We start from the raw sequence: 47,222 nt of genomic DNA, 5'->3' as shown, positions 1-47,222 counted from the left end.
AACCCCCAAGACCGCGCTGCCTCCCCGTTGTAGCGACTGGCGTCGCGTCTTTACCTAAGGATGTGTTGCAATCATTAATTAAATTGGTATTATGAATTACCTTTAAACAGCAGCGAGAGTAGGCGTAGCAAATTTAGCATATCGCTCGATGTAGAATTCTTTAGAGTGAGCGATCGCTTTCACAGATTCACGCTCTTTCAAAGCATGTTTCCACTGACGTACACGGGTAAATTGCTCTGGTATTCCAAAACCGCGATATTGCTTCAATGCAGCCCAGCGCTCAAACCAGGGGAAATAGGTGAAATCTACCAAACTAATAGATTCGCCAAACCAATAAGGGCCTTCTTTAGATAGCTTTGCTAAACCTTCGTTTTCAATGAATTCCAGATGTTTAGATAGTTCCTGTTTCGCTTCTTCTTGTTTTTCGGGATCTGAACTCCGCAGCAGAGTAGAAAAAGCGGGAACGAATCTGGTGTTAGCAAAATCGATCCAAATGCGAGCTTGTGCCCGATCGATGGGGTTGCTGGGTAACAGTGGTGGATTGGGAAATACCTCATCAAGATATTCGTTAATTACCGCTGACTCCCAAACTCGGTTATCGTCATGAGTTAGTGCAGGCACTTTACCATAAGGGGAAACTTGGGTAAACCCTTCAGGTTTATTCTGCAAATCAATTTCAATCAAATCGAAGTCAATGCCTTTCTCTTGGAGTACCAAGCGGGTACGGTGAGCATAAGGACAAACAACTGCACTGTATACTTTAATTTCAGTCATGTTTAAGTTCCTTGGTAAATAGGACTTGTTAATCGCCATTGAGAATTGAATTTTCATCCAAAATCCCAAATCTTAAATGGGCATTGGGCATTGGGCATTGGGCAAAAACTTACTGCAACTTCTCCCCTGCCTCCCCTGCCTCCCCTGCTCCCCTGCTCCTCTGCCCCCCTGCCTCCTGCCCCCTGCCTTCTCCTAAAGCCAGGGCACTTCTTCAGGTGCATAACGGAAGGCGCGGAAGACTGTATTTTGCTCTCCACGAGTTACCGGCGACTTCTCACCTGGGATATTCCGAGTTGCAAAGTAGGGATTAATGTATTCCCAAACAATCTCTCCTGCAACTGTCACCTCGAATATCCGGCCGTAAGCACCTTCTGTAATTAAGGTATTGCCATTGGCTAAACGTTGCGCCCCTGATATGTATGCACTGAAGAAATTTTGGGGCGGGTTGTCGGTGTATTCCCAAACTATCTCTTTGGTTTGACGGTTCACCTCAATCACACGAGAAAAATTGAGAGCAATGTTACGGCGATGTGCGCCATTGTCGAAAATCAAGATATTACCGTTAGCTAATTCGTTCGGGAAGTGCTGCTGTGCTAGTACGTCATCGCCTAGCGTCCAGATGATTTCTCCGGTTTTGCGATCGATAATGACAACTGTGGAGATATTGCGAAAGCTCACTATAATGCTGCCATCGGCGAGTTCACCCACAGTATTTCCATGAGTCCATTCATGTCGATGATCTTGGGGTGTAATCGTAAATATATCTGGATCGAGGTGTTCGTGAGCGTGCCAAGTCCAAACGATTTCACCTACTGGAGTCACCTCATAAAGCACATCCGCATAGATATCACCATTTGGTTCTGTACCTGGTACGCCACCTTTGATCCGGGGAACCAAAGACTGAGGTATCTTTTCAATGGCGAGTAGAATCGTGTTGCCATTGGCTAGCCTGCGTCCATCATGATGATGATCTGGATGCTTATATTCCCAGATAATATTTCCTTTGGGATCTGCTTCTAAAACAACGCCACTTTTGAATGCAGCCCACAAAGCAAAACGTAGGGGTTCTTCTGGCGGAGTCTTACCATTATAAAAAAGGTTGCCATTGGGCAAAAGATAACCGTATAACCCTGGTGGATAAGGCAGATTCCACTGGTGTACTACTTCTCCTTCCAAGTTCAGAAGGTAGACTTCACCTTTACCTGTTAAGGGTGTGAAAAGTGTGTATCCTTTAAATACTTTTTCGGGATTGTAAGCTCTTAAACCAGTACCCCGACGACGAATAGTATTTTGGTCAATTAATGTTGCTGTAAAAGTCATATTTTACCGACTAAATATCTAGTTTTGAATCTAAGAATTGAGAGAGTGCATCGCGCATCTCTACTTCTACTCTGAGAATGAGAGCCAGAGGCTCTAAGGAGGCATTACCAGGCTGGAGCCTGGTAACGAGGCGAACTATCTAAAATGTTTGAATTTTGTTAGCGCAGCGTTAGCGAGTCCGCGAGCGTCATTTTGAATTTTGAATTGTTTACGGTGCTGGGTTTGGCGACTGAGCATGAACTATATCCAACTCTTCCAAAATGTCTTTGTTGAGAACTACATTCACGCTTTCTAAATTCTCTTTGAGTTGCTCCAGTGTGGTGGCACCAATAATTGTGCTAGCCACAAACCAACGACTCCGCACAAATGCCAAAGCTAGATGCGCTGGACTTAGTTGATGGCGCTTGGCAATTTCTACGTAAGCTGATACGGCTTGACTTACTTTTGGTTTGAGATAGCGCTGACCGAAATTATCAAACAAAGTGACTCTGGCTTTTTCTGGTTTGCCGTTTAGATATTTCCCAGTCAAGAAGCCAAATGCCAAAGGACTATAAGCTAGTAATCCAATTTCTTCGTGATAAACTGCTTCTGCTAAGGCTCCGTCAAATACTCGATTCAACAAGTTATAAGCATTTTGAATCGAAGCAACTTTAGGCAATCCTAACTGTTTAGCAGCGTTACTAAACTGGGCAACTCCCCAAGGGGTTTCGTTACTCAAACCGATATAGCGAATTTTACCAGCCTTAATTACATCGGCAAAAACTGCTAGCTGTTCAGCAATGGGAACCGTTTCTTTCACCTGAGTCGGATCGAATACCGTTTGTCCAAATCGTGGCACATAGCGATCGGGCCAGTGAATTTGGTATAGATCGATATAGTCTGTTTGTAATCTTTTTAGACTATCATCTACAGCTTTTTTGATATTATCACGGTCAATTGCTTCGGCTCCACCACGTAACCATTTAAAGCCTCGACCAGGGCCCGCAATCTTAGTAGCTATAATAACTCGATCTCTTTGTTGACGCTTTAACCATTCCCCAATATAAGTTTCAGTTAATCCATAAGTTTCTCTACTTGGTGGGACAGGATACATCTCAGCTGCATCAATAAAGTTGACTCCTTGGGCAATAGAATAATTTAGCTGTTCGTGGGCTTCTTCAATAGTATTTTGTTGTCCATAAGTCATAGTGCCCAGACAAATTTCTGAAACTTTTAAGTCACTCTTGCCAAGTTGGTTATACTTCATATTTCTACGTTGTTATTCACTCGATTTAACAGTGATATTTTTGTTAGAGATTTTGCATTTTGTCAAGGGCATTATTATTTTTTAAGTAAATTAGCTTCAAACAACACTGGATTTGGCACTAAGCCAATATAAGTTTTTCAGAGAATATACAGTTTATACTCCTGTAAATTGATAGCTAAAGTGTAGTTAATGCATATAGCTGTTTATTATTGCATAGATGAACCAGATAAGTAAGTTAGTTTTGGGTAATCAAAATTTTAAATATGTAGTAGAAAATACTTGCTTTTATTGGGTATTTGTGAAATAGACTGTTTTAGACTAAGTATATAATACAATAAATCGGTAGACTTACCGTAGTAAGCTAAAAATCTTAAGATTCTTCTAGAATGAAGTCTTAATAAATATTCATATTAATTAGGTAATTTCTAAGTATCTTTTTTTTAAGACAATAAAAATATACCAAGACTATTTGGGAGAGCTAAAAAGATTTGTAGCAATGAAAAAGATTTAGGTTTTAATGAGTTGTATAATCAGGAATTTTTTGCTGCGATCGCTTCCAAGGATGCTCGTGTCTATAGCAAGATGATTAACGAACATAATTTCATTTAATTATGCGATCGCAAATGTCGCAAATGTAATTAAGTTAATTTCTCTAGATTTTTTGTTATTATAAACAACTCAATTTTGTTATATTATAGATATGAGTATAAAAATCTCAATCTTTTATTATAAGCTTTTTAGGAAGTACGCTTTTTGACATTAGGGTTAAACTCTTGATTTTTCTCCCTATGCCGTGAGTTGTCTTTTCTAAAGACGGCTACATTCAGGAGAATTCCAATGTCATTAGATAAAAATATCCTTGAAAAACCAGCAAATAAGTTGCTGGCAACTTTGCCAGCCAGTGATTATGAGCGTCTTGTTCCCCATCTAAAGCTAGTTTCGCTTTCCACTCGCCAAATACTTCACCATGCAGGCGAAGCGATCGCACAGGTATATTTTCCTAACAAAGCAGTAGTTTCTATAATCACCACTATGGAAGATGGCTCGACTGTGGAAGTTGGTTTAGTGAGCAATGAAGGCATGGTGGGTATGTCCGTAATTTTAGGAGACAACACCACAACCACAACAGCATTTGTGCAGATTCCAGGTAGTGCGATGCAGATGGATGCGGATATACTCAAAAGCGAGTTCAATCGGGGCGGAGCTATTCAAAGCGTGCTGCTGCGCTACGTGCAAGCTGTATACACTCAAATAGCACAAGGATCTGCCTGCAACCGTCTTCATAGACTAGAGAGGCGGTTGGCTCGGTGGCTGCTAACAGTTTCCGATCGTCTGGAATCAGACGAATTTCCGCTCACCCAAGAATTTATCTCGCAGATGTTAGGTGTACGTCGTGTTGGTGTCACCGAAGCAGCTAACATCCTGAGCGAAGCCGGAACGATCGCCTACCACCGTGGTGAGATTCACATCCTGAATCGAGAGGCTTTAGAAAAAACCTCCTGCGAATGTTATCAGGTTATAGAAAATGAATTTATCCGTTTATTGGGCAATCAGCCAATCAACAGCAAAAATAGTTTTTGTTAAGCTTCTATGTAGCAAACTGCATAGACTAAAACAAGTGTTTTCATTTAAGCTTTCTTAGATTGTTCCTGTGTTTCTTTAGCGAATACATCTTTTGACATTAGGATCAGATCCTTAAATCCTTTCCTTGTGCCCTGAGTTGGCTTTTCTAAAGTTACCTACCTTTAGGAGAGTGGCTTTTAATGTCATTAAACAAAAGTCTTTTTCAGCAACCACTAAATAAGCTGCTGGCAGCTTTGCCAGCGAGTGATTATCAGCGTCTTTTCCCCCATCTAAGGCTAGTTCCGCTCCAAGTTCAGCAAATCCTTTACCAAGCAGCCGAACCCATTACACAGGTCTATTTTCCTGATAAGGCAGTGGTTTCTATAGTCACCACTATGGAAGATGGCTCAACGGCAGAAGTTGGGATAGTAAGCAATGAAGGCATGGTGGGTATCCCAGTAATTTTAGGAGACAACACCACAACCACAACAGCCTTTGTGCAGATTTCTGGTGCTGGAATGCAGATAAATGCAGATGTCCTGAAAGCCGAGTTCAATCGGGGCGGAGCTATTCAAAACGTGCTGTTGCGCTACGTACAAGCTGTATACTCTGAACTGGCGCAAGGAGCTGCCTGCAACCGTCTCCATACACTGGAGGAACGACTAGCTCGCTGGCTACTGACAGTTTCTGACCGTCTGGAATCAGAAGATTTTCCCCTCACGCAAGAATTTATCTCCCAGATGCTAGGTGTACGTCGTTCCGGCGTGACAGTAGCGGCTAGCACCCTGAGCCGAGCCGGAATGATTAGCTACCAACGCGGTCATATTAGCATCCTGAACCGAGAGCATTTGGAAGCAACTTCCTGTGAGTGTCGTCAAGTTATACAAAAGGAATTTGCTCGGTTACTGGGCATGAAGCCCAGTAACCGAGCCAAAAAATTTTTTTGAGTTAGGTGTGCGAAACCGAACCGACTCGCAAAAGTAACTTGATTTAAAATCATTATGAGTAAATTTCTCTTTTAATGTTCAGTGAACGACAACATTATTAAGCTGCAAGTAAATAAGTTACTCGCGGCTTTGCCAACCAGTGATTACGAGCGTCTTATTCCGCACCTAAAGTTAGTTTCGCTTCCCACTCGGCAAGTTCTTTACGAACCGGGAGAACCCATCACACACGTCTATTTTCCCCAAAACGCAGTGGTTTCTATAGTCACTATTATGGAAGATGGTTCGACGGTGGAAGTTGGGATAGTGAGTAATGAAGGCATGGTGGGTATCCCAATAATTTTAGGAAGCAACACAACAACCACAAAAGCGTTTGTCCAAGTTGCGGGTGCTGGAATGCAGATAGATGCAGATGTTCTGAGAACCGAATTCAATCGGGGTGGAGCTATTCAAAAGCTGCTGCTGCGCTATGTACGAGCTATATATACCGAACTTACACAATCATGTGCCTGCAACCGTCTTCATTCATTGGAGGAACGGCTGGCTCGTTGGCTGCTCACAGTCTCTGACCGTTTGGCATCAGAAGAATTTCCGCTCACGCAAGAATTTATCGCCCAGATGTTGGGTGTAAGGCGCTCCGGTGTGACAGTAGCGGCTAGCACCCTCAGCCGAGCCGGAATGATTAGCTACCAACGTGGTCATATTAAAATTCTGAACCGAGAGGATTTGGAAGCAACTTCCTGTGAGTGTTATCGAGTCATCCAAAAGGAATTTACTCGGTTGCTGGGGAATAGAATAAGTCAAGGCGCGTAGGCGTAGCCCGCACTTCGGCTGCGCTCAGTGACCGTCGTAGACATCGCCAATGAAGAATATTAAGTTACTATGTCTGAAACCGGACAGACATTTGCTAATTGCTTCCTTTAAGATTTAGTAAAGTATGCAATCAAATAGCGCGTTTTGATGCGATCGCTACTTCTAGTCTTTATGCTACGGAGCCGTGAAAATAATGTCTAATCAATCGATGTCTTTTCAAGGTCTGCGATTGCTGATTGTTGATGATGACGCTGATACGAGAATATTACTTACTTTTCTGTTTGAATTAGAGGGAGCAGAGGTAATTGCAGCGGCTTCAGCAGACGAGGCTCTAAAAATAATGTCATCTTTTAAAGCAGACATCCTAATTAGTGACATTTGCTTACCCGACGAAGATGGCTACTCACTGCTCTTGAAAGTCAGAAATTTAGAAGCAAAGCGAGGTAGAAAGATTCCAGCGATTGCTTTAACAGCATCTACTTTCGAGGCTGACCATAAACGTGCATTATTAGCAGGTTATGATATATACCAATGCAAGCCAATAGATTTAGACGAGTTAACTTCTATTGTTGCTAGTTTAGTTGGAATCGAACAATACGTTTGTCATGTTTAGATGTAACTAGAGATAAATCATTAAATAAAAAAGCTTTAACTAAACTAAATTTTATTTATTTTCAAAATGCGATGTCTACACGAGCTAACCCGTTGTAGACATCGCATTTTTTCAGGAATATTTTGACTAATTTAGCAATCTGATTTGATTTCTGAATTAATCGTAGGGACTAGGGACTGGGGATGGTGGGGCCCCCTCTGGGGATAAGGGGTAATGGGGACTGGGAAGAAGGAATAAAGCTGTACTGAGTTTTTTTCAAAAATAAAATATGAGTCCTATTTTATTTTTTATTAATTTCGCTATCAATAAAAAACTTTTTAAAATACAGTGATATAAAATATACTAAGAATAAATACAGAGAACGACCAAGTAATTCTCTGGAAGTACTCATTTTTTCATATTAAGGAGTGCATTATGGAATATCTTGCTTATTCTCAGATGTTTATTGCTCAAGAAGAGGCATCTGGAAACACTAAGTATCATCTTCCTCAACCTCAATTCAATTGGAAAAAACTGCTTAAATCTTCGGCTTGGTTAACTTTTGCTGGTGTCGGTGTATTATTTGCTGTTGTAACTCAAATTCAAGTAAGTTCAGCTGCCTATGTAAAGACTAACGGCAGTTGTTTACGTGTCCGTACCGGCCCAAGCAGCAACTACTCGTATGTGGACTGTGTACCAAATGGTGCAACACTTCCAGCAATTGAACGATATGAAAATGGTTTTGCCAGACTTTCTACAGGTAGATACGTTTTTGCGCGATGGATTGGTAATAGACCTAACAATCCTCCTGTGACTAGACCTGGCGGTGTTGGCGGTTCGGTGATTCTTACCCCTGGTTCAAAAGGTCAGCTCGTCAAAGACGTGCAAACAGCTTTAGGTAATCTTAGAATTGATGGAATTTACGGTCAAGAAACTGTTAGCCGAGTCCGAAGCTTTCAGCAAAGCAAAGGTCTACTTGTAGATGGTGTTGTAGGCCCCGAAACTCGATCGGCTCTGGGTATTTAACCAGAAGCTACCCTTGGAATATCTCGTGGTTCGGTAAATATTGTCAAACTAGTTTTAGTTTTCAGGGTTTGTAGTAAGCACTTTAGTGCTTAGAAAATAAGGACTAAAGTCCTTACTACGAACTTGCTTACCCATGAATGTAATTTTGGACAATCTGCAAAATGCGCTCTGCTGCATGACCATCCCCAAAGGGATTGATTGCGTTTGCCATCGCTTCATAAGCATCTGAGTCACTGAGTAATTCAGCAGCAGCTGCAACAATGTTCTCAGTCGTAGTGCCAACAAGTTTGGCTGTACCGGCTACCACAGCCTCTGGTCTTTCGGTAGTGTCTCTCAAAACTAGTACTGGTTTTCCCAAGCTGGGAGCTTCTTCTTGCAAGCCTCCAGAGTCAGTGAGTAAAAGATGCGATCGCCCAATTGCTCCCACCAATTCCCCATAATCTAGAGGATCTGTCAAGAAAATTCGGGGATGATTCCCTAAAAGTTCCTGCAACGGGACTCGCACTGTCGGATTTCGGTGTAATGGTAAGAGCAAAGCTGTATCAGGAAACTTGTCTAAAATTTGTAAAAAGCCCTGAGCGATCGCTAACAGAGGTTCTCCCCAATTCTCTCGACGATGAACTGTTGCTAATAAAACCCGATGTGATTCCCAGTTTAAGCCTGGGACATCGCAAACTACTTGAGTTGCAGCGACATTTAACAATGCATCAATTACCGTGTTACCTGTCATGTGAATTTCACCCAAAACACCAGAACGGTGCAAATTTTCCACAGCCCAAGGAGTCGGCGCAAAGTGCAACTGAGTAATTTGAGAAATCAATCGGCGATTAGCTTCTTCTGGGTAAGGATTGAAGATATCATCAGTTCTTAACCCTGCTTCTACATGACCAATAGGAATTTTTTGATAAAAAGCTGCCAAAGCTGCGGCAAAAGCAGTGGTAGTATCTCCTTGCACGATTACTAAATCTGGTTTTTCCGCCTTAAATAATGCTTCTAACCCTTGTAAACTACGGCAGGTAATATCATTTAGAGATTGCTGAACCTGCATAATTTCCAAGTTATAATCCGACTTGATATTAAACAGTTGCATAACCTGCTCAACCATCTCCCGATGTTGTCCAGTTAAAATTACTTGCAACTGAAATTCTGAAGACTTCTGGAAAACCTGAATCACTGGAGCGAGTTTAATTGCTTCCGGGCGAGTACCTAAGATAATGCAAACGCGTTTTTGATTAGTCATTAGTTATCTGTAATTTACCATCTATAGTCAATGGTCTATAGTCAATGCTCTATGGTCAATAGTCGGCGGTCAATCCTCACATAAACCATAAATATTAATGGATAAATCACACAAGATATAAAAAAATCGGCTTAACTTGACAAATGCATTATTTGTTTAATTAAGCTGTAATAACTATTTAAAATTTAAAGTTATAAAAACCATGAAAAAACCCGGCTTAACCGGGCAGACGCACTGTTTGTCTAATTAACCTGTAATAACTATTTAATTTCACAAGTTAGAGGGCAAGCAGCGTAAACAGTAGCCTGCATTTGGTCTGCCTCTCCATGCAGCCAGCTTAACCATTTAATTTCACTAGGATGAACTCCCTTAACAGTTAGGACACCCGCAGCCAATACAACTGCCATGACATTAAACATTATTAGAGCACCTGCTACAAGCAAAACCGCACTAACAGGCATTACAGATTGCAAGATAATCGACAACAGACATCCGACCGTAGCCATTAAGACAACTAGTGGAAAACCCACAACCAACAAACATACTGCTAATGTAAAAGTCCATATTAAAAAGCTTTTAATCATCAACAAGGAGTAGGTCTTTCCTTGATTAGAGCTTTGAGCAGAAACCATGACTTTTCCTCCCAAAATACACAACAGATTTTAATTTCAGTAATATCTCACTTTTTTGCGAGTAAACTGAATTGTCTCAGTGAAATTCAGTATATAAAAACTAATTGGGAAAATGAGCATTTATTTACTAAAGTTTACAGTTAATTTTTTGTAATTATGGATATAAAGTCAATTTTATATCTATGAGAAAAACTTGTTTACTGCATCTACCTTCAGGTATAGAACCTAAAAGGTATGAGCTTTAAACCTCGATCCCCAAGCGATCGCTCCGATTCAACTTAACATTTCTTATAAAAACTAGTAGTCTTTCTCATAATTCCTAGACGGGCTGAATAAATGAACTGCTAGTATTTGTACTGTTAATTGCTAGCAATTCGTGCCCATGCCTGGGATAAATTTCTCATCTAAGTCATGAGAATATTTACTTTAAAAATAAAAGTATTAAATCTTACTTTCTAACCTATGTGTATTTTCTGAGGTCTTTTAAGTACTTGCGTGTGTTAAACCAGTTTAGATAGGTTAAATAATCTATCTAAATATTCTGAGTATTGAAATCTTAGGAAATAAAAGATACCAATTGAGGTGGATGAAATAGATTGACCGTGGTTCTAGAGTTTCAATCGCCTTCTATCACCGCTAAGGCTTGCAGACAAGCATTCTCCAAAAGTCATCAAAGCAAGTGACTTTACTTTTCGTGAATTCAACTTTTTAACTGCCAAATGTGAAGATATATGACAGAATCACAGTCTCCATTAAATTCTAACTCTGCTGCCGGACGTAATTTACCACCAATGCCGCCGCCTCCACCGCCAGCCCCAACCTTTAGTACGCAGCGACAGATGACACAAACACTCGATATGTCAATGGATAGGGGCACTAATGCGCCTGTTGCAGGTCATCGTCCGGCTAGTCCACCGCCAATACCTAGTTCAGTTCGCCCTCAAAACAGCAGTCCAGAACTAACTTTAGAAAAGTTAATCAGAGAAGCTTACGATCAGGGATATTCTGACTTGCACTTGGGTGTGGGTGAACCACCCCGCTTCCGCAGCCGAGGAGAAATTCAATCAGGAGATTATCCAGAAACAGATAAAGAAACTTTTATGAGTTGGTTGCGGGAGGTGATGACTGAGGGAGAAATTCAGCGCTTTGAAGAATCCTTAGAATTTGACGGAGCAACTCAATACGAATTTGCTCGCGTGCGGATTAATGTTTTTGGCTCCCTCAAAGGGCCTGCAATGGTGTTGCGGTTGATTCCGCTAAAAATCTTAACTATGGAACAGTTGAGATTACCTCCGATTTTTCGGGATATTTGCCATCACCATAAAGGTTTAATTTTGGTAACAGGGCCCACTGGTTCTGGTAAGTCCACCACAATGGCAGCGATGATTGACTACATCAATAAGGAGATGGCCAAGCATATCATCACCATTGAAGACCCGATAGAATTTGTCCATCAAAGCCGCAAGTCCTTAGTCAAACAGCGGGAAGTGGGAATGCATACCCGGAAATTTGACAACGCTTTGAAAGCAGCTTTGCGGGAAGACCCAGATTTGATTCTGGTAGGGGAAATGCGGGACAAGGAAACCGTTAACACCGCCCTAAAAGCCGCTCAGACTGGTCACTTAGTCATGGGAACTTTGCACACCAATAGCGCGGTCAAAACCATTGAACGGATTCTCAACCTCTATTCTGGTGATGAGCAAGATGCAATGCGGGTGGCGATTTCTGAGTCTTTAGTGGCAGTAATTGCTCAAGGTTTGTGTCGCACAACTGACGGTAAGCGGGCTGCTTTCCACGACGTGCTGATCAATACTGAGGCAATTAAAGAATGGATCAAAGACGGTAAGTATGATGAAATTGGCGAGCTGATGAAACAAGCCGGCTTTGACGGCATGATCACGATGAATCAGTCATTGCTGAATCTCTATCAAGATGGTCGCATTACTGAAGAAACTGCTTTGGAAATGTCACCAACTCCTAACGAAATGGCGCAGTTTCTCCGAGGTCGAGTTTAGGATTGGGAATTGGGCATGGGGCATGGGGCATTGGGCATGGAGAAGAGACTTGTTCAATATTCTCCCTCATCTCCCTCATCCCCACTTTCCACTCCCAAATATCTTTGTTATCCTGGTTGCGGTTATAGCTAAGGTAAAAGGTAAAGAGAGAATTTTTTACTTTTAGCTTCCTAACCTCTGTGAATAACTTGACGACAAATAAACTATCTACACCCCAGTTGTTTAAAGGCATTGCCCTATTTACACCTGGAGGAGATTTAATTTACTGCATCGACCCTAGCAAGCAAGGTCGATGGCATTTGCATTTGTGCTCGGCTTTGCAAGAAATTCTAGATTTACCAGAGCCACCACACTTTTTAGTGCCTTGTTATACTGCAACTATTGACAATTGGTTAGATCCGCGCACTCAACAAGTGCGAACTTTTGCTGAAGCTTATCCAGCTGTAATTAGACATCAAGCTTTGCTTAATGCTGTTTTTGGCACAGGGGAATTAGTATGGCAAGCAGCTCCTTGGCAAGAGGGATTGTGCGATCGCATGGTGTTAACAACCTATCGTTCGTCATTTGGCCAGCTTTGGGAGGATCACGATTTAATTGTCCGTCTAGACCTTTCTGAACCTGTGCCAAAATATCACCAACCAGTAATAGTACAAAAAAAAGAAGCCATTACCCAAGGCTATGTTCTCCGCTTATTTGTTGCCGGACATAGCAGTTCTACTGAACGCATTCTGCAAAATTTACACGAATTGTTAGAGCGATCGCTCAAACACCCTTATACTTTGAAGGTGATTGATGTTTTAAGCCATCCAGAACAAGCAGAACTAAATCAGGTTTCTGCAACTCCTACCCTTGTCAAGGTTTGGCCTCATCCAATTCGGCGAATCGTTGGAGAGTTGGATCGTGTAGAAAAGATTTTACAGATGTTAGCTGTTAAGGAAAACTTTTAAGTAATTTAGACTAGTTTTTTTGCTAAGTGCGCGAATGGGTAGGTGTTGGTGAAGGGGTTAGTACAAAAATGGCTAGATTGCTTTATCTGCAAGAGTTTGAGAGCTTTAGCATCTTGAAACCATCCGCGCACTTCGTATAAACTGACTTTCAGCTATTTACAGTTAGCACAATTCCCAATCCTTATGTTATGATTTTCGCATTCGCGCTGTTGAACCTTGAAAACCAAATATCACAGGGCTTTCAGACGCCTGCGATCGCAATCAACTAAAATCCCTATTAGGGATTGAAACCTTTATCCTAGATGGATAAAAAGAGAAAGTAAACTAATCGCAATCAACTAAAATCCCTATTAGGGATTGAAACGAACCTTGGCAAAAATATGACAATTTGGCTACTGATCGCAATCAACTAAAATCCCTATTAGGGATTGAAACAAGCAATCCCAAACCATTGAGCAAGCTTATCAAGATCGCAATCAACTAAAATCCCTATTAGGGATTGAAACCTGGTATCGAATTGTCACACGCCATTTATTTGATCGCAATCAACTAAAATCCCTATTAGGGATTGAAACATTATATTCTTAGCTTTTGCCAAAAATTCTGATCGCAATCAACTAAAATCCCTATTAGGGATTGAAACGCCTTTAAAACAACTAGCTGGGAGAATAAGGTCAATCGCAATCAACTAAAATCCCTATTAGGGATTGAAACATGCGGATCAACTCATGGGGATTTTGTGTAAAATCAGATCGCAATCAACTAAAATCCCTATTAGGGATTGAAACAGCAAAAACTCATACAGACTTTATTAACCTGGGAAAAGATCGCAATCAACTAAAATCCCTATTAGGGATTGAAACGAAAGTAGTAAGGCTTAAGTCTATCAGCCTTACGGAATCGCAATCAACTAAAATCCCTATTAGGGATTGAAACGTAAAGCTTCTCTCGAACTAGAAAAATAATAAAATCGCAATCAACTAAAATCCCTATTAGGGATTGAAACCTCGCCCAAGTATTGCCATTTACTGTCAGTCTTATCGCAATCAACTAAAATCCCTATTAGGGATTGAAACTGGGCTGATGGTAAAAGAAGATGTTATCACATCGTATCGCAATCAACTAAAATCCCTATTAGGGATTGAAACAATACTTCACCCGGTCGCCTGCTTGCTCTGAGCATCGCAATCAACTAAAATCCCTATTAGGGATTGAAACAAGAACTTACGAACACGAGATTGGGAGTTAGGAATCGCAATCAACTAAAATCCCTATTAGGGATTGAAACAATTCTTCTACCGTCCTTCGATGGATACATGGAGGTTATCGCAATCAACTAAAATCCCTATTAGGGATTGAAACAGGAAATATTTGTTGGTAACTGCTTGATAATCCAAATTATCGCAATCAACTAAAATCCCTATTAGGGATTGAAACCGAAGCTAATACTGGTATTTCATCAGGATAGTATCGCAATCAACTAAAATCCCTATTAGGGATTGAAACCAAACTCAACGCGGCGGCGGCTTCACCTTGGGCTAATCGCAATCAACTAAAATCCCTATTAGGGATTGAAACGTAGGAGAGCGCATATTGATTTTTTACCATTAGGTAATTATCGCAATCAAAAATTCCTATTAGGGATTGAAACCTTTAAGTACATAGACTTCGGGCGGTACTGCTTAAACTCAAAGAAAGTCAGCTATATTTAAGTTCATAGGAGAGCATTTGACAAATAATTTGTCGCTCCAGAATAATCGGGATGACTGGATTCGAACCAGCGGCCCCTTCGTCCCGAACGAAGTGCGCTACCAAGCTGCGCCACATCCCGCCATAAAAATGGCATTGTAAATCAAGAATATCATAATCTGTGCCAAATAGCAGAATTACATCTATATACGATCGCTTCATCAAAGACTTTGCTTGCTAGGATTAAGTTTGTATAACTCTAGTGGTAAAAGCGGATTGTGACTGTAAAACCAGACTGGTTGCGGGTGAAAGCACCTGGACGTGAGCGCATCGGTAACGTTAAAGAAATTTTGCGGGATTTAGCCCTCAATACAGTTTGCGAGGAAGCGTCCTGTCCGAATATTGGTGAATGCTTCAACGCTGGGACTGCCACGTTTTTGATTATGGGGCCCGCTTGTACACGCGCTTGTCCCTACTGCGATATTGATTTTGAGAAAAAACCCAAACCACTAGATCCCACAGAACCTACACGACTGGCCCAAGCTGTTCGCCGCCTGAACCTTAATCATGTAGTCATCACTTCTGTAAACAGAGATGACTTGCTTGATGGTGGTGCATCTCAGTTTATAGCGTGTATTGATGCAGTTAACTCTGTTTCACCCAACACCACAATTGAGGTGCTAATTCCTGATTTATGCGGTAATTGGAATGCTCTAGAGTTAATTCTAGAGGCTGCGCCAGAGGTATTAAACCACAATACCGAAACTGTTCCACGCCTATATCGCCGGGTGCGTCCCCAAGGAAACTACGATCGCACATTAGAATTATTGCAACGCACTCGCCAACTTTCTCCTAGCACATACACTAAATCCGGGATCATGGTTGGACTCGGTGAAACTGACACAGAAATTCGCCAAGTTATGCAAGACTTGCGAACTGTCGATTGCGACATTTTGACCATTGGGCAATATCTCCAACCCAGTCAAAAACACTTGCAGGTAAACGAATTTGTCAATCCAGAACAATTTGCTGATTGGAAGGCATTCGGCGAAGAAATCGGATTTTTACAAGTTGTTTCTTCACCATTGACAAGAAGCTCCTATCATGCAGAACAAGTCAGGGAATTGATGGAACGCTACCCACGCTCAAAAGTTAGGAGTTAGGAATTAGGAGTTATGAGTGAGCAGATGTACTCCAACACAAAACTTTCCGTTGCAATTCTGGGTGCGGGTGCTTGGGGTGCATCTCTAGCAAATCTCGCTGCTGCAAATGGTTATCAGGTGCGCGTGTGGTCGCGTCAAGGTTCCCAAACTCTTCAAGCAGTTTTAAAAGATGCTCAAATAATCCTGTCCGCTATCTCAATGATTGGTGTGAGAGATGTTGCTTCTGAAGTTGAGTCTTTCCCCCTTTCTCCAGAGACAATTTTTGTGACGGCGACGAAAGGCTTAGATCCCCAAACCACCTGTACACCTTCACAAATTTGGCAAACAATATTCCCTAACCATCCAGTGGTTGTTTTATCTGGGCCTAATTTATCAAAAGAAATTCAAATGGAATTACCAGCAGCCACGGTGGTAGCCAGTAACATCCCCACGGCTGCGGAAGTAGTGCAGTTAGTATTTTCTTCTCATTGTTTCCGGGTATATACGAATCCCGATCCCTTGGGCGTGGAACTGGGGGGAACACTGAAAAATGTGATTGCGATCGCAGCTGGTGTATGCGATGGTTTACAACTGGGAACCAATGCCAAAGCTGCTTTAGTTACCCGTGGACTTACAGAAATGGTTCGCATCGGCAACAACTGGGGCGCTAAGACGGAAACATTTTATGGTTTATCGGGTCTAGGAGATTTGTTAGCAACGTGCAATAGTCCCTTAAGTCGCAATTACCAAGTCGGCTATCAGCTAGCTGGCGGTAAGTCACTTACAGAAACTCTCGCCAATTTACAAGGAACTGCTGAAGGAGTAAACACTTGCCGAGTTTTGATGCAACGAGCCAACCAACAAAACATCGCAGTCCCAATTACCGAGCAAGTTTATCGATTACTTCAAGGCGAAATCACACCCCGACAAGCACTTGATGAACTGATGTTGCGAGATATCAAGCCAGAGTACAACTACTAGTTAGTGGTCTGTCAAATCAACTTATAGCTAAATAAGTTAGTAGTAAGGACTTTAGTCCTTATATTAAGCACTGAAGTGCTTACTACATAACAAGCTTTCCTTAGCTTGATGGACTACTAGTTAGTAGTCTATAAAGTTGAAATTGGCACTTTCAGACTGACATACAAGACGGCGCAGGAACACGGAGAGGGTGTTTGATAATTTATCCGCATCTTCTATCTCCGTGTCGAGAGAATTTTTGCCGTTAATGCTAATCACTTTCCCGATATCTATTAGTTCTACTTATACCTGAATAATCCTGAGAAAAAATTGCTAAATCGTCAGGATATTACTTTTGCACCCATGTAAATGTGACTATGCCAATTATAAAGATGACATTCACTGAAGGATGTTTATACTGTGTTACAAAAGTTACTATCAAAAAACCATCAAGGTTGAAATATTAACTAAGTAGTTCAAATATTGCAAACCTAGCTGTGGATTTAAATAGCTATTGGTTTAATCAAAAGTTTAGCAGCCGATTAAGTTCAGTAATTCTGTATCCAATAAAACCCTTACAGTTAATTTCTAAAAAAAATTGTAAGGGAACGTTCAACCATGTTAGTTCATCGTTAATCGCGGGAACAATAGCAACAGTTGAATAGCTGACCGTAATCTAAGCTGACCGAAATCTATTGTTACCTGGAGCCATTGAGACGATCTTTATGCCAGCAACATCTTTTTATGCAGACGCCCCCTACAACACCAAAAAGTCTAGCCAGGCTTTGGACTCGGATCTCACGGTTGATGACAGTGAGTTATCGGTAGATGACCTACAGGAGCTAGAACTGGCAACTGTAGACAATGCTAACTTTGCTGCTAGCACCAACCGTCGGAGTACAGACCTAGTACGTCTATATCTTCAAGAAATTGGTCGGGTTCGCTTGTTGGGGCGCGATGAAGAGGTTTCAGAAGCTCAAAAAGTCCAACGCTACTTGCGGATGCGGATAGTACTTGCTAACGCCGCAAAGCAAGGGGATGAAGTGATTACACCCTATCTAAGGTTAGTTGAAGTTCAAGAACGTCTAACCTCGGAACTAGGACATCGCCCGTCTTTGGAAAGATGGGCTGCCACTGCTGACATAATTTTATCCGATCTCAGACCGATTTTGGCAAATGGGAAACGTCGCTGGGCTGAAATCGCTAAGTTGACTGTAGAAGAGTTGGAGCAAGTCCAATCCCAAGGACTCCAAGCAAAAGAACACATGATTAAAGCGAATCTTCGCTTAGTTGTGTCTGTTGCTAAGAAGTATCAAAATCGTGGTTTGGAATTGTTAGATTTAGTCCAAGAAGGTACATTAGGTTTGGAGCGGGCTGTAGAAAAATTTGACCCAACTAAGGGTTATCGCTTCAGTACCTATGCTTACTGGTGGATTCGTCAGGGTATTACACGGGCGATCGCTACTTCTAGTCGCACGATCCGCCTCCCTGTCCATATTACCGAAAAGTTAAACAAAATCAAAAAAGCCCAACGCAAAATAGCTCAAGAAAAAGGTCGCACCCCAACTCTAGAAGATTTAGCAACTGAGTTAGAGATGACACCGACCCAAGTCCGAGAAGTTTTGTTGCGGGTTCCTCGCTCCGTTTCTTTGGAAACCAAAGTAGGAAAAGATAAAGATACTGAGTTAGGTGAATTACTCGAAACTGACAGTGTAACTCCAGAAGAGATGTTAATGCGAGAATCTTTACAAAGAGATTTGCATCATCTTCTATCAGATTTGACTAGCCGGGAGCGCGATGTAATTCTGATGCGGTTTGGTTTGGCAGATGGTCATCCTTATTCTTTAGCAGAAATTGGCCGCGCTCTTGACTTATCGCGCGAACGAGTCCGCCAAATTGAATCTAAGGCTTTGCAAAAGCTACGTCAACCCAAGCGCCGCAACCTCATCCGCGACTATTTGGAGTCTCTGAGTTAGTCATTTGTCATTAGTCATTTGTCATTAGAAAATTACACTTGACAAATGACTAGGGACAAAAGGGTGATTTTATTCCCAGGTCAAAAGCCTTTTATTGGCTTACAGCAAATAATTAGCATTAAACTGTATAAAAGTTGTCCCCAATCTTTGCTCAGATATTTTGAAGGTGGGGAGCAACTAAGAATTCAAATTTAACTTATGCGAAATTCAAAGTTAAGGGATGCAATCGTTACAAGTATCCTAACTATTAGCTGTATGCAAATTAAATGCACTACAGCTGATTACTTGAATTTGGCTCAAGATTTAATGAATTGTTCTTAAATATTTAGTAAGAATTCTCAATAGGCAATGATTGTTGCAAATTGCTCCCAAGATTTGTTATATTCTCAACTAACAAGCTTTGTTGAGAACTATTAGTATGACTGTCTACACAACTACTTCACTCAAGGCAGAACTGAACGAACGAGGCTGGCGTTTAACTCCCCAGCGCGAAACAATTTTACACATTTTTCAAGAACTTCCGCAAGGCGAACATCTGAGTGCGGAGGATCTTTATCATCGGCTCGAAACTGATGGTGAAGGGATCAGTCTGTCAACTATTTATCGGACTTTGAAGTTGATGGCAAGGATGGGAATTTTACGGGAATTAGAATTGGGCGAGGGACATAAGCATTATGAGATCAACCAGCCCTATCCCCACCATCACCATCACTTAATTTGTGTTCGATGCAACTCAACTATTGAGTTTAAAAATGATTCAATTTTAAAAATTGGGTCAAAAACCGCTCAAAAAGAAGGTTTTCACCTTTTAGATTGTCAAATGACCATCCATGCAGTGTGTCCCAAGTGCCAACGGGCGCTGATGCCGCTTTAGCACTTGGGTGGATATAATAAGACGAAACTACTCAAATTAACCAAATAAATGGAATCTGAGCAGTTCGTAATTTGCTGTTACTGGAGGCAAGCAACCAGTTGGGAACTGATACTAAAGACACCAAAGCGGATGTTAAAAGCGTCCGCTCTTAAGATCCTTGAGACTAATCCCGTAGAATTCTTGGGCTTGTTTAATCGCTTTTTTGGTGTCATCTGCCATCACACCATTGAGCTTGCCTTTATAAAAACCCCGCTCCCGCAGTCGGGTTTGAATTTCTAAGGTATTAAATTCGCTTTTGCTAGTAGTATTAACTGAGCTATATAACTTAGCTCGCGTAGTTGGGCCAGCAACACCACTTGCTGCTAAGAAATTAGCCGCCTGAAATCTCTTCACAGCATCAGCAGTGTAAGGGCCATAGTAGCCATTTGGCTCTCCCTCTAAATATCCTGCTTGGATCAATTGTTCTTGAACAATTCTAACTGGCTCACCGCGATCGCCTACACGAAGTTTGTCTCGATTGACTACCTTTTTGGGAGCCTCTTCTCCATCACCAATGCCAGTTTCTGGCAATTTAGCTAATGTTGCTGGCCCAACAACACCGTCAACGCTTAATTTGTAAGAATCTTGGAACCGCTTGACAGATTCTTCGGTAATTGGGCCAAATATACCTGTGGCGTTTCCGTAATAAAAGCCTGCGATTCTTAACCGTTCCTGTAAAGCTCTGACATCTTCACCTTCATCCCCCTTAGCAAGGTAGTTAGGATTGCGGCGTTTGCTGGTGGCTGAACTAGTAGTGCTGGACTTTTTCGCTTGTGCGCTTACAGCAGTAGTTCTTTGAGCTTGTGTAGCCCTAGTTGTAGGCTTTTTCGCTTGCCAACTTTCTAATTTTTGCAGAGTGCTTGTTCCAACAATGCCGTCAACTGGTAAACCAGCGGCCTTTTGGAAGCGCCGCACAGCTTCTTGGGTGGATGCGTCATATACTTGGGTAACAGAAGATTGGTAAAAACCTGCTGTTCTCAACTTTTGTTGTAGATTTCTGACAGAAGGGCCTCGATCGCCTTTTTCTAGTGCCATGACGCTGCTGACAGCGCCAAGAATAGATAAAGACAGAGCAAGGGGCAACATATACTTCCAAGCCCTACCTGAAAGCCTTTTCCAGTCTGGTGCAGCTGCGTCCTTAAACAAGGAACTGAGGGAGACCAATTCACTGGGTGTGCTGTCTTCGTAGGCGAAAGCTAGGTGCAAATACGCAAGATTCTCCATATTTGTTTCCTACACCATTGATTTTTCTTCGATAACTGCTTCAGCTTGATGTACTAGGTTCCTCAAAGCTTCTAATGTTCCTATATTTACATCCTCCCATAAATTGCGCTTGTGTGCTTCTAATAATTTTTCAGCAATATCACGCAGTGCGTAAGGGTTATTTTGCTGAATAAATTCTACAACAACTGGATCGAGTAAATAAGCATCTACTATGCCTTGATACATGTAATCTTCAGCACATTTTGCGGTTGCATCGTAGGCGAATAGATAATCTACCGTCGCCGCCATTTCAAAAGCTCCCTTGTATCCGTGGCGCATAACTCCTGCAATCCACTTGGGATTAACTACGCGAGAACGATACACTCGTGCAATTTCTGCTTTCAGTTGACGAACGCGTGGTTGGGCGGGTATAGAATTATCTCCAAAATAAGTTTGGGGATTTTTTCCCTGTAGAGAACGCACGGCTGCTGTTAAGCCACCCTGAAATTGGTAATAATCATCAGAATCGAGTAGATCGTGTTCGCGGTTGTCTTGATTGTGCAGGACTATTTGCATTTGAGACAAGCGTTGTTTGAAGGCTTCGGTATTGGGGACTGGGGACTGGGGATTGGGGACTGGGAATTGGGCATTGGGCATGGGGCATGGGGCATTGGGCATTGGGGACTGGGGATTAGGAATAATTTCTGCTCCTCTGCTCCCCTGCTCCCCTGCTCCCCTGCTCCCTTGCTCCCCTGCTCCCCTGCTCCCTTGCTCCCCTGCTCCCCTGCTCCCCTGCTCCTCTGCCAAGTTTCCCGAAGAATAGGCGTAAGAACTCCAGTTAATGTAGGCGCGGGCTAAATCTTCGTCATCTGTCCAGTTTTGCGATTCGATTAAACCTTGGAGTCCGGCACCGTAAGCACCTGGGCGAGAACCAAAGATGCGATAGCGCGATCGCACCACTGCTTCTTGTATAGTTAATCCTTGGCTTGTCCACAATTCAGTTTCTTGGCGAACTGCATCCGCTAGGGGATTTTGTTCTGGTGGTTCATTTAAGTCTGCTACTGCTGATACTGCTTGATCGAATAAATCAATTAAGTTGGGAAACGCATCGCGGAAGAATCCCGAAATTCGCAAGGTGACATCTACACGGGGACGCCCCAAAATTGCTAAGGGCAAAATTTCAAAATCTACTACTCGCCGCGCTGCACCATCCCATACTGGTTGGACTCCGAGTAAAGCTAAGGCTTCGGCTATATCATCACCGCCTGTTCTCATGGTGGCTGTTCCCCACATTGATAAACCTAGTGTTTTGGGATACTCGCCATGCTCTTGGGTGTAATATTCTACGAGGGTTTCAGCTGCTTTTCTCCCGATATCCCAAGCTGTTTCGGTGGGAATGGCGCGAATATCGACAGAATAAAAGTTTTTCCCTGTTGGTAGAACTTCTGGGCGGCCGCGCGTGGGTGCGCCAGATGGAGCGCTGGGGACATATCCGCCATCGAGTCCGTGTAATAAATGGGTGATTTCTTCGTGGGTTTGTTGTAAAGCTGGGAGGAGGCGATCGCGTATCCAGTTAAGGGTAGTGTTAAGTGGGGAGTTAGGAGTTAGGAGTGAGGAGTTAGGAGTTATGAGTTGTTCTACTAAGAGGGAGGCGTGTTCTTCTAGGACTTCGACGATATCACCGAGGGTACGGCATTCTGTGCCATTGACTATTGAGTATTCACCACTAGGCATTGACAAATCGGCTGTGAGGGGATCGAAGTCTAGTCCCCAATCTTGAGCGATCGCACGGGTAATACCTGAAGAATGGCGATTGGGGATGCGAGCGATCGCTACTATTAAATCCCTTAATTGCCGTCCTTGGGGACATTGCCCAAAAATATGCAAGCCATCGCGGATTTGGGCTTCTTTCAATTCACAAAGATAGCCACCGATGGAATTCAAAACTAGAGATTCCGAATTAAAAATTTCTGTTTCATTTTGGATTCCTAAATCTAGATGAAGATTTTCTTTGACTACCAGTTCGCGGATGCGATCGCGAATTACTGGCAAACGCGAAGGATCTAAACTGTCGGCTTCATAATACTCATCAATTAAATTTTCTAACTGTTGCAAAGAACCGTAGAGTTCCGCACGAGTCATTGGCGGCGTGAGGTGATCTATAATCACCGCTTGAGCGCGACGTTTGGCTTGGGAACCTTCACCAGGATCGTTGACAATAAACGGGTACAGGTGGGGAAGTGCGCCGAAAGCTACTTCTGGATAACAATTACTCGATAAAGCCACACTTTTACCCGGTAGCCATTCTAGATTTCCGTGTTTTCCCACATGAACTACAGCATCAGCACCAAAAGTTTCTCTAACCCAATAATAGAAAGCTAAATAAGCATGGGTTGGTTCTAAATCCGGCGCATGATAATTCAAACTGGGGTCATTATCATAACCCCTTGCAGGCTGAATTCCCACGAAGATGTTGCCGAGTTGAATTCCGGGAATGGGGATTGGGGATTGGGTATTGGGGATTGGGTATTGGGGATTGGGTATTGGGGATTGGAGATTAATGATTCTCCTCTTCTCCCACTGCTCCCCCTGCTCCTCTGCCCCCATGCCCTCATGCCCTATGCCCCATGCCCCATGCCCTATTCCCCACCTTTCACTAATACCTTGCTGAACTGCTGGCGGTAATGAAGCAAAATATTCTTGATATTCTTCCCAAGAGACGCTTTGGTGTACCGGAAGCAATTCTCTACCTTCTGGATCGTTGGTTACACCATCTGTCAGCCGTTGAATCAACTCGTCTCCTTGAGCAGGTGGATTTTCTACTTCATACCCAGCTTGACGTAAAGCTTGCAAGATTTCTACACAACTAGCTGGGGTGTCGAGTCCCACACCATTGGCGAGGCGGCCATTGCGGTTGGGGTAGTTTGCCAGAATTAGGGCAATTCGACGTTCTTGGGGTGGTTTGGAACGTAGACGTGCCCAATTTGCTGCTAGGTTAGCAACGAACTCGATGCGATCGCTCACTGGTTGATAAATTACCACATCTGTCTCTAAATGGGGATTACGAGTTTGCAATGCTTTAAAAGACACAGCACGACTAATAATTCGCCCATCTACTTCTGGTAGCGCCACATTCATCCCAATATCGCGGGGAGAAAGCCCTTGAAACTGTGACTCCCACTGCTCAATCGATCCGCCACTAAGGATTACCTGCAACACAGGCACATCTAATTTTTGCCAAAGTTCGGTTTGGGGTGTTTCGCTTTCCAAGCGTGCTAAAGAAAAACTGGTGGTATTTAGCAGCACGGCTATTGATTCGGCTTCTTTGGGTTGAAAAAATTCACTCAATTCAACTTGCACATCTGGTTCGCGCAATGAAGAAACAAATACTGGCACTGGTTGTAAATTTTTCTGTACCAAAGCTTCGCATAAAGCATCAATTACTTTAGTATTCCCCGCTAAATAATGAGCGCGGTAGAAAAGGATGCCGACTTTGGGCATTGGGGATTGGAGACAAGGGGACAAGGAGACAAGGGGACAAGGGGACAAGGTGGATTCATCCGGTTCAAAGGTGGATGAACGAGTATCTGAGGTGGATTCATCCGGTTCAAAGGTGGATGAACGGAGTTCTAACTCTCCCCTGCTCCCCTGCTCCTCTGCCTCCCCTGCCCCCCTGCCCCCCTGCCCTATGCCCACTTGCCCTGAGCGAAGCCGAAGGGATGCCCCATGCCCCATGCCCACTCCCCACTCATACAATCCCACGCGCGGAATCGGTTGAGGTGGTGCAGGATTATATGCAGTTAATAAGCAACTATCGGAGATAAATTGCAGAGCATTAACGAAATTTTCCACGCCACCTTCGCTAAAATACTGCCATACCTGGTTAACAATACCCAAAGGCACGGTAGACTGGGAAATTAAATCTGGATCGAAAGCGTCATCCCCTGGCATTACAATGAGGGTTCTACCATTTCGTTGCACAATTTCTTGCACTACTTCTAAGCCATAACCCCAGTAAGAACGTCCTCCTAATAGGCGCAAAATAATTACTTGGGCAAGTTCCAAAACTTGCTCGCCATAAGTATCTATGCTTAATTGTTGCTGCAACTGCAACAGGTTGGCGACTCTTAATGCCGGAAAGCTTGCAGGTAATTTTGTCACCGCAGCTGCCAAGGTTTGAATGTCAGTATCAGCAGCCGTAATCAAGACGAAAGGCGCGGGAGTTTGTTCTAAAAAAGTTATACCTTCTGACTGATTCCATCCACCTGATGTGCTACTTATACGATGCATAATCCTGTGTTACCGTTTTAAGTTATTGGTTAGTACATAATCAAAACAAACTTTTTTCCCTGGATTGTGCCCTCTCTTACCAAAATGATTGAAAATGCTTAGTTCTCCTGATTTGAGCTTTTCTCGAACCTTGCCTATTGTTGTATTTAATCAGCTTGGGGAGTTGTTAGAACAAATGGCTCAAACGGTGGGAAGTGCCGTTTTGATACTGACAGAAGCTACGTTGGCGCGGATTTACATACCTGTGGAGTGGCAAAGGCAAAGGTTTACATTAGTGGTTTCTGAGCAGTTTAGCGCCCTTTTGGTAGGAACATTTGAGCAAGGAAGCAGGGAAATAGAGGGGCAAGGAATTTACTCAGAAATCAATGCTCAGTTGACGTTTAATTTGGAGGCGATCGCTTCTTTTGTCTGCGAGTTGAGAGACTTGTTTGAGTGCGATTCTTATACTCACCAAAATCTCGAACGCTATCAGCAAATTATTAAACCCAATGATGCCACGCTCCAAAGTCAATTCACGCTGTTGTTATTAGGATATCTCCTAACTCAGCCAAACCAAGAAATAATAGCATCTCCAAGCCCAATTGGGCCAGCAGTTTATATCTGTCAGCCAGTGGAAGATGCTTTAAAAAAACAAATTTCCCAAGAGCAGTTGTTAAACCAGGTAACAACGCAGATCCGCAAAAGCCTAGATTTGCCGGTCATTATGGCAACGGCGATTACACAGGTGCGTGAGTTTTTGGAATTAGACAGATTAGTAATTTATAAATTTGCAGCTTCTCAAGTAAATACTCAACCATACCAGTCTGATACTATTCCATTCAATGAAACGGCACTGACAACAGACATGGAACTATCGGTTAGGGAATCTACCGAAATCTATTTTTCTATACACGAAAACAACGATCGATACTCGCCTTTTATATCAACAAATAATCAACCTCTACTAGGAGACTGCCAAAAGTATGGAGGTTATATTGTCTATGAAGCTCGTGCTACAGATGCTATTACATCGGTGTTGAATTACACGGAAAAAAATTGTTTTATCCGAACCTCTCAGTGTTGGGAGAAGTATCAGCAAGGTTTTACCTTGGCTGTGGATGATGTCGAAAAAACTTATGCTCTAGAAGAATGTTTGTTGAATTTTTTAAGGGAATGCCAAGTTAGGGCTAAGTTAGCTGCACCGATAATGTTTGAGGACAAACTGTGGGGATTGCTGATTGCTCATCAGTGCGATCGCCCATACCAATGGAATGATAGCGAAAAAAGCTTGCTGGTTGCGATCGCAGAACAATTAGCGATCGCTATTCACCAAGCTGAGTTAATGCAAACCCTCACCCAAGAAAAACAAAATCTCGAACAACGAGTTATTGAGCGGACAATGGCCCTGCGTGATGCTCTCCTCGCCGCCGAAGCTGCTAGCCGGATTAGAAGTGAGTTTCTCGCTACTATCAGTCATGAATTGCTCACGCCTTTAACTTATGTGATTGGGATGTCTTCGACGTTATTACGCTGGCCTTTGGGTGAATTGAGCCAACGACAACGGGGTTATCTGCAAACCATCCACGACAGTGGAGAACATTTATTAGCAATGATTAATGACATCCTCGATTTATCGCAAATCGAGGCTGGTAAAACAGCTTTAAATATTTCGGAATTTTCTTTGGTGAATGTTGCCGAGAATGCTGTGAAGTCGCTGCAAAAAAAAGCAGCGAGCGAGCAAATTAATCTCATACTTGATTTGCAAATCGATCCCAGGTGCGATCGCTTTACCGCCGATGCCAAACGAGTAGAACAAATTCTTTGGAATCTGTTAACTAACGCGATTAAATTTACCCCTAAAAGTGGCAGCGTTACCTTACGTCTTTGGGTGGAAGATAATACTGCTATTTTTCAAGTGGAAGACACCGGAATCGGCATTCCCGAAGAACAATTACCATTACTGTTTGAGAAATTTCAGCAACTCGATACACCCTATCGCCGCCGCTACGAAGGTACGGGACTTGGACTAGCTTTAACTAAACAACTCGTGGAACTCCATCGAGGTCGAATTGAAGTAGAATCAACTGTAAGTATCGGCTCGATTTTTACTGTATGGATACCAACTCAGGCAATGAGAGTGGGGAGTTAGAAATTAGGAGTTTGGAGTTTGGAGTTTGGAGTTTGGAGTTTGGAGTTTTACTCTCCAACGCTACAAGGGTTAGGATTAGGGATTAGGTCTGTATTGGACTCAATTGCAAACCGATATATTAGCTAATCAAAGTAGTGAATTTTGGCGTTTATGAAAATATTAGTGTTTTGAATATGTCTTCCTAGAACGCCTATTCTGATTTTAAGACTGCTAAGAGAATTCGCATTAGTTCTTCTAAATCTTCTGGAACTCTATAACTATTAATTGCTAATTCAAAATGTTTGTTTGCTCTATCTAATCTAGCAAACTGCCATATCTTACCTGTAGTTACAGAACCGATCAAAATAGGTTGCTCTGTAATTGCAGGAGATTCTTCCCACTGATCTAACGCTATCATTTCGGCAACTAATTGAGTGAATCCTCTAGTTAAATCTTCATATTTAGCTTCAACTACTAATAATTGATTTGTTTGATAAGTTCTAATTAGATAATCTAAATTTCCCTGAAGTAGATTAGAAACTTTGATGCCAAATTCAATTCTAATCTGAACATTTGTATAATGAATTAACTCTAAAACTACCTTAGATATTATTACTTCTCTTCTTGCCAACTCCGTAGTTAAAGGTACATAAGGCAGTACTTCAATAATTCTATCTCTTAGTTCAGCTAACCTATCTAACTCTCCTTGATATAGGGGTAACATTAAATTAACTAAGACTAACTTATACCCGAAATAATCAGCTAAGTCTTCTGAATAATAACCATTTTCAAAATACTTACTAAAGGTATAATTTTGATTAGGATCTAACTTCACTTGATACACCTCTACTTTCTAAAAACTCTATCTGCTTGCAGTCACACAAGAAGGTTACTACGCGCAGCGTCTCCGACAGGAGAAGGGCTACGCCTACGCTTAAATTCATACTTTAATTATGCAATGTCAATTTTTTATTTTGAGGTTAGGCTAACGAGCATTTTTTCAAAAATTTTCAACACATGCTCCTCTCCATTGTCTCTAATAAAGATGCCAAAATTGGGATGAGAGTTGATTTCAATTAACCAATATTGATTATCTCGATCTAATACGATATCAAAACCACCATAATCAAGGTCTAACTCTTCAAAAACTGGTTGAGCAAAATTAGCAATCTCTGAGAGTATTTGTGGATCGTTAATATACTTGGCTTTCGCACCATCCCAGTGTAGAGGACTGAGATTACCGACAAATTTGGCATCAGTTATATCTTTTTCATAGAGCAAAACTAACTCTTTATTTAAGAAAACTGCTCTATATTCAGATTTGATATGAATAAATTCTTGAGCAAGAGCGACATAATCATACTTATTATTGATATTAAAAATTTCTTTTAAAGCAGTTTCAATTTTATCTATATTCTTACACAAAAAGACATTATGTCCGCTTGCACCGGAGTTTCTTTTAACAATTACTGGTGTTTCAAAGTTTTCTTTTATTTCTAATACGATATCTTGAATAGTTGGAAATTTTAAGTAAATTTGATATTTGGTGTCACAAAAAGGGGAAAGAAAACCCACTGTCCGAGGAAGTTTAACTTTTTTATTTAAAACATGATAAGTATATTCTTTGTCTTTCAGCAGGTGTGCTACTGCTTGATTAAGTAAGGGAGTGCTATAGTTACAAAAATAATGCTGTTTACTATTCAGTTTTATTTTGACTAAGTTTTCCGAAGGATGAAGAATTTCATAGCTGATGTTTAAATTTTCACAAGCTTTCAGCAATAGCGAAATATTGTCTAACATAAATACTTAAAGTTAAACGTCTAAATTACAAATTACGAACTTGTACTGAGTTTCGACTAAGCTCAACTACCGCGTAGCCGTTGGCGCAGCCTCTCGTAGAGAAGTATTAGGAATTATTTTAACTTGCTGTTTGCCGTTTAAAAATTACTATCTCAGTCCCAACAACCGGGTTACGAGCTATCAGCGTATTTTGGGAATCGATAATTTCTAAATGAGTAAAATCAAGTTCTTGAGAGCGTTGTAATATTTCCGCAGCTAGTTTGTCTTGCTGAGATTCATTGAGAGTGTACCAATCGTTACTAATTTTGACAGTCAAGTTACTTGTACGGAAGTTGGCTTGAATTGACTTTATCAGACCAGAGGCAACGCGATCGCTAATTTCAGCTACCTGATTTTCAATAGCCGCAATCAAAGCTTGTTCAGGTGTCAATTCTATGATGGGTGTCGGTGTTGGTGTTGGGATTGGCGTTGGCGTAGGAATTGGTTCTGGTTCTGGTGTTGGTGGGGTAATTTGTGCTTCTGGCGGTGGCGTAATTTCTTCTGGTGGCTGTGGTTCTGGTGCGACTGATTCCGGTGGAGTAGTTATCGTTGGTGTTGGTATCGGAACCTCTTCAACTGGGGGAACAGTTGCTATTTCCGTAGGTTTCCCAGTAAAGATAGTCGTAGTTGTCCAAATGAGAATTACAGCAATTCCAGTCACAATTCCTGTCAAAGCTGTATCTGATAACTTTGTTGACAAATTTGATGGTAAAAACAAGCGGATTGTCCTTAACAATCCACCCCACCGCAACTGAAGCTGCTGAAAAAAACCAGGTTTTTCCTCAGTACCAGGTGGGGGTGGTGTCTCCAGTTTTTCCACAGTTACTTCTAAAACCCCAATCGTCCCTTGGAGAAGTTGGATAATTTTAGCCTTCCAAAATGGCTGAACTCTCTGGTAAGGTTTTTGGGGAGGTTGAGTTACTTGCTTATCCGTCGGTTTTGACTGATTGTCTTGTGACATGGAACTTTCACCAAAAGCAGCGAATCAAAGACAAACAACGTACATTATTACTGGTGCTGCCTTCTTTTGCCTTAATGTATCACTACATTGCACATTGCTTCAGCTAAACTGACTATTTATTAAATTTGGTGAGTTATGAACCTGAAACGCCGTCAATTTTTATTTTTAAGTAGCTTCAGCGCCATTGGTACAGGATTTTTAGCCTGGATGTTTACTCATCAAAATCATCAAAGTGCTGATATTAGCGACTCAACAACAGCTATAGCCGCTAACCCAGCCAAAAAAGACTTGTTATTACGTTTTGTGTCTGTTGCAGATACGGGGACTGGCGCTAAAGGACAGTATGCTGTGGCTAGAGCGATGAATGCGTATCATCAGAAAAATCCTTATGATTTAGTCGTTTTAGCTGGAGACAACATTTACAATAACGGCGAGATTGAGAAAATTAATGCAGTTTTTGAACGTCCCTATCAAGGTTTACTAAAGCTTGGTGTGAAATTTCAGGCTTGTTTAGGTAATCACGATATTCGTACTGAAAATGGCGATCCACAAGTCAAGTATGCTGGCTTTAATATGAAGGGACGTTACTATACATTTAAACGTAATCAAGTACAATTTTTCGCTTTAGATACTAACGGGAATGCTGATTGGAAAAATCAGCTAAGTTGGTTAGAAAAAGAATTAAGTCTTAGTAATGCTCCTTGGAAAGTAGTGTTTGGTCATCATCCGATTTATTCATCGGGTCAGTATGGGAATAATCCAGATTTTATTAAAACTTTTACTCCCCTATTTAAAAAATACGGCGTTCAACTTTACATCAATGGTCACGAGCATAATTATGAACGCACTCGTGCTATTGATGGGACAACTTATTTAATTTGTGGTGCGGGTGCTGGTAATCGTCCTGTAGGGCGTTCTGAGTGGACAGGATATTCTACCAGTGACTTAAGTTTTGCTTCTTATGAAGTGTATAAAGATAGAATAGAAATAAGTGCGATCGCTACTAATAATCGCGTTTTTGATAAAGGGATTATTCAATTAAAATCAGCTTAGTTATATGACTCAGCAAGAACTTCCTTCTGCACTCAAAAATATTGTTGAATCATCTCAAACACCAGATGCTATATTTTCTGCACTGTTACCAGTTATAGGCGATTTTTTACAGTCTGATAGATGTTTTCTATATCTGCACAATCCACAAAATGACCTTGGTAGAGTTGCCTTTTGTTGGATTCGTACTCCAGATGTACCTACTGTTTATAATGAAGAATGGGCAACACAACCCCCATCTGTAACAGATGAAGATCCGATGTTTGCTGCTGCGCTACGTGCTAAACCTTCAATCTTTGTAGAAGATGTAGAAACAGCTGATTCTCAGGTTTTAAATCGGGAATTTGAACAGAAGTATTTTGGACATCGTGCCCTTATTCATGCCCATATCTGCCAGGATGGGCAACTCTGGGGAATTTTACAACCATGTATTTTTGGTCATCCCAGAATTTGGACTGAATATGAACGAGTAGTGATTAATAATCTTGTCGAAAAAATTACGCCTATTGCAGTTTCTTATGTAAAGTCTGCTTTTGATTAGTGTTAGCACTTAAATTTCTCGATTGAAGTGGTAGTTTTTGTTTTTCCCACTCATGCAAATTTATGATTCATACTCTTGACAAAATCTCCAAGAGATCGAATGAAACAGCCCTGCCTTATTTTCAAGGCAGGTTTATGAATGAGCAGAACAATCAAAATTATCGTTCACAAAGTCGTTACTGACCGTCCTGCACGCAGGGAACCACGAGTGAGTTCAAAAACGCCGCCCCAAAGCCTACCCCTTCATGACAAAACCTCGACAAGAATTACGGAAACAACTGCAAACTTCTTAATTGGCAACTGTTTCCGCTTTTCTTAGTACGATTTGTCTTTAGGCTACAGTGACTCCTAGCGTATAGGAACCAGCATTAAAATAGCCAGAACTGAAAGTCCCGCCATTTTGAGGGAAGTAATCATAATCACTTACTGAAATGGAGTAAGTACCTGCCCCTAGTGAAGCGGTGATTGATTGAGAACTACTGGAACTCTGTAAGTTACCGGCACTATTAAATAGGCCGAGAACTGGATAGTTATTGTTATAAGTCGGCGTGTTGATAGTCACAGTTCCTGGGTTGGCTAAAGAAAATGTGAAAAAGTCGAAATCAGGCTTGTTCCCTGGAAGCGTTGCCAGTTGAGCAGAGGTATTAACTTCTGAACCTAATGTTAAAGTACCTAGCTTCTCAGCAGTAGCTAGTGTGTTATTTGTCCCTTGTCCAGCATCTTCTTTCTCGTAGAACAGGAAGTCGTCACTATCAAGCTTCAAAGGCGATGCTTGCACAACACCAATGAGTTCATCTAGCTCTCCTGAGTTGTCCAAAAATACCCTTGTATCGGCTCCCACAGTCTGCAAGCGATAGTCTCCCACTGTTCCTTTAAGCTGGATTGCATCTTCGTTGGAGTTGAAGCCACTGATGGTAGCGTAGTCTGCTAAACCACTACTTCCACTGTTGTTATCGTCATAGAAGACATTAGTAGCATCTCCAAGTAAGAACTTATCTTCCCCAGGCCCTCCAGTTAGGGTATCAACCTCCCCTAATCCAGGAGAATCAGAACCATTAGTATCAACGCCTATGAAGACATCATTTCCAGGCCCCCCAAGGAGAATGTCATTGCCGACGCCGCCACCGAGGGTGTCATTGCCTTCTCCTCCTTCGACTTGGTCATTGCCAGCCCCGCCAAACAGGCTGTCATTCCCATCCTCGCCCAAGACGAGGTCATTACCTTCCTGACCATCAAGAAAGTCATCGCTATCTCCACCAAGCAAGGTGTCATTGCCGCCTCTGCCAAAAAGGGTATCACTGCTGCCTGCTCCAATCAGGGAGTCGCTAAAACTAGAACCAAAGACTTGCTCGATATTGAACAGGACATCATTGCCATCTCCCCCACTGGCAGTTCCAGCGCTAAGGTCAACGGTGACTCCAGCAGTGGCATTTGAATAGTCAGCAGTATTAATGCCAGTCCCACCAAAGAGTTGGTCATCCCCGCCTCCACCTTGGAGTTGGTCATCGCCATCCCCACCAAGCAAGGCGTCATTGCCGTTGCCGCCTAGCAGGGTATCATTGCCTTCTCTACTAATGAGGTTGTCATTCCCGTCCTCACCATTGAGAAAGTCATTGCCAGCCCCACCAAGCAGGATGTCAATGCCGCTACCGCCAAGCAGGGAGTCATTGCCGTACCCGCCATTGATAAAGTCGTCGTTAGCCCCGCCAAGGAGGGTGTCATTGCCGTTATCGCCAAAGAGGCGGTCATTACCAGCCTCACCATTGACAAAGTCATTCCCGTCCCCACCACTGATGAAGAAGTCATTGGCAGCTCCGCCAAGGATGGTGTCATTGAACCTAGAACCAACGACTCTTTCAATCTCCAACAGGACATCACTCCTGCCCTGCCCTGTAGCGGTTCCAGTGGCAAGGTTAATCGTGACTCCGGAAGTGGCACTGAAATAATCAACAGTATCAACACCAATTCCACCCAAGATTTGGTTATTGCCAGTCCCACCACGCAAGGTGTCATCGCCAGCCCCACCACGGACAGTATCGTCGCCTTCTTCGCCATCAAGCAGGTCATTGCCAACTCCACCATCAAGCAGGTCATTGCCACCTCTACCAAAGAGGGAATCATTACCGCGCCCGCCAATTAGAAAGTCTTTGAAACCAGAACCAAAGACTTGTTCGATATTAAACAGGACATCATTCCCAGCCCCTCCATTGGCGGTTCCAGTCGCCAGGTTGACGGTGACACCGGCAGTGCTATTTGAATAGTCAGCAGTATCATTGCCAGTCCCACCAAAGATTTTGTCATCCCCGTCCCCTCCTTCTAGTCGGTCATGGCCAGCCCCGCCAAGGAGGGTGTCATCGCCAGCCTGACCAATCAAGTTGTCATCGCCATTCTCGCCATCAATCTGGTCATCGCCAGCCCCGCCATTGAGCGTGTCAACCCCTTCCCCACCAAAGAGTTGGTCTTTACCGTCTTCTCCAGCGAGTCGGTCATTTCCGTCCCCGCCTTCAATAAGGTCATTGCCAGATCCAGCAAGGAAAGCATCATTACCGAACCCACCAAGCAGGGTGTCGTCACCGCCTTTGCCAAGGAGTTGATCGTCCCCATCCTCGCCATCGAGAAGGTCATTGCTAGATCCACCAAGGAGGACATCATCGCCCGACCCACCAAGTAGGGTGTTCTCGCCGTCCTCACCATTGAGAAGGTCATTGCCGTCCTCGCCATTAAGCGAGTCATTGCCAGCCCCACCCAAGAGGTCATCATTGCCCCCCCGACCAAAGAGGTTATCATCACCGCCCTGACCAAGGATAGCGTCATTCTCAAACGTGCCAATTAGAGTGTTATTGCTGTTGTCTCCAATAATGTCTGCCATATTAATCCCCTCGGTTATAAGTTTGATTCAGAGATATTCGCTGGCAGAGGTGTCATCTATGAGTAACCCTGCCAGCGGGGAAAACCCTAGATAGGTAGTTCAAAGAAATGCAACATCTACTTAGACTGGTTTCGTAACCGCTTAATAATCCGGGGTAAATCGCTCAGTGACAAGGCTCAAATGGCGTAAACTCGTTCCTGAACTGGTAGTTCGCCCCGATTTATTGAGCGGTTACTTTCATCTTTTGTATTTAAAGTAAAACAAAAGCCTGTATATCTCAAATTCTTCATTAAAAATTAAGCCAATCTAAAAAAAAATCAACCTAACTAAGCCAATTGTCTTGAGAATCTGTTTCTTGAAATAAGATTTCAATTGTTACAGTTTAAAGTTTGTGCTACTTTTTGCACTACTTTGCACTACATTGAAATAGTATATAACACAATGTAGTTCAAATACGAGTTAAGACTAGGTTAAGGCTAGATTTTTTGGTAAAATTTAATTGCGATAAAATATTGAGAAGACATATTTCACCGCACAGCAAAGCTTAAAAACTTTGCTATGAAAGAGTTACAGGAAAATGCTTTTGTCACAAAAAAACGGCATTGAGCCAAGATAGCAATAGCGTTGGCGAAATATTACTTAACATAGAAATTTTATGATTCTTGAGGCAGTTATTGTTCATGTCAAACCTGGTCTAGAATTTGATTTTGAAACTACTTTCAAAAAAGCTTCTAAAATTATTTCCTCAATGGACGGATATTTATCCCATGAATTGCATAAATGTATAGAAGTCAACGGGAAATACTTATTACTTGTCAGATGGGAAACTTTAGAATCTCATACTGTTGGATTTAGAAGTTCTGCTGAGTATCAAGAGTGGAAAAAACTTCTGCATCATTTTTATGAGCCATTTCCCACTGTTGAACACTTTGAAGAAATTGAAATATGAAAAACAATAAGTTATAAAAACTCATCCTTTGATAAGTTCAGAAGAAGCTGGAGTTAATACAACTTAAACTCAACTTATAAATGTTGGTGTTTTAGTTACAAATAACTCGCTCTTAGATAAGTAAAACTAAAGTTGGATTTAATCAACTTAATGATTAATTATAAGAAGTTCAGAAATGATAAGTCAAATAGAAGTTTTAGTTAAGAAAACTTCTATTTGACTTATTAATGAACAAGTTTTAGTTAGTCCAGCACGTTCTGGAGTTACAAATAAACAAGTTTTAGTTAGTCCAGCATGTTCTGGAGCTATAAATGCTTGTTCTGTAGCAACGCACCATCAAAATATAGTCTATCTGGTCGTTTATATACCCCTTATACCAATTCAATTAATGATTGCAACACATCCTTGGGTAAAGACGCGACGCCAGTCGCTACAACGGGGAGGCAGCGCGGTCTTGGGGGTTCCCCCCATGAGCGACTGCCGTGGGAACCCCCGCAACGCGCTGGCTCATGAATCGCGTCTCTACAAATGGTCTATTTGTCGCATTCTTTTTTCAACTTGGTATTACTCTACTCGTTGCAGCTGTGCTACTCTGGGGTCAACAATTTTTTGTCCTAAGCTAGAAAATTTAATTGCTACAGACATCTTATTACCCGTTCCGAAAACATGAGTGATTTCACCAAGACCAAAAGTTTTGTGTAATACTCGATCGCCTACTTGCCAATTCTGCTTCGTGTCTTGCTTTCCATTCGGAGTAGAGGCACTTTTGGTATAACTTTGGCGACTCAGGCGTTGAGTAGTTAGTAATTCTTCTGGCAATTCGTCGAGAAATTGCGATCGCACAGCAGGTTCGCGAGAACCATATAAACGACGTTCCCGCGCGTGTGATAAATATAACCTTTCTTGGGCGCGAGTAATCCCTACATAACACAGGCGGCGTTCTTCTTCCAAAGATGCGGGGTCACTTAGCGAACGAAAGCCAGGAAATAGTCCTTGTTCTAATCCCACCAGAAACACTACAGGAAATTCCAAACCTTTGGAAGCGTGTAAAGTCATTAAAGAAACGGCTGTTTGCCCTTCTTTTAAGTTATCTAAATCGGAACTGAGGGCAGCACTATTGAGAAAGTCTCGCAAGGAAATTTCTTCGTTTTCTTCTTGAAATTGCAGCGCAGCGTTGTAAAGTTCCTGAACGTTTTGTACCCGATCTGTGGCTTCATCTGTGCCTTGATTCATCAAGTCTTGAACGTAACCAGAGTCTTCTAATATTCCTTGCAAAACCTCTGTAACCGGAAGCGTGGCGACTTGTCCTTGCCAACGGCTAATCATTTCGGCAAAGTTATTTACAGCTTTTGTCGCCCGTCCAGCTAATGTATTAACTGATGTTTCATCGCTGAGTATTTCCCACAAAGTTGTTCCTAGTTGCCCAGATGCGTTTACCAAAGCGTCAATAGTGGTTTTGCCAATTCCCCGCCGGGGAGTATTGATGACTCGTAATAAACTGACTGTATCAGCTGGGTTAGCGATCGCTCTTAAATAAGCAACTACATCTTTAATTTCTTTGCGATCGTAAAATCTCATTCCTCCTACAACTGTGTAAGGAATTTGATATTTCACCAACAATTCTTCAAAGGGGCGAGATTGGGCATTTGTCCGATAAAGTATGGCAAAACTACCCCAGTCTAACTCTGGATTTTGGTTTTTTAAAGTGCTAATTTGATTAATTACAAATGCTGCTTCTGCAAGTTCTTCATCGGCTTTGTGACAAGTAATCTGCTCACCCGTCCCCCGCGTCGCCTTCAGAACTTTATCAATCCGTTGGGTGTTATTTTCAATCAGTTCATTAGCCGCTTGTAAAATGTTTTCACAAGAACGATAGTTTTCTTCTAGCTTAACCATCGTTCGGGTGTCATCATCTACCAAACCATCGCCAAAGTCTTCCTGAAATCCTAGCAAGATGGTGAAATCTGCCATCCGAAAGCTGTAAATTGATTGGTCTGCATCACCGACAACAAAAACTGAGCGATTTTCCCATTCCCATTCGCTCTTTCTGGTTTCGCCATTAGTAACCAATAAATTAATCAGTTGATATTGAGTACGGTTAGTATCCTGATATTCATCTACGAGGATATGACGAAATTTGCGATGCCAATAACCCAATACCTGCTCGTTTTGTTGAAATAATCTCGTAGGTACAAGAATCAGATCGTCAAAGTCAAGAGCGTTGTTTTGTGCTAACTTATCTTGATATAAATTGTAAACTTGGGCTATTACCCGTCCGCGATAATTGGGTTGATCTCGCTCAAATTCTTGGGGTGATAAACCTTGGTTTTTAGCGTTACTAATAGCGTAGCGGACAGAGCGGGCGTCAAACTTCTTATCGTCTAAATTTAGCTCTTTATTAACGATTTCTTTGATCAGACTGATTACATCTGATTCATCAAAAATAGAAAAATTACGATTCCACTTGCGTCCTTTTTCGTCTACGTATTTTTCAATATCAAAGCGGAGAATGCGAGAAAATAGACTGTGGAAAGTGCCACACCATAAGTCTTTGATTGTGTTTTTGTAAACTTGCGATCGCAGTAGTGTTTGTTGGTATTCTGTCAACAAATCCAATCGCTGACCGTGTTGTTTCATCGCCAGTTGTTCGGCAAACAGCCGTTGAATCCGTTCTTTCATCTCCCGCGCGGCTTTATTCGTAAAAGTAACCGCCAGGATATTTTCTGGATCGACACGGTGTTTCAGAATTAGATTTGCAATGCGATAAGTCAGCGCTCGTGTTTTACCGGAACCTGCGCCAGCAACAACTAGCAATGGGCCGCAGTAGTGTTCGACAGCTTGACGTTGGCTGGGGTTAAGGTGACTGAGAAAGTCGATGGTTGTTGTCATAGATGTGAAAAAGCGATGTCTCCGACGGTCACTGAGCGCAGCCGAAGTGCGGGCTACGCCTACGCCTGGGGTCACATCAATAGAAAGTCGCTATTGCCCAGATTACAACATCCTAACGAAACTTGGTCAATCGATTTTGGATTTTAGATTTACAATTTTGGATTAACCCCGCTTGACTTCGGTCGGGGCTTGGGGATTGAAGAAAAGACGATTTTAGATTTGTTCCGCCCACAAGGGGCGGGGCTATAAAGATTGGGGGCTAACTGACTGTGTTAGCTTTGCAGTGATGATACAGGAGGGGATTACTCAAGCTTTTACATCCGATCGGTATTTTGAGCAAGCAGGATTTACAAAACTGTTGTAAATTAAAAAATACTGGGATTTTGACAACGTTTGTGTCGTAGCAATTTATGAATTGTCCCTACAATACGTTAACTTTTCTACGTGGATAAGTTAGCGACCAATTATTCCTGCGCGTTCTGTCGTAAAATCAGCGACGGGGAATCAAACATCAAAATATGATGAGCAAGCTCTAACTTGTTCTGTTGTCAACAGTAGGGGCAATTAAATTAATAAATTGCCCCAATATGTTTTTCTGGGGACATGACAATGTTTCCTAGACCGTGGTTTATTTGCTTGAAAAACGCTGTAATACCTAACTGAAAGTATAGTCACCAATAAGACTATTCACTCTTTGAGTACCCAATTGACATTAGGTAACAATACACGATACATCATCATTGAACCGTTAAATTTTTAAAGATGAAAAATTTCTTTAATTGCAAGTTTTACCAGTATAAAGAGGGGTGGATATGGATTTTAGCTTAATTGTATCCAACATTTTGAATCCGCCAATCTTGTTTTTCTTTTTAGGCATGACTGCTGTTTTTGTCAAGTCTGATTTGGAAATTCCCCCACCAGTACCCAAACTCCTTTCGTTGTATTTGCTGTTTGCAATTGGTTTTAAGGGAGGGGTAGAACTAATCAAAAGTGGACTGAATCAGGAAGTAATTCTAACACTCGTGGCAGCAATGATGATGGCTTGCCTTGTTCCAATTTACACCTTTTTTATCCTAAAGGTGAAACTGGATACTTACGATGCTGCGGCGATCGCAGCAACCTACGGTTCTATCAGTGCCGTCACTTTCATCACTGCCGGTGCTTTTCTCACAGAGCTTGGTATTCATTATGATGGTTACATGGTAGCAGCTCTTGCCCTGATGGAATCTCCGGCAATCATTGTTGGTCTGATCTTGGTGAGTATATTCACTGCCGATGAAAAGCGAGAATTTGCTTGGTCGGAAGTTTTGCAAGAAGCATTTCTTAATAGTTCAGTTTTTCTCCTAGTCGGTAGCCTCTTTATCGGTGTCTTGACAGGAGAACGTGGTTGGCACGTATTGGAACCCTTTACCCAAGGGTTGTTTTATGGCATTCTCACCTTCTTTTTATTGGATATGGGACTGGTGGCTGCCAGAAGAATTAAAGACTTGCAAAAAACCGGAGTTTTCCTGATTTTATTTGCCATACTAATTCCAATACTCAATGCAGCCATTGGGTTAGCGATCGCCAAATTCATCGGTATGCCTCAGGGAAATTCGCTGCTATTCGCTGTATTGTGTGCCAGCGCTTCTTACATTGCTGTGCCTGCGGCGATGCGGATGACTGTTCCCGAAGCAAATCCCAGCCTATATGTTTCTACCGCTCTAGCAGTCACATTTCCGTTCAATATTATTGTGGGAATTCCGCTATATCTCTACGGAATTAACCTATTCTGGAGGTAATAATATGCACGTAGTTAAAAAGATAGAAATTATCGCCAACTCCTTTGAGCTTGCCAAAATTTTAGATAATTTAGACAAGTCAGGTGTACATAACCATGCCGTCATTAGAAATGTTGTTGGTAAAGGATTACGAGGAACAACAGAAGATTTAGACATGACCATGCTTGATAATGTTTACATTCTCGCGTTTTGTATGCCAGAAGAACTCAAGCGTGTTGTCGAAAATATCAGACCACTCCTAAATAAATTCGGAGGTACTTGTTACGTTTCCGATGTGATGGAAATTCGCTCTGTCAGATGTATCGCGTCTCTGTAAGAGAGTTATAAATTCAATGAAACATTTCATGGAACGTCGTGACTTTTTGAAGTTAGGAATGACCGGGGCCTTTGGGATGATGCTAACTGCCAGCGATTTACTCTGGCGGGTAGAACAGGCTAAAGCTGCCGAAATCCCCTCAACTTCCCCTGAATCTCTCAGTCCCGATGCAGCATTGCAAAAGCTGATTGACGGAAATCAGCGCTTTGTCGCTCATCATCCCCAATACCCCGATCAATCTGAGCTGCGGTTGCACGAAGTTGCTCAAGCTCAACATCCATTTGCAACTATTCTTAGTTGTGCGGATTCACGAGTACCCGCAGAAATTGTTTTCGATCAAGGCATTGGGGACATTTTTGATGTTCGGATTGCCGGCAATATTGCCACACATGAAGCGATCGGCAGTATTGAATATGCAGTTGTCTTATTAAATTCTCCACTGCTGATGGTGATGGGCCATGAGCGTTGTGGCGCAGTAACCGCAGCTGTCCAAAACGAATCGTTACTCGGTGATATTAGTACTTTTGTGAAGGCAATTAAGCCAGCAGTAGAAAAAGTCAAAAGTCAGTCTGGTGATGCAGTTGAAAACGCTGTGGTGGCAAATGTGCAATATCAAATTGAACGATTGAAGCGCTCAAAGCTTTTAACTGAGCAGGTGGAGTCAGGCAAATTAAAAATTGTCGGAGGACGTTACGACTTGGATACAGGGAGGGTGAGTATCATTACTTAATTCACTGGATGAGGGAGCAGAGGGGGAGAGAGGCAGGGGAGCAGGGGAGCAGGGGAGCGGGGAGATGAGGGAGATGAGGGGACAAGGGGACAAGGAGATAAACAAAACTCCTAACTTTTAACTCTTAACTCCTAACTCCTAACTCAGCACTCCTAATGCCCAATGCCCAATGCCCCATTCAATCCTGCACAGTCATTGGCAGACGAATAGTGAAAGTAGAGCCAATTCCTGGCTGACTTTTGACAATAATTTCACCACCCATCATCTGGCAAAAGTGGCGGCTAATTGCCAACCCCAATCCCGTACCTCCATACTTTTTCGTAGTTGAAGTATCACCTTGTGTAAAAGGTTGAAATAACTGCTGCTGTTGACGGTTAGACATACCGATACCTGTGTCGGTAACGGTGAAAATAATGCTGCCTAAAGGAGCATCCAGCCGGACTTCATCTTTTTCTCTTTTGACTGTCAGCATTATCTTACCGTTTGTAGTGAACTTACTAGCGTTACTTAGTAAGTTTAATAACACCTGCCGCATCCTGGTTTGATCGGCATACATGGTGCCAAGTTGCTCATCAAAATCCACTTCTAAAACATTGGCATTTTTTTCTATAGCTGGCTTGACTGTGAGAACAACGTTATGAATTAGCGTTGCAATCTCGAATGTCTCAGGATACAGGGTCATTTTCCCTGCTTCGATTTTTGACAAGTCGAGGATTTCGTTAATCAAGTGCAGTAGATGCTTACCAGCAGCGTTAATTGTTTCTAAGTCGGTGATAAAGTCTGGCGATAAACCAAGATCCGTAGCGTCGTCTTCTAGTAGTTGGCTTAAGCCAATGACAGCATTTAATGGTGTGCGTAATTCGTGGCTGACATTGGCCAAAAATATGCTTTTTGCTTTGCTAGCAGCTTCGGCTAATTCTTTAGCTTGTTGTAGTTCTTTTGTTCGCTCAGATACGCGCTCAATCAGACGATTTAGAGATTTGGCGAGTAGGCCAATTTCATCTTCAGTGGTAACAGGCGCTCGCAAATCAAAATTATGTTTCCTGGCAACTTGTTCAGCTACTTGGGTTACAGTGATCACTGGTTCAGCGATCGCTCGACTAGTACGCCAAGCTACAATAGCTGCGATCGCTACCGAAACCAGCATACTCACGATCACGATGAATCGCTCAACTATTCTCGCCTGCTCAACGGCTTTTTGCCTTTCTTGCTCTTGTTCTTGGGCAGTTTGCAGGATGTTAGTCAAGCTTTGAGAAAGCTGGTCTAACTGCATGGCTGTTTCACCACGCATTATTGTTAATAACTGCGATCGGGCCGAAGAAATCTTCTGAGGCTGCACTTTTGGGGAGTCAATTTTCTGTAAGACAACCTCGATTTGGTCAACGTAGGCTTTTAAATTAGTCTTATAATCCAGCAATAAGGTCTGTAAAGTCGAACTTGTTGCTGCTAGTCTTTTAGGTTTAGTATCGAGAAATCCGCCAATTTTTGACTCTAGTTGCTTGGCTTTTTCAACATTCTTCAGAAAATCAGCTTTTTTGTTTTGCAGTTGTTGTGAATTTTCTAATACAGCAACTAGGTTATAACTATGTAATTGCGCTCCTACTACGGCATCTTTATAATTACTCAGTAGTTGTCCTTGTTCATAAGCTTGATTGAATTGTCTAACTTCCCTTCCTCGGTAGTAATTAGCAATCACTAACCCAGTCAGTGAGCCAAAAAAGCCAATTCCAATAGCTACAAAGTACCCATAACCAATTTTTTGATGGATACGCCAAGAACTAGCTTTGAGTTTCCCTCGTGAAGGAAATTCTATAGTTGGGAGTTCGTCTGTCGATGGCTCTTCGGCTGACACTTTTTTGCTTTTTGAACTGCTGTATATAGGGGTTGGCTTTTGAGGAAAGCATTTCTCAAACCTCCTTGCCTTCCTGCAAAAATAATCAAATTAGTTTAGATTGTCAAAATATCTTAATTAGTCATTAACATCTACATTATCTTCTTTTATCGCAAGAGCAAATCATTGCTTGCTAGATAATTAGTACCACCTTAAATTATATAAGTAAATTTTCCAACTGTTTATCTAAGTATAATTACTATAAAAATAACTTACTTTTTTTAGGATCGATGATATAGTTTCCTCCACCAAAGACCCACCTGAGAGCGTCTTCTCCTGACTACACTACTTTCCACAATATGCGGTTGATAGCAAGCAATGAGTTATTGCGATCGCCTAAGCCACTACTCTACCTTACTGCTTCCTTATAAAATTAATACAATCAGGAAAAAAAAACAAAAGGTTTGATACTTATTGGAAATTGGGGATGGGAAGAAGCAGAGGTGCAAAGGGGCATTAGGAGTGCTGAGTAATGAGTAATGAGTTAGGAGTTAAGAGTTAGGAGTTAAGAGTTAGGAGTTAGGAGTTTTGTTTATCTCCTTGTCCCCTTGTCCCCTTGTCCCCTTGTCCCCTCATCTCCCCGCTCCCCTGCTCCCCTGCTCCCATATTCAGGCACACCTATCATAAAACAGGTCAAAAGTCTAGTCTATATGGACGGGCAAAAATTTTTATTACGTATTAATATCAATACGAATGCGTGAATTGACGAACGCGGCTTAAGATAGCTTTAATATCGGATAAAATCGGCTTCTAGGCTTATATAAATGAGAAGTAGAGTGATTTTTGCATAATCTGTACTTAGATTTAGTACGATTATGAGCAAATGACACGGAATGGGATAATCACAACCTGAAGATTCCGGTTGATTCCAAAAATAGAACTCAGGAAGTTGATTATAATACATCCTGCTGCTCTGTGAGTTCTATCCTCCTACTGACTGTCTATCTTGTAGTTGATGCAGTAGATAGTATGGGGCAACTATGGTTATAGGACACTAAAACTTTTTGTGCCTTTCACCAAATTGTACTGATTCCCAAGTACATTACCTAATCAACAACCCTTTGGTTGTAATTATCCAGATTAGAAAAACTCAACTGTCAAATTAATAGGAGTGAAAATGCCAGAACAAGAATTTACCGAAACCCAATCTAAAGAGACTACAGTGGCAGAGATCAACAGCCAAACGGGAACCATCACCAAACTCCAGCCTCCGGCACAGCCTCAAGACGAATGGGTAAAATACGGGGAGCAAATTTCTACCTTTTTAGCAACATTACCAGATTATCTGGGAAGCTTCTTTAATCAATATAAGCAACCCCTGGTAACAGTTGGTTTAATTGTAGGATCGATTGTTGCCGTTAAAGTACTCTTGGCAATATTAGATGCTTTGAATGATATCCCTTTGGTAGCACCTACTTTTGAGCTGATCGGTATTGGTTACTCTGCCTGGTTTGTTTACCGTTATTTACTCAAAGCCTCAACCAGGAAAGAGTTAACGAGTGAAATCACCACTCTTAAATCACAAGTTGTCGGCAAACAAATTCCAGAAGCTTAATATCTAATTATCGCTTCTCTATGAGACGCTACGCGTAGCATACTCCTGTCTAGAAGTACACCTAATTCCAAATGACTGAAGTCTGAACGCCGATTTTCAGCGTTCAGACTTCTCTCGAAGTTTCTTACGAAGTTTATTAACACTACGACCTCTAAAGGTCGCTTTCTCAAACCTTGGTTTAATTACGAATTACTAATTAGTAATTATTATTGAGGCGAACCTGCGGTGGGCAATTTACCCTTTGGGTTTGGTTTTGGAGTCTGTGGAAGTTCTGGAGATATTTTGGGCGATGCCTGGGTTGGGCTATCCCTACGCACTATATTCGGAGATGTAATTGCCGCCAGTTTGCCCCGTTTGACTAAAGCTTGATGAATCATCGCCGCCACTTCCGCCCGACTAGCTACTTTGTTGGGATCGAGGACTTGGGGATTTGGGTAGTTAACTACCAGGCCATTGGTTGTAGCGGCAGCGATTTTACCGGCAGCATAAGGTGGAATATCTTTAGCATCTTTATAGAAACTGATAATCTGATTTGGGGAAGTGGGTGCTTTCAAATTCAACCCACTGACAAGGGCAACTAAAACTTGCACTCGTGAAATATTTTGTTGTGGTTTGAAGGTTTTTTTCGGGTAGCCTTTGAGAAAACCCGCACTGATGGCTTGGTCAATTGCTGAAGTTGCCCAGAATTTTGTTGGTACATCTTGAAATGCGATCGCAGTCTTAGATGGTTCTTGGTCAAAAGCTTTTTCTAGTATGGCAGCAAATTCGGCGCGGTTTACAGGCTGATTTGGTCTAAAAGAATAATCAGGAAACCCTTTGAGAATCCCACGGGCAGAAAGAACGTCTATAAAACGCCTACCCCAAAAGTCATTAGGCACATCGTTAAATGCAATTGGCGGTGGAATGATTGATTTTGGTTTTGCCGGAGTTACTAAAGGCAACGCTGATGATTTGAGTGATGACTCAAGTTCTGTTGCAGGAGATATAGGTCTTTGTGGTTGTGGGGATTGAGTTGGGATTACCAGAATAGATGGTAACATTGCGCGGTAAGGAGTTGCGCTGTTAGTTGGGAATGAAGGTGTCTTGGGTTCTACAACAGCTTCAGGTGAAGAATAGGGCAAAACGTTGTTGGGGACTGTATAAGGTTCTACCTTGGCAGTAGGAGAGGGCAATACTTGATTTGGTTGAACGCTAGGAGATGGAGTAGAGGAAGGCAACAGCAGTCCGTTTAAGTTCCAGCTAGAATCTCTGCGGGACAATGACCAAAAAAGAATCGCTCCGATAGTGGTGAAGGCAACCAAAATGGCTATAAATTCATCAAAGCCAAGGGCAGTTTTTGGGGATGACTCTGGTTCGGAAGGAGGTCTATTTGTCATCGTGATTACCCTGCTAGCAGTAAAATTTGTGTCTAAACAAATTAAGCCACAGATGACTCTTTTACACCAGCCCTTTTTTAATTCGTAATTCGTAATTCGTAATTCGTAATTTGTAGTACGGTATTAGATTTCTGGTTCAACGCCAAGCGATCGCAATTGGGCAGCTAGGCGATCGGCTCTTTGGGATTCTTGTTCGGCTCTTTGGGATTCTTGTTCGGCTCTTTCATCGCCACTCAACAACAAATTCCCTTGTAAATCCCACCAACGCAACCAGGGTAATTCCACATTCTGATATTTTCCCTGCCATAAGCCTAATTCAACACCCAAAGCAACTATAGGATAATGTCCTCGTTCATTTGCTGGTAAAATCTGATACTGTCCTTCAATTAGATGATAAACTTCTAGGCTGGCTTTACTCGCTTCATAAATGCCGTAGAAGGCAGGACGAATCACCTGCTCATAAATCCAAAATTTACCCTTCAAAGGAGTTTTATCTCGTTCTTCACTACCGTCCCCAGAGACAAATTCTAAGACAATCAATGGGGCAATAAACTCTCGCCACATCACATAAGAACGTCGGGTTTGCCCATTGAGCAAAAACGGTACATTCGGGACATAAAACCAATCTGGTGCTTCCGCGCCTTTTTCAAGGGGATCGGTCAAGCGCCAGTAAATGCCTAAGTCCTGCCCTATACAGTATTCACCTTCAGGATTTAATTGCTTGAGAATCGGTGTAATTGAGTCAGTTAGTAGAAGGCTTTGGGGATGTTCTTGCCAATTTTTCACGAACGTACCATTGGACTCAGGAAGCTGGGTATGATCGGGGAAGGGGAAAGGAGCCAGAGCATTGGGTGGATCGGTTACAGAAGTCATAACGCTACCTTTGCACTTTTGGTAAAGGTTATTTTTAAGTTTAGCTTGCGTAGGCGTAGCCCGCACTTCGGCTGCGCTCAGTGACCGTCGTAGACATCGCTTTCTCAATATTCTCCACCCAGATTATAAATTGCCCGCCAATTACTTCCAGTTGCCTGATATCATGTCCGGATGATCGCTTACGATAAAGCTAGGAAGTAAAAATATGACT

General features: G+C 42.1%; 34 protein-coding genes, 1 tRNA gene and 1 CRISPR repeat array. Of the genes, 19 read left to right on the top strand and 16 right to left on the bottom strand.

The window, feature by feature from the left end; genetic code table 11:
- Positions 1-102: 102 nt before the first annotated feature.
- The 3 genes from RMZ95_RS28590 to RMZ95_RS28580 form a co-directional block, all read right to left on the bottom strand.
- Entirely contained in the window at positions 103-774 is a 672-nt protein-coding gene (locus RMZ95_RS28590) for a glutathione S-transferase family protein (protein ID WP_322684844.1), read from the bottom strand.
- A gap of 192 nt (positions 775-966) precedes the next feature.
- Entirely contained in the window at positions 967-2,094 is a 1,128-nt protein-coding gene (locus tag RMZ95_RS28585; protein WP_322674163.1) for an aryl-sulfate sulfotransferase, read from the bottom strand.
- Between the two features lie 208 nt (positions 2,095-2,302).
- A complete protein-coding gene (locus tag RMZ95_RS28580; RefSeq protein ID WP_322684843.1) occupies positions 2,303-3,340 on the bottom strand; it encodes an NADP(H)-dependent aldo-keto reductase in 1,038 nt (345 codons plus the stop codon).
- A gap of 837 nt (positions 3,341-4,177) precedes the next feature.
- On the opposite strand from RMZ95_RS28580, the gene RMZ95_RS28575 reads away from it, so the two are divergent.
- The 5 genes from RMZ95_RS28575 (at position 4,178) to RMZ95_RS28555 (ending at position 8,278) form a co-directional block, all read left to right on the top strand.
- Positions 4,178-4,924 carry a Crp/Fnr family transcriptional regulator gene (locus tag RMZ95_RS28575; protein WP_322684842.1) on the top strand — a complete coding sequence of 249 codons (747 nt, stop codon included), beginning with the start codon at positions 4,178-4,180 and terminating at the stop codon, positions 4,922-4,924.
- Between the two features lie 179 nt (positions 4,925-5,103).
- On the top strand, positions 5,104-5,850 hold the full coding sequence (locus tag RMZ95_RS28570; RefSeq protein WP_322684841.1) for a Crp/Fnr family transcriptional regulator: 747 nt from the start codon (positions 5,104-5,106) through the stop codon (positions 5,848-5,850).
- An 81-nt stretch (positions 5,851-5,931) separates the two neighbouring features.
- Positions 5,932-6,660, top strand: a complete 729-nt coding sequence (locus tag RMZ95_RS28565) for a Crp/Fnr family transcriptional regulator (protein ID WP_322684840.1) — start codon at positions 5,932-5,934, stop codon at positions 6,658-6,660.
- 193 nt (positions 6,661-6,853) lie between these two features.
- The gene (locus RMZ95_RS28560) at positions 6,854-7,273 is read left to right on the top strand and encodes a response regulator (RefSeq protein ID WP_322684839.1); all 420 of its coding nucleotides are present in this window, start codon (positions 6,854-6,856) and stop codon (positions 7,271-7,273) included.
- A 414-nt stretch (positions 7,274-7,687) separates the two neighbouring features.
- Positions 7,688-8,278 carry a peptidoglycan-binding protein gene (locus RMZ95_RS28555; protein ID WP_322684838.1) on the top strand — a complete coding sequence of 197 codons (591 nt, stop codon included), beginning with the start codon at positions 7,688-7,690 and terminating at the stop codon, positions 8,276-8,278.
- Positions 8,279-8,405: 127 nt separating this feature from the next.
- On the opposite strand, the gene wecB is transcribed toward RMZ95_RS28555, so the two are convergent.
- Positions 8,406-9,518, bottom strand: coding sequence for a non-hydrolyzing UDP-N-acetylglucosamine 2-epimerase (gene wecB / locus RMZ95_RS28550; protein ID WP_322684837.1), 1,113 nt, complete (start codon positions 9,516-9,518; stop codon positions 8,406-8,408).
- Positions 9,519-9,778: 260 nt separating this feature from the next.
- Positions 9,779-10,150, bottom strand: coding sequence for a hypothetical protein (locus RMZ95_RS28545; RefSeq protein WP_322674155.1), 372 nt, complete (start codon positions 10,148-10,150; stop codon positions 9,779-9,781).
- A 731-nt stretch (positions 10,151-10,881) separates the two neighbouring features.
- On the opposite strand from RMZ95_RS28545, the gene RMZ95_RS28540 reads away from it, so the two are divergent.
- Positions 10,882-12,165, top strand: coding sequence for a type IV pilus twitching motility protein PilT (locus RMZ95_RS28540; RefSeq protein WP_322674154.1), 1,284 nt, complete (start codon positions 10,882-10,884; stop codon positions 12,163-12,165).
- Positions 12,166-12,344: 179 nt separating this feature from the next.
- On the top strand, positions 12,345-13,112 hold the full coding sequence (locus tag RMZ95_RS28535) for a circadian clock KaiB family protein (protein WP_322674153.1): 768 nt from the start codon (positions 12,345-12,347) through the stop codon (positions 13,110-13,112).
- A 254-nt stretch (positions 13,113-13,366) separates the two neighbouring features.
- Positions 13,367-14,690: direct repeats of the CRISPR family, unit length 37 nt; unit sequence ATCGCAATCAACTAAAATCCCTATTAGGGATTGAAAC.
- Positions 14,691-14,869: 179 nt separating this feature from the next.
- Here RMZ95_RS28535 and RMZ95_RS28530 read toward each other — a convergent pair.
- Positions 14,870-14,943: transfer RNA gene (locus tag RMZ95_RS28530), tRNA-Pro, on the bottom strand.
- 136 nt (positions 14,944-15,079) lie between these two features.
- Here RMZ95_RS28530 and lipA point away from each other — a divergent pair.
- The 4 genes from lipA to RMZ95_RS28510 all read left to right on the top strand — a co-directional run bounded on the left by lipA (position 15,080) and on the right by RMZ95_RS28510 (position 19,753).
- Entirely contained in the window at positions 15,080-15,964 is an 885-nt protein-coding gene (gene lipA / locus RMZ95_RS28525; protein ID WP_322684836.1) for a lipoyl synthase, read from the top strand.
- Positions 15,965-15,988: 24 nt separating this feature from the next.
- Positions 15,989-16,924: an NAD(P)H-dependent glycerol-3-phosphate dehydrogenase gene (locus RMZ95_RS28520; RefSeq protein ID WP_322684853.1), complete on the top strand. Its 936-nt coding sequence runs from the start codon at positions 15,989-15,991 to the stop codon at positions 16,922-16,924.
- A 704-nt stretch (positions 16,925-17,628) separates the two neighbouring features.
- Positions 17,629-18,879, top strand: coding sequence for an RNA polymerase sigma factor SigC (gene sigC / locus RMZ95_RS28515; protein ID WP_322674151.1), 1,251 nt, complete (start codon positions 17,629-17,631; stop codon positions 18,877-18,879).
- Positions 18,880-19,297: 418 nt separating this feature from the next.
- Positions 19,298-19,753 (top strand): Fur family transcriptional regulator, encoded by a 456-nt coding sequence (locus RMZ95_RS28510; protein ID WP_012407750.1) that lies wholly within the window; start codon positions 19,298-19,300, stop codon positions 19,751-19,753.
- Between the two features lie 132 nt (positions 19,754-19,885).
- On the opposite strand, the gene RMZ95_RS28505 is transcribed toward RMZ95_RS28510, so the two are convergent.
- Positions 19,886-21,016 carry a peptidoglycan-binding protein gene (locus RMZ95_RS28505; RefSeq protein WP_322675202.1) on the bottom strand — a complete coding sequence of 377 codons (1,131 nt, stop codon included), beginning with the start codon at positions 21,014-21,016 and terminating at the stop codon, positions 19,886-19,888.
- Between the two features lie 9 nt (positions 21,017-21,025).
- Entirely contained in the window at positions 21,026-25,285 is a 4,260-nt protein-coding gene (gene cobN, locus RMZ95_RS28500; protein WP_409884015.1) for a cobaltochelatase subunit CobN, read from the bottom strand.
- A 94-nt stretch (positions 25,286-25,379) separates the two neighbouring features.
- Here cobN and RMZ95_RS28495 point away from each other — a divergent pair, with 94 nt between their 5' ends.
- Positions 25,380-27,413: a GAF domain-containing sensor histidine kinase gene (locus RMZ95_RS28495; protein ID WP_322684834.1), complete on the top strand. Its 2,034-nt coding sequence runs from the start codon at positions 25,380-25,382 to the stop codon at positions 27,411-27,413.
- 190 nt (positions 27,414-27,603) lie between these two features.
- Here RMZ95_RS28495 and RMZ95_RS28490 read toward each other — a convergent pair whose 3' ends face one another.
- From RMZ95_RS28490 to RMZ95_RS28480, 3 genes are all read right to left on the bottom strand, one after another.
- Positions 27,604-28,227, bottom strand: coding sequence for a hypothetical protein (locus RMZ95_RS28490; protein ID WP_322684833.1), 624 nt, complete (start codon positions 28,225-28,227; stop codon positions 27,604-27,606).
- Positions 28,228-28,361: 134 nt separating this feature from the next.
- Positions 28,362-29,192: a RimK family alpha-L-glutamate ligase gene (locus RMZ95_RS28485; protein WP_322684832.1), complete on the bottom strand. Its 831-nt coding sequence runs from the start codon at positions 29,190-29,192 to the stop codon at positions 28,362-28,364.
- Positions 29,193-29,310: 118 nt separating this feature from the next.
- Positions 29,311-30,192, bottom strand: a complete 882-nt coding sequence (locus tag RMZ95_RS28480; protein WP_322684831.1) for a hypothetical protein — start codon at positions 30,190-30,192, stop codon at positions 29,311-29,313.
- Positions 30,193-30,327: 135 nt separating this feature from the next.
- On the opposite strand from RMZ95_RS28480, the gene RMZ95_RS28475 reads away from it, so the two are divergent.
- Positions 30,328-31,245 (top strand): metallophosphoesterase family protein, encoded by a 918-nt coding sequence (locus RMZ95_RS28475; RefSeq protein WP_322675208.1) that lies wholly within the window; start codon positions 30,328-30,330, stop codon positions 31,243-31,245.
- Between the two features lie 4 nt (positions 31,246-31,249).
- Positions 31,250-31,783 carry a GAF domain-containing protein gene (locus RMZ95_RS28470; RefSeq protein WP_322675209.1) on the top strand — a complete coding sequence of 178 codons (534 nt, stop codon included), beginning with the start codon at positions 31,250-31,252 and terminating at the stop codon, positions 31,781-31,783.
- A 330-nt stretch (positions 31,784-32,113) separates the two neighbouring features.
- Here RMZ95_RS28470 and RMZ95_RS28465 read toward each other — a convergent pair whose 3' ends face one another.
- Positions 32,114-34,651 (bottom strand): calcium-binding protein, encoded by a 2,538-nt coding sequence (locus tag RMZ95_RS28465; RefSeq protein WP_322684830.1) that lies wholly within the window; start codon positions 34,649-34,651, stop codon positions 32,114-32,116.
- A gap of 655 nt (positions 34,652-35,306) precedes the next feature.
- Here RMZ95_RS28465 and RMZ95_RS28460 point away from each other — a divergent pair.
- A complete protein-coding gene (locus RMZ95_RS28460; RefSeq protein ID WP_322684829.1) occupies positions 35,307-35,600 on the top strand; it encodes an antibiotic biosynthesis monooxygenase in 294 nt (97 codons plus the stop codon).
- 564 nt (positions 35,601-36,164) lie between these two features.
- On the opposite strand, the gene pcrA is transcribed toward RMZ95_RS28460, so the two are convergent.
- Positions 36,165-38,489: a DNA helicase PcrA gene (gene pcrA, locus RMZ95_RS28455; RefSeq protein ID WP_322685062.1), complete on the bottom strand. Its 2,325-nt coding sequence runs from the start codon at positions 38,487-38,489 to the stop codon at positions 36,165-36,167.
- An 812-nt stretch (positions 38,490-39,301) separates the two neighbouring features.
- Between pcrA and RMZ95_RS28450 the strand changes: the two genes are divergently transcribed.
- From RMZ95_RS28450 to RMZ95_RS28440, 3 genes are read left to right on the top strand one after another with little or no spacing between them, the layout of a single operon-like run.
- Positions 39,302-40,270: a sodium-dependent bicarbonate transport family permease gene (locus tag RMZ95_RS28450; protein WP_322685059.1), complete on the top strand. Its 969-nt coding sequence runs from the start codon at positions 39,302-39,304 to the stop codon at positions 40,268-40,270.
- Positions 40,271-40,274: 4 nt separating this feature from the next.
- Positions 40,275-40,586, top strand: coding sequence for a P-II family nitrogen regulator (locus tag RMZ95_RS28445; RefSeq protein WP_289799207.1), 312 nt, complete (start codon positions 40,275-40,277; stop codon positions 40,584-40,586).
- Positions 40,587-40,614: 28 nt separating this feature from the next.
- Entirely contained in the window at positions 40,615-41,316 is a 702-nt protein-coding gene (locus RMZ95_RS28440; RefSeq protein ID WP_322675222.1) for a carbonic anhydrase, read from the top strand.
- Positions 41,317-41,494: 178 nt separating this feature from the next.
- Here the strand turns inward: RMZ95_RS28440 and RMZ95_RS28435 are convergent, their stop codons facing one another.
- The gene (locus RMZ95_RS28435; protein ID WP_322685060.1) at positions 41,495-43,168 is read right to left on the bottom strand and encodes an ATP-binding protein; all 1,674 of its coding nucleotides are present in this window, start codon (positions 43,166-43,168) and stop codon (positions 41,495-41,497) included.
- A 1,156-nt stretch (positions 43,169-44,324) separates the two neighbouring features.
- Between RMZ95_RS28435 and RMZ95_RS28430 the strand changes: the two genes are divergently transcribed.
- The gene (locus RMZ95_RS28430; protein ID WP_322675214.1) at positions 44,325-44,762 is read left to right on the top strand and encodes a CAAD domain-containing protein; all 438 of its coding nucleotides are present in this window, start codon (positions 44,325-44,327) and stop codon (positions 44,760-44,762) included.
- 206 nt (positions 44,763-44,968) lie between these two features.
- On the opposite strand, the gene RMZ95_RS28425 is transcribed toward RMZ95_RS28430, so the two are convergent.
- Entirely contained in the window at positions 44,969-46,138 is a 1,170-nt protein-coding gene (locus RMZ95_RS28425; RefSeq protein WP_322685061.1) for an S-layer homology domain-containing protein, read from the bottom strand.
- Positions 46,139-46,261: 123 nt separating this feature from the next.
- A complete protein-coding gene (locus tag RMZ95_RS28420) occupies positions 46,262-47,011 on the bottom strand; it encodes a Uma2 family endonuclease (protein ID WP_322675216.1) in 750 nt (249 codons plus the stop codon).
- Positions 47,012-47,222: the final 211 nt, after the last annotated feature.

Source organism: Nostoc sp. DedQUE07 (assembly GCF_034530975.2).
Lineage (GTDB): Bacteria > Cyanobacteriota > Cyanobacteriia > Cyanobacteriales > Nostocaceae > Nostoc.
Note: the sequence above shows the minus strand (reverse complement) of the source record. Positions and strands in the feature narration are given on the sequence as shown.

Bases quoted from the DNA above. Each gene is read 5' to 3' on its own strand.
- RMZ95_RS28555 (WP_322684838.1), top strand. From the start codon at position 7,688: ATGGAATATCTTGCTTATTCTCAGATGTTTATTGCTCAAGAAGAGGCA.
- RMZ95_RS28480 (WP_322684831.1), bottom strand. From the start codon at position 30,192: ATGTCACAAGACAATCAGTCAAAACCGACGGATAAGCAAGTAACTCAA.
- RMZ95_RS28475 (WP_322675208.1), top strand. From the start codon at position 30,328: ATGAACCTGAAACGCCGTCAATTTTTATTTTTAAGTAGCTTCAGCGCC.
- RMZ95_RS28460 (WP_322684829.1), top strand. From the start codon at position 35,307: ATGATTCTTGAGGCAGTTATTGTTCATGTCAAACCTGGTCTAGAATTT.
- RMZ95_RS28430 (WP_322675214.1), top strand. From the start codon at position 44,325: ATGCCAGAACAAGAATTTACCGAAACCCAATCTAAAGAGACTACAGTG.
- RMZ95_RS28570 (WP_322684841.1), top strand. From the start codon at position 5,104: ATGTCATTAAACAAAAGTCTTTTTCAGCAACCACTAAATAAGCTGCTG.
- RMZ95_RS28590 (WP_322684844.1), bottom strand. From the start codon at position 774: ATGACTGAAATTAAAGTATACAGTGCAGTTGTTTGTCCTTATGCTCAC.
- RMZ95_RS28505 (WP_322675202.1), bottom strand. From the start codon at position 21,016: ATGGAGAATCTTGCGTATTTGCACCTAGCTTTCGCCTACGAAGACAGC.
- RMZ95_RS28575 (WP_322684842.1), top strand. From the start codon at position 4,178: ATGTCATTAGATAAAAATATCCTTGAAAAACCAGCAAATAAGTTGCTG.
- sigC (WP_322674151.1), top strand. From the start codon at position 17,629: ATGCCAGCAACATCTTTTTATGCAGACGCCCCCTACAACACCAAAAAG.
- wecB (WP_322684837.1), bottom strand. From the start codon at position 9,518: ATGACTAATCAAAAACGCGTTTGCATTATCTTAGGTACTCGCCCGGAA.
- RMZ95_RS28450 (WP_322685059.1), top strand. From the start codon at position 39,302: ATGGATTTTAGCTTAATTGTATCCAACATTTTGAATCCGCCAATCTTG.
- RMZ95_RS28495 (WP_322684834.1), top strand. From the start codon at position 25,380: ATGCTTAGTTCTCCTGATTTGAGCTTTTCTCGAACCTTGCCTATTGTT.
- RMZ95_RS28510 (WP_012407750.1), top strand. From the start codon at position 19,298: ATGACTGTCTACACAACTACTTCACTCAAGGCAGAACTGAACGAACGA.
- RMZ95_RS28580 (WP_322684843.1), bottom strand. From the start codon at position 3,340: ATGAAGTATAACCAACTTGGCAAGAGTGACTTAAAAGTTTCAGAAATT.
- RMZ95_RS28465 (WP_322684830.1), bottom strand. From the start codon at position 34,651: ATGGCAGACATTATTGGAGACAACAGCAATAACACTCTAATTGGCACG.
- RMZ95_RS28585 (WP_322674163.1), bottom strand. From the start codon at position 2,094: ATGACTTTTACAGCAACATTAATTGACCAAAATACTATTCGTCGTCGG.
- RMZ95_RS28445 (WP_289799207.1), top strand. From the start codon at position 40,275: ATGCACGTAGTTAAAAAGATAGAAATTATCGCCAACTCCTTTGAGCTT.
- RMZ95_RS28560 (WP_322684839.1), top strand. From the start codon at position 6,854: ATGTCTAATCAATCGATGTCTTTTCAAGGTCTGCGATTGCTGATTGTT.
- pcrA (WP_322685062.1), bottom strand. From the start codon at position 38,489: ATGACAACAACCATCGACTTTCTCAGTCACCTTAACCCCAGCCAACGT.
- RMZ95_RS28470 (WP_322675209.1), top strand. From the start codon at position 31,250: ATGACTCAGCAAGAACTTCCTTCTGCACTCAAAAATATTGTTGAATCA.
- cobN (WP_409884015.1), bottom strand. From the start codon at position 25,285: ATGCATCGTATAAGTAGCACATCAGGTGGATGGAATCAGTCAGAAGGT.
- RMZ95_RS28440 (WP_322675222.1), top strand. From the start codon at position 40,615: ATGGAACGTCGTGACTTTTTGAAGTTAGGAATGACCGGGGCCTTTGGG.
- RMZ95_RS28545 (WP_322674155.1), bottom strand. From the start codon at position 10,150: ATGGTTTCTGCTCAAAGCTCTAATCAAGGAAAGACCTACTCCTTGTTG.
- RMZ95_RS28485 (WP_322684832.1), bottom strand. From the start codon at position 29,192: ATGTTAGACAATATTTCGCTATTGCTGAAAGCTTGTGAAAATTTAAAC.
- RMZ95_RS28425 (WP_322685061.1), bottom strand. From the start codon at position 46,138: ATGACAAATAGACCTCCTTCCGAACCAGAGTCATCCCCAAAAACTGCC.
- RMZ95_RS28420 (WP_322675216.1), bottom strand. From the start codon at position 47,011: ATGACTTCTGTAACCGATCCACCCAATGCTCTGGCTCCTTTCCCCTTC.
- RMZ95_RS28540 (WP_322674154.1), top strand. From the start codon at position 10,882: ATGACAGAATCACAGTCTCCATTAAATTCTAACTCTGCTGCCGGACGT.
- RMZ95_RS28520 (WP_322684853.1), top strand. From the start codon at position 15,989: ATGTACTCCAACACAAAACTTTCCGTTGCAATTCTGGGTGCGGGTGCT.